The 57,183-nt window shown below is 53.6% G+C and carries 53 protein-coding genes and 2 riboswitches (1 of these 55 cut by a window edge); of the genes, 23 read left to right on the forward strand and 30 right to left on the reverse strand.

Going from position 1 to position 57,183, the window contains the following annotated elements:
* Positions 1-72 carry the 5' end (the start) of an MFS transporter gene (locus CFX1CAM_RS02280; protein ID WP_087861455.1) on the reverse strand. It extends 1,077 nt beyond the left edge of the window, so 72 of the gene's 1,149 nt are visible here — the first part of the coding sequence; it begins with the start codon at positions 70-72; its stop codon lies beyond the left edge, outside the window.
* Positions 73-155: 83 nt separating this feature from the next.
* On the opposite strand from CFX1CAM_RS02280, the gene CFX1CAM_RS02285 reads away from it, so the two are divergent.
* The gene (locus CFX1CAM_RS02285; RefSeq protein ID WP_087861456.1) at positions 156-1,481 is read left to right on the forward strand and encodes a GNAT family N-acetyltransferase; all 1,326 of its coding nucleotides are present in this window, start codon (positions 156-158) and stop codon (positions 1,479-1,481) included.
* Positions 1,482-1,557: 76 nt separating this feature from the next.
* Here CFX1CAM_RS02285 and CFX1CAM_RS02290 read toward each other — a convergent pair whose 3' ends face one another.
* The 4 genes from CFX1CAM_RS02290 to CFX1CAM_RS02305 form a co-directional block, all read right to left on the reverse strand.
* Positions 1,558-2,499, reverse strand: coding sequence for a M48 family metallopeptidase (locus tag CFX1CAM_RS02290; protein WP_087861457.1), 942 nt, complete (start codon positions 2,497-2,499; stop codon positions 1,558-1,560).
* 8 nt (positions 2,500-2,507) lie between these two features.
* A complete protein-coding gene (pyrF, locus tag CFX1CAM_RS02295; protein ID WP_087861458.1) occupies positions 2,508-3,947 on the reverse strand; it encodes an orotidine-5'-phosphate decarboxylase in 1,440 nt (479 codons plus the stop codon).
* A 110-nt stretch (positions 3,948-4,057) separates the two neighbouring features.
* Positions 4,058-5,050 carry an aspartate carbamoyltransferase gene (gene pyrB / locus CFX1CAM_RS02300; RefSeq protein ID WP_197687149.1) on the reverse strand — a complete coding sequence of 331 codons (993 nt, stop codon included), beginning with the start codon at positions 5,048-5,050 and terminating at the stop codon, positions 4,058-4,060.
* A gap of 122 nt (positions 5,051-5,172) precedes the next feature.
* Positions 5,173-6,228: an amidohydrolase family protein gene (locus tag CFX1CAM_RS02305; protein WP_269457041.1), complete on the reverse strand. Its 1,056-nt coding sequence runs from the start codon at positions 6,226-6,228 to the stop codon at positions 5,173-5,175.
* A gap of 328 nt (positions 6,229-6,556) precedes the next feature.
* Between CFX1CAM_RS02305 and hutU the strand changes: the two genes are divergently transcribed.
* The 3 genes from hutU to CFX1CAM_RS02320 are packed head-to-tail and all read left to right on the forward strand — an operon-like array spanning position 6,557 to position 9,072.
* Positions 6,557-8,215 carry a urocanate hydratase gene (gene hutU / locus CFX1CAM_RS02310; protein ID WP_087861460.1) on the forward strand — a complete coding sequence of 553 codons (1,659 nt, stop codon included), beginning with the start codon at positions 6,557-6,559 and terminating at the stop codon, positions 8,213-8,215.
* A 1-nt stretch (position 8,216) separates the two neighbouring features.
* Positions 8,217-8,570, forward strand: a complete 354-nt coding sequence (locus CFX1CAM_RS02315) for a hypothetical protein (RefSeq protein ID WP_087861461.1) — start codon at positions 8,217-8,219, stop codon at positions 8,568-8,570.
* Positions 8,557-9,072, forward strand: a complete 516-nt coding sequence (locus CFX1CAM_RS02320; RefSeq protein ID WP_087861462.1) for a hypothetical protein — start codon at positions 8,557-8,559, stop codon at positions 9,070-9,072. The genes CFX1CAM_RS02315 and CFX1CAM_RS02320 overlap by 14 nt, the downstream gene beginning before the upstream one ends.
* A gap of 5 nt (positions 9,073-9,077) precedes the next feature.
* On the opposite strand, the gene CFX1CAM_RS02325 is transcribed toward CFX1CAM_RS02320, so the two are convergent.
* Positions 9,078-9,518, reverse strand: coding sequence for a GNAT family N-acetyltransferase (locus tag CFX1CAM_RS02325; RefSeq protein ID WP_197687150.1), 441 nt, complete (start codon positions 9,516-9,518; stop codon positions 9,078-9,080).
* Positions 9,519-10,051: 533 nt separating this feature from the next.
* Between CFX1CAM_RS02325 and CFX1CAM_RS02330 the strand changes: the two genes are divergently transcribed.
* Together CFX1CAM_RS02330 and CFX1CAM_RS02340 are read left to right on the forward strand one after the other, a co-directional pair.
* Positions 10,052-12,208 (forward strand): choice-of-anchor Q domain-containing protein, encoded by a 2,157-nt coding sequence (locus tag CFX1CAM_RS02330; protein WP_087861464.1) that lies wholly within the window; start codon positions 10,052-10,054, stop codon positions 12,206-12,208.
* Positions 12,209-12,836: 628 nt separating this feature from the next.
* Positions 12,837-14,057 (forward strand): putative sulfate/molybdate transporter, encoded by a 1,221-nt coding sequence (locus tag CFX1CAM_RS02340; protein WP_087861466.1) that lies wholly within the window; start codon positions 12,837-12,839, stop codon positions 14,055-14,057.
* Positions 14,058-14,099: 42 nt separating this feature from the next.
* Here CFX1CAM_RS02340 and CFX1CAM_RS02345 read toward each other — a convergent pair whose 3' ends face one another.
* Positions 14,100-17,042, reverse strand: coding sequence for a S8 family serine peptidase (locus CFX1CAM_RS02345; RefSeq protein WP_162287644.1), 2,943 nt, complete (start codon positions 17,040-17,042; stop codon positions 14,100-14,102).
* 339 nt (positions 17,043-17,381) lie between these two features.
* Here CFX1CAM_RS02345 and CFX1CAM_RS02350 point away from each other — a divergent pair, with 339 nt between their 5' ends.
* From CFX1CAM_RS02350 to CFX1CAM_RS02370, 5 genes are all read left to right on the forward strand, one after another.
* Positions 17,382-17,690, forward strand: coding sequence for a DUF4282 domain-containing protein (locus tag CFX1CAM_RS02350; RefSeq protein ID WP_087861468.1), 309 nt, complete (start codon positions 17,382-17,384; stop codon positions 17,688-17,690).
* A 178-nt stretch (positions 17,691-17,868) separates the two neighbouring features.
* Positions 17,869-18,873 carry a diphosphomevalonate decarboxylase gene (gene mvaD, locus CFX1CAM_RS02355; RefSeq protein WP_087861469.1) on the forward strand — a complete coding sequence of 335 codons (1,005 nt, stop codon included), beginning with the start codon at positions 17,869-17,871 and terminating at the stop codon, positions 18,871-18,873.
* Between the two features lie 70 nt (positions 18,874-18,943).
* Complete coding sequence (locus CFX1CAM_RS02360) at positions 18,944-20,020, forward strand: M50 family metallopeptidase (RefSeq protein WP_087861470.1); 1,077 nt, start codon at positions 18,944-18,946, stop codon at positions 20,018-20,020.
* 23 nt (positions 20,021-20,043) lie between these two features.
* Entirely contained in the window at positions 20,044-21,051 is a 1,008-nt protein-coding gene (locus CFX1CAM_RS02365; protein ID WP_087861471.1) for a HEAT repeat domain-containing protein, read from the forward strand.
* A gap of 46 nt (positions 21,052-21,097) precedes the next feature.
* Positions 21,098-21,391, forward strand: a complete 294-nt coding sequence (locus CFX1CAM_RS02370; protein ID WP_087861472.1) for an acylphosphatase — start codon at positions 21,098-21,100, stop codon at positions 21,389-21,391.
* A 37-nt stretch (positions 21,392-21,428) separates the two neighbouring features.
* Here CFX1CAM_RS02370 and uvrB read toward each other — a convergent pair whose 3' ends face one another.
* Positions 21,429-23,465, reverse strand: a complete 2,037-nt coding sequence (gene uvrB / locus CFX1CAM_RS02375; protein WP_087861473.1) for an excinuclease ABC subunit UvrB — start codon at positions 23,463-23,465, stop codon at positions 21,429-21,431.
* Positions 23,466-23,565: 100 nt separating this feature from the next.
* Between uvrB and CFX1CAM_RS11280 the strand changes: the two genes are divergently transcribed.
* The 4 genes from CFX1CAM_RS11280 (at position 23,566) to CFX1CAM_RS02390 (ending at position 27,008) form a co-directional block, all read left to right on the forward strand.
* Positions 23,566-23,784, forward strand: coding sequence for a hypothetical protein (locus tag CFX1CAM_RS11280; protein WP_157891653.1), 219 nt, complete (start codon positions 23,566-23,568; stop codon positions 23,782-23,784).
* A 218-nt stretch (positions 23,785-24,002) separates the two neighbouring features.
* Positions 24,003-25,211: a DegT/DnrJ/EryC1/StrS family aminotransferase gene (locus CFX1CAM_RS02380; RefSeq protein ID WP_087861474.1), complete on the forward strand. Its 1,209-nt coding sequence runs from the start codon at positions 24,003-24,005 to the stop codon at positions 25,209-25,211.
* A gap of 4 nt (positions 25,212-25,215) precedes the next feature.
* Positions 25,216-26,100, forward strand: a complete 885-nt coding sequence (locus CFX1CAM_RS02385; protein WP_087861475.1) for a PH domain-containing protein — start codon at positions 25,216-25,218, stop codon at positions 26,098-26,100.
* 62 nt (positions 26,101-26,162) lie between these two features.
* Complete coding sequence (locus CFX1CAM_RS02390) at positions 26,163-27,008, forward strand: DUF92 domain-containing protein (protein WP_087861476.1); 846 nt, start codon at positions 26,163-26,165, stop codon at positions 27,006-27,008.
* Positions 27,009-27,102: 94 nt separating this feature from the next.
* Here the strand turns inward: CFX1CAM_RS02390 and CFX1CAM_RS02395 are convergent, their stop codons facing one another.
* The 12 genes from CFX1CAM_RS02395 to CFX1CAM_RS02450 all read right to left on the reverse strand — a co-directional run bounded on the left by CFX1CAM_RS02395 (position 27,103) and on the right by CFX1CAM_RS02450 (position 39,458).
* Positions 27,103-28,362 carry a uroporphyrinogen decarboxylase family protein gene (locus CFX1CAM_RS02395; RefSeq protein ID WP_087861477.1) on the reverse strand — a complete coding sequence of 420 codons (1,260 nt, stop codon included), beginning with the start codon at positions 28,360-28,362 and terminating at the stop codon, positions 27,103-27,105.
* 26 nt (positions 28,363-28,388) lie between these two features.
* Positions 28,389-29,618, reverse strand: a complete 1,230-nt coding sequence (pepT, locus tag CFX1CAM_RS02400; protein ID WP_087861478.1) for a peptidase T — start codon at positions 29,616-29,618, stop codon at positions 28,389-28,391.
* A gap of 100 nt (positions 29,619-29,718) precedes the next feature.
* Complete coding sequence (locus CFX1CAM_RS02405; RefSeq protein WP_087861479.1) at positions 29,719-30,390, reverse strand: ATP-binding cassette domain-containing protein; 672 nt, start codon at positions 30,388-30,390, stop codon at positions 29,719-29,721.
* On the reverse strand, positions 30,387-31,070 hold the full coding sequence (locus CFX1CAM_RS02410) for an ABC transporter permease (RefSeq protein WP_197687151.1): 684 nt from the start codon (positions 31,068-31,070) through the stop codon (positions 30,387-30,389). The genes CFX1CAM_RS02405 and CFX1CAM_RS02410 overlap by 4 nt, the downstream gene beginning before the upstream one ends.
* A 116-nt stretch (positions 31,071-31,186) precedes the next feature.
* Positions 31,187-32,017 carry a substrate-binding domain-containing protein gene (locus tag CFX1CAM_RS02415; protein WP_087861481.1) on the reverse strand — a complete coding sequence of 277 codons (831 nt, stop codon included), beginning with the start codon at positions 32,015-32,017 and terminating at the stop codon, positions 31,187-31,189.
* Positions 32,008-32,164, reverse strand: a riboswitch (molybdenum cofactor riboswitch). (Overlaps the previous gene by 10 nt.)
* A gap of 135 nt (positions 32,165-32,299) precedes the next feature.
* Positions 32,300-33,709 carry an ATP-binding protein gene (locus CFX1CAM_RS02420; protein ID WP_087861482.1) on the reverse strand — a complete coding sequence of 470 codons (1,410 nt, stop codon included), beginning with the start codon at positions 33,707-33,709 and terminating at the stop codon, positions 32,300-32,302.
* Positions 33,710-33,982: 273 nt separating this feature from the next.
* The gene (locus tag CFX1CAM_RS02425; protein WP_087861483.1) at positions 33,983-34,474 is read right to left on the reverse strand and encodes a MogA/MoaB family molybdenum cofactor biosynthesis protein; all 492 of its coding nucleotides are present in this window, start codon (positions 34,472-34,474) and stop codon (positions 33,983-33,985) included.
* Positions 34,471-34,908 (reverse strand): MOSC domain-containing protein, encoded by a 438-nt coding sequence (locus CFX1CAM_RS02430; RefSeq protein WP_087861484.1) that lies wholly within the window; start codon positions 34,906-34,908, stop codon positions 34,471-34,473. Before CFX1CAM_RS02430 ends, CFX1CAM_RS02425 begins: the two co-directional genes overlap by 4 nt.
* A 1-nt stretch (position 34,909) precedes the next feature.
* Positions 34,910-35,857 carry a GTP 3',8-cyclase MoaA gene (gene moaA, locus CFX1CAM_RS02435; protein WP_087861485.1) on the reverse strand — a complete coding sequence of 316 codons (948 nt, stop codon included), beginning with the start codon at positions 35,855-35,857 and terminating at the stop codon, positions 34,910-34,912.
* Positions 35,854-36,336: a cyclic pyranopterin monophosphate synthase MoaC gene (gene moaC / locus CFX1CAM_RS02440; RefSeq protein ID WP_087861486.1), complete on the reverse strand. Its 483-nt coding sequence runs from the start codon at positions 36,334-36,336 to the stop codon at positions 35,854-35,856. The genes moaA and moaC overlap by 4 nt, the downstream gene beginning before the upstream one ends.
* The gene (locus CFX1CAM_RS02445; RefSeq protein WP_087861487.1) at positions 36,327-38,246 is read right to left on the reverse strand and encodes a molybdopterin biosynthesis protein; all 1,920 of its coding nucleotides are present in this window, start codon (positions 38,244-38,246) and stop codon (positions 36,327-36,329) included. The genes moaC and CFX1CAM_RS02445 overlap by 10 nt, the downstream gene beginning before the upstream one ends.
* A gap of 9 nt (positions 38,247-38,255) precedes the next feature.
* Positions 38,256-39,458 carry a molybdopterin molybdotransferase MoeA gene (locus CFX1CAM_RS02450; protein WP_213696290.1) on the reverse strand — a complete coding sequence of 401 codons (1,203 nt, stop codon included), beginning with the start codon at positions 39,456-39,458 and terminating at the stop codon, positions 38,256-38,258.
* Positions 39,459-39,951: 493 nt separating this feature from the next.
* Between CFX1CAM_RS02450 and CFX1CAM_RS02460 the strand changes: the two genes are divergently transcribed.
* The 5 genes from CFX1CAM_RS02460 (at position 39,952) to CFX1CAM_RS02480 (ending at position 43,202) form a co-directional block, all read left to right on the forward strand.
* Positions 39,952-41,103, forward strand: coding sequence for an aldo/keto reductase (locus CFX1CAM_RS02460; protein ID WP_087863213.1), 1,152 nt, complete (start codon positions 39,952-39,954; stop codon positions 41,101-41,103).
* 20 nt (positions 41,104-41,123) lie between these two features.
* On the forward strand, positions 41,124-41,939 hold the full coding sequence (locus CFX1CAM_RS02465; RefSeq protein WP_087861490.1) for a DUF2085 domain-containing protein: 816 nt from the start codon (positions 41,124-41,126) through the stop codon (positions 41,937-41,939).
* Between the two features lie 48 nt (positions 41,940-41,987).
* Positions 41,988-42,542, forward strand: a complete 555-nt coding sequence (locus CFX1CAM_RS02470) for a DUF4126 domain-containing protein (protein WP_087861491.1) — start codon at positions 41,988-41,990, stop codon at positions 42,540-42,542.
* A gap of 72 nt (positions 42,543-42,614) precedes the next feature.
* Positions 42,615-42,941 (forward strand): DUF4190 domain-containing protein, encoded by a 327-nt coding sequence (locus CFX1CAM_RS02475; RefSeq protein WP_087861492.1) that lies wholly within the window; start codon positions 42,615-42,617, stop codon positions 42,939-42,941.
* 45 nt (positions 42,942-42,986) lie between these two features.
* A complete protein-coding gene (locus CFX1CAM_RS02480; RefSeq protein ID WP_087861493.1) occupies positions 42,987-43,202 on the forward strand; it encodes a hypothetical protein in 216 nt (71 codons plus the stop codon).
* Between the two features lie 25 nt (positions 43,203-43,227).
* Here the strand turns inward: CFX1CAM_RS02480 and CFX1CAM_RS02485 are convergent, their stop codons facing one another.
* The 6 genes from CFX1CAM_RS02485 to CFX1CAM_RS02510 form a co-directional block, all read right to left on the reverse strand.
* On the reverse strand, positions 43,228-43,716 hold the full coding sequence (locus tag CFX1CAM_RS02485; RefSeq protein ID WP_157891654.1) for a DUF402 domain-containing protein: 489 nt from the start codon (positions 43,714-43,716) through the stop codon (positions 43,228-43,230).
* A 5-nt stretch (positions 43,717-43,721) separates the two neighbouring features.
* Entirely contained in the window at positions 43,722-44,771 is a 1,050-nt protein-coding gene (locus tag CFX1CAM_RS02490) for an ABC transporter ATP-binding protein (protein WP_087861495.1), read from the reverse strand.
* Positions 44,771-46,504 carry an ABC transporter permease gene (locus CFX1CAM_RS02495; RefSeq protein ID WP_087861496.1) on the reverse strand — a complete coding sequence of 578 codons (1,734 nt, stop codon included), beginning with the start codon at positions 46,502-46,504 and terminating at the stop codon, positions 44,771-44,773. The genes CFX1CAM_RS02490 and CFX1CAM_RS02495 overlap by 1 nt, the downstream gene beginning before the upstream one ends.
* The gene (locus tag CFX1CAM_RS02500; protein WP_087861497.1) at positions 46,501-47,556 is read right to left on the reverse strand and encodes a thiamine ABC transporter substrate-binding protein; all 1,056 of its coding nucleotides are present in this window, start codon (positions 47,554-47,556) and stop codon (positions 46,501-46,503) included. The genes CFX1CAM_RS02495 and CFX1CAM_RS02500 overlap by 4 nt, the downstream gene beginning before the upstream one ends.
* A 9-nt stretch (positions 47,557-47,565) precedes the next feature.
* Positions 47,566-48,231, reverse strand: a complete 666-nt coding sequence (locus CFX1CAM_RS02505; RefSeq protein WP_087861498.1) for a thiamine diphosphokinase — start codon at positions 48,229-48,231, stop codon at positions 47,566-47,568.
* A gap of 32 nt (positions 48,232-48,263) precedes the next feature.
* A riboswitch (TPP riboswitch) is annotated at positions 48,264-48,373 on the reverse strand.
* Positions 48,374-48,438: 65 nt separating this feature from the next.
* Complete coding sequence (locus tag CFX1CAM_RS02510; RefSeq protein ID WP_087861499.1) at positions 48,439-49,287, reverse strand: hypothetical protein; 849 nt, start codon at positions 49,285-49,287, stop codon at positions 48,439-48,441.
* A gap of 274 nt (positions 49,288-49,561) precedes the next feature.
* Here CFX1CAM_RS02510 and CFX1CAM_RS02515 point away from each other — a divergent pair, with 274 nt between their 5' ends.
* From CFX1CAM_RS02515 to CFX1CAM_RS02525, 3 genes are read left to right on the forward strand one after another with little or no spacing between them, the layout of a single operon-like run.
* Positions 49,562-50,506: an ABC transporter ATP-binding protein gene (locus CFX1CAM_RS02515; RefSeq protein ID WP_087861500.1), complete on the forward strand. Its 945-nt coding sequence runs from the start codon at positions 49,562-49,564 to the stop codon at positions 50,504-50,506.
* 4 nt (positions 50,507-50,510) lie between these two features.
* Positions 50,511-51,764 carry an ABC transporter permease gene (locus tag CFX1CAM_RS02520; protein WP_087861501.1) on the forward strand — a complete coding sequence of 418 codons (1,254 nt, stop codon included), beginning with the start codon at positions 50,511-50,513 and terminating at the stop codon, positions 51,762-51,764.
* A gap of 7 nt (positions 51,765-51,771) precedes the next feature.
* Positions 51,772-52,965 carry an ABC transporter permease gene (locus CFX1CAM_RS02525; protein WP_157891655.1) on the forward strand — a complete coding sequence of 398 codons (1,194 nt, stop codon included), beginning with the start codon at positions 51,772-51,774 and terminating at the stop codon, positions 52,963-52,965.
* A gap of 126 nt (positions 52,966-53,091) precedes the next feature.
* On the opposite strand, the gene CFX1CAM_RS02530 is transcribed toward CFX1CAM_RS02525, so the two are convergent.
* The 4 genes from CFX1CAM_RS02530 to CFX1CAM_RS02545 all read right to left on the reverse strand — a co-directional run bounded on the left by CFX1CAM_RS02530 (position 53,092) and on the right by CFX1CAM_RS02545 (position 56,754).
* Complete coding sequence (locus tag CFX1CAM_RS02530; protein WP_087861503.1) at positions 53,092-54,117, reverse strand: sugar kinase; 1,026 nt, start codon at positions 54,115-54,117, stop codon at positions 53,092-53,094.
* 11 nt (positions 54,118-54,128) lie between these two features.
* Positions 54,129-55,091 (reverse strand): bifunctional 4-hydroxy-2-oxoglutarate aldolase/2-dehydro-3-deoxy-phosphogluconate aldolase, encoded by a 963-nt coding sequence (locus tag CFX1CAM_RS02535; RefSeq protein WP_087861504.1) that lies wholly within the window; start codon positions 55,089-55,091, stop codon positions 54,129-54,131.
* Positions 55,092-55,113: 22 nt separating this feature from the next.
* The gene (locus tag CFX1CAM_RS02540) at positions 55,114-55,734 is read right to left on the reverse strand and encodes an RraA family protein (RefSeq protein ID WP_087861505.1); all 621 of its coding nucleotides are present in this window, start codon (positions 55,732-55,734) and stop codon (positions 55,114-55,116) included.
* Positions 55,735-56,070: 336 nt separating this feature from the next.
* Positions 56,071-56,754, reverse strand: a complete 684-nt coding sequence (locus CFX1CAM_RS02545; protein ID WP_087861506.1) for a rhomboid family intramembrane serine protease — start codon at positions 56,752-56,754, stop codon at positions 56,071-56,073.
* Positions 56,755-57,183 lie beyond the last annotated feature (429 nt).

Consider the following 57,183-nt stretch of genomic DNA (forward strand, 5'->3'; position numbering starts at 1 on the left):
GGACCCATATACGCCAAAGGCGCCAAATTGAAGGAAAACAAAGATTTTAAATCGGGTATTCATTTTTGTCATTAAACCAACGCCAAGTATACCTTCAACTTCTTATTTAATTGATTTATAATCAAAGGGAATTTCGTAATCAAGGAGAAAAATAAATGTCAGAATCATTCATTCGCGATCTGGGCGAAGGTTTGATCATCCGCCGCTCAACATCTGAAGATGCGCAAGCTCTGGCGGAATTTAACATAGAGATTCACAGCGAAGATGAATGGGATGCGAAGGGCTTGGAGGATTGGACTCTGGACCTGATCAGCGGTGAAGCGCCAACGTTTAATACAGACGACTTTTTAATCGTAGAAGATACACACAGCGGTGAAATTATCTCATCGAGCTGCCTGATCTCGCAAACCTGGTCCTATGAGGGCATTCCCTTCAAGGTTGGACGACCAGAATTGTTTGGGACCAGGAAAGAATTCCGACGGCGCGGCCTGGTGCGGCAACAGATGGAAATTCTACACGAATGGAGTGCGGCGCGGGGCGAACTTGTCCAGGTGATCACGGGCATCCCTTTTTATTACCGCCAATTCGGATATGAAATGGCTCTCAACCTCCACGGAGGGCGTTCAGGCTACAAGGTTCACGTTCCAAAACTGGAGGATGGGGAAGAAGAACCCTACACTTTTCGGAAAGCAACCACCACAGACATTCCCTTCCTGATGACCACCTATAATCGCGGTTGCCAGCGCTCGATGGTCTATGCTGTGTGGAATAAGCACCTCTGGCAGTATGAACTGACCGGAAAACGCCGGTACAACATCAATGCCCGCGAAATTTTCATCATCGAGAGCCTGGCAGAAGAACCGGTTGGGTTTATTGGCATCCCGCCTGTCAAATGGGGTGACAATTCTGTCCTGACTGTTTATGAGTTGGCGCCGGGGGTCGCCTGGTCATCTGTAACACCAGGTGTAGCCCGTTTTTTGTGGATGCAAGGCGAAACGCTGGCTGAAGACCAGGGTCTTCCCCAGGAAAGGTTTGGTTTTATGTTGGGAGAAACCCACCCGGCTTATGACGTGATTGCCTCAAGCTTACCTTACAACCATGAGCCTTACGCGTACTATATGCGGGTAACCGATCTGCTGGCATTTATACAAGAAATCACACCGGCACTGGAAGCGCGCCTGGCGGACACACCCTTTGATTATTACACGGGAGAGGTCATTTTGGGATTCTACCGTGACGGAATCAAGCTGGTATTCAAAAACGGACACCTGGAAGCGATCAATAAAATTGACCTGGACGCCCTTAGGGATGCAACCGCAAGATTCCCCGGATTAACGTTTCTGCAACTTCTGTTCGGGTATCGGAGCATGGACGAACTGGAGCATGCCTACGCAGATTGTTTTGCCAAGAAAGAAGAAAATAAAAATTTAATCAACACCCTCTTCCCCAAGCGGTCATCCGATGTTTGGCCGATTTCTTAAGCCATTGATAAACCCCAAAAAGCCCGCAAACAGGTTCGTTTGCGGGCTTTATTGTTTCATTTCTTGTTTTCAGCGTTCAGGGAGCCTGCTTGGGTTTTAGCCATGGCCAGCGTTCTTCTGGCGTGAGCTCTGTTTCAAGGAGCGTGCTTGTTTCAGGTTCAAGCTGTACGGGTGCGACAAACCGTGCCGCAGGCGCTGAAGGTGCAGCTCCCAGGTTGCCATTGATCCCGGTCTGGATGCGCTGGTATTCCGTTGAGCGGGCATAATCCCTCAGCGTGTTGATACGGCGGATGAGCATCGGGTGCGATTGAAAAAGCTCTGCCAGGCGGTTAGATACCGGGTCGTCTTCAGCATCGATCATGGCCAGGGCGCTCTCAAAATCGGCTTGCGTGCGGATTTTTGGCGCAGCCAGCTTGACCAGTGCCGAAATTGCGGTGTGAATATCGCCGCAAGCCAGCAACCCCGCTCGATCGGCTGAAAATTCGCACATGCGATTCCACCAGCGAAAGGCGGTGTACAGGATCACCGCGGCGCCAAAGGGGGCAGGAATACCCGCCATGCCGCCGATGATCGTGTTCAGCCAGGTGTGTCCCAAGACCACGTGACCCATCTCGTGACCGATGATGAATTTAAGCTCATTGACCGTCATCGTTTTAACCAAAGGGGCGAATAAAACCAGCACCTTGGGGCTACTGATCCCGAAGGTGTAGGCATTCATCTGTTTTTGATTGACCACAAACACATCCACCTGTCCGGGCTGCAGTTTTACCCCGCATTCTGCGATCAGGTTTGCCAGTTCGGGCGTGCGAGCACGATCGACACGTAACGCATGCTGCATTAATGATTGATGATGCGAATGGATCATCACAGCGCTGATCAAGAACATCCCCAGGATAAAGACTGCACTCAAGCAAAATGTGGCTGTGGAGGTCAGGATAATCACGCCCAGCACCAGCAGGATCGTCAGGATCAGAACGACCTGTTCGTTTTCATAGCGATAGGCGCGGGTGCGAAACATGATTGCTCTCAGCCTGAAGTGCCTGTTTCCTGCAGGAAAGCGCGCACGCGGGCAATTTGATTGGCGGGAAGGCGTTGAGTTTCTTGCCAGTGATCTAAAAGTTGCGAGAGAGTCAATAATGCGTGCATCCGGTAGCCGGCTTCCGTCAGGGCTTCCCTGGCTCCGGATTCGCGGTCGATCAGGACCACCACATCACGCACGTTCAAGCCCGCCTCAGCCAGTTTCTCGATCGCCTCAAATTTACTTCCCCCGGTTGTGGCCAGGTCGTCGATAACCACAACTGTTTCGCCCGGATGGTAGATGCCCTCAATCGCCATGCCCGTGCCGTAATCTTTAACATCTTTGCGCGGATAGATCAACGGGTAGTTGCCCTGCAGGCTGATGGCTGTTGCGATCGGCAGGGCGGCATAAGGCAGACCTGCGATTCGGTCAAATTCCAGTTGAGACAATTGCTGAATATACACGGCAGCCACCTGGGTCATCCAGCCCGGGAAGGTCACCAAACGCCGCAAGTCAATATAGATCGGTGAAACCAGACCCGACTTGAGGGTAAATTCGCCAAATTGAATGCAGCCCATCGAAAGCAGTCCTTCCACCAGAGAGGCGATCAGGGGAGGAGTCGGGCTTTCCATGGCAGGCGAAGGCTGCTTGATTTCTAATTGTGCTTCGCGAAAACTTTCAACCAGTGCCCGTGCAGCCTGCCCGGGATCCTCCGCACGGGAGATGCTGCGACTGACGTTGATCAATAAGCCCAGCCCATCGGCTCGTAAGCCGGCTCGCATCGCCTCCTTCAGATCTGCGCCCTGCGCGCCCAAACCCGGCGCGAGAATCCATTGATCCGGCGCAAACTGGCGCACCCGCTGCAATGCCTCGGGGAAGGTAGCGCCCACCACCAGCCCCAGGCAGCAATTGGTGCCCCATTCCTGGGCTAAACCGGCTACTTTTTCGTATACGGTCATCAAACGGTAGTAACCGCCCAGGGGCAGGTCTTGCAGGTCGACCGAGCCGGGATTGCTGGTCTTGCACAGGAGGAAAATGCCCTTTTCGGGGTCGGCAAGGAACGGCGAGAGAGAATCGTAGCCCATGTAGGGGTTGAGGGTGATCGCATCTGCGCCCAGAACCTCGAAAGCCGAGCGGGCATAGGCCTGGGCTGTCGAAGAGATGTCGCCCCGTTTGGCATCCAGGATCACAGGGATGCCCTCGGGCACAGCCTGGATCACCCTGTGTAGCGCTGCCCAGCCCTCCGGCCCCAGGACTTCAAAAAAGGCGGCATTGGGTTTAAACGCCAGGGCATATTCCTGGGTGGCGTTGATCAACCGGATACAAAAAGCTTCGGCTGCTTCCGCGGTCTGCTCCGGCAGTTCCTCCGGATGCGGATCCAATCCCACGCACAACAAGGAATCGATGGCTCTGGCGCGCTGGTTGAGTTTTTCGAAAAAAGTAGGCATGTTTTTCCTCCAAGGATGCGGTCTGACGTAACCCTATTGTAATATAAAACGGGCTGAAGCACGGACAAATGCCGGGTTCGCCGATTTAAAACATGCCCGGTGACGTTAACTTAAGCCTTGCCCAACACCATCGCCAGCAATGCCATGCGGATATACAGACCGTATTCCATCTGGCGGAAGTAAGCTGCGCGCGGGTCAGCATCCACAGCCATGTCGATCTCCCACACGCGCGGGAAGGGGTGCATGAGGACCATTTTGCTCTTTGCCTGGCGCATCGTTTCAGTGGTAATGACATAACTGCCTTTAAGCGATTCATGTTGGGCAGGGTCTTCAAAATATTCCTTTTGCACCCGGGTGACATAGAGCACATCCGTCTCGGGCAAGACGGGGGTCAGGTCGGCAAAGCAGTCCTGCGGGATGCCCTTGGTCCCAATTTCAGCTTTGATCTCATCGGGCAGGCACAGGTTCTCCGGCGCAACATAGTTCAGCTTGACGTTGTACAGGCTCAATAAGCGCGCCAGCGAATGTACAGTGCGTCCATATTTAAGGTCGCCCATCATGGTTACGGTTATGCCGTCCACCCGCCCCAGTTCCTCGTGAATTGTGAACAGGTCCAACAGCGCCTGGGTAGGGTGCTCACCGACCCCGTCGCCGGCATTGATGATCGGTTTCCGGGCATATTTAGCTGCCAGGGCAGAGGAGCCGACCTCCGGGTGGCGCAGCACGATCACATCGGCAAAGGCTTCCAGGGTGCGGATGGTATCGGGCAGGGATTCACCCTTGGTGACCGAAGAATAGCTGACGTTGTTAATCGGGATTACGCTACCGCCCAGGCGCTCCATGGCGGAGGTAAAAGATGATGAAGTCCGTGTGGAAGGCTGATAAAATAGATTCGCCAGAATTTTCCCCTTCAACAGGTCAAAAGAGCCCACCCGGGAGACCATTTCATACATCTCGTGCGCCACCTCAAAAATATAGGTCAACTGTTCACGATCAAACTGCTTGACCGTGATGATGTCGATGCCATAAAACGGCGAGTTTTGCATATCCCCAAAGGGTAGGTGCGAGTTTGTTGACGGTAATCTTGGGATTAATTTTGGCATGTAATATCTCCAGAAAATTTTATTTTTTACTAAATAGCGAACGCACAAACAGAAATTTGGGATTAAAGGCGGGCACAGAAATTCTATCTTCGATATCTCATCTTCCGTCCACATTTCAACTTTCAGCGTTCTGCACCATGAGCGATCTGCTGACCGAACCCGGGTTGAGCCAGGACCTGGCCATCTTCATAAACTGTGACACCGCGCAGCATCACCCTGCGGACAAGGCCATACACCGACCACCCTTCAAAGGGCGTCCAGCCTGCTTTACTGTGCATTCCCCGCGCTGTGAGGGTGTGCCTTTGCTCCAGGTTCACCTCAACCCAGGTCTCAGGTTGGGCAGGGATGCCGAAAATTCGCCGGACATGCGGACCCATGCGATTCAGTACATCATCAAGGGTTAACCGCCCGGCGCGTACAGCGCTCAGCAGCAAGGGTAACGCGGTTTCCAGCCCCGGGAAGCCCGGCGGCGGATCATGTGTGGCTTTTTCTGCCGCGGTGTGCGGAGCGTGATCGGTGGCAAAACAATCGATGACATCCAGGTGCTTCCAGAGCGCATCCACATCGGCGCGGCTCGCCAGCCTGGGGCGCACCTCGCCTTGACCGCCCGGCAGGTCTGCCGCGGTCAGAAACAGGTGATGCGGTGTGACCTCGCAGGTGATCTTCAAACCGCGTTGCTTTGCAACCCGGATCAGCAGGATCTCCTCCCGGGTGGCAACATGCGCCACGTGCAGCGGTCGATCCACTAATGCCGCCAGCAGGATCGCCCCGGCCAGGGTACGCCCCTCGGCATGGACAACCAGGGGTCGGGTTTTGGGCCAGGTCTGCATGTGAGCCTTCCATACCGTGATATCATCCAAACGCAGCGGACCGTAGGTCTGATCCAGGTAGAGTTTCAAGCCGGCGCACTGACCTGCCAGATCCTCGGTTGCGGGCAAGTTATGGCGGCTTGCGCCTAAATAGAGTCCAAAATCACAGCGTGCCCTCCTGGCTGCCAGTTTTAGCGCAGCGGCAAGGGACGGGGCATCCACAACGGGCGGGTTAGTGTTGGGCATGGCCAGCACCTGGGTGAATCCCCCCGCCAGGGCTGCGGCGGTCCCGCTGGACCAATCCTCCTTATGAACGGCACCGGGCTCGCGCATATGCACATGGGGGTCAATTAAACCGGGAATACGCAAGATTAGCCTTCTGTTACAAAAAAAGAGAGCCATGTAAGGCTCTCTAAGGAGGTTAATGGGGTCACCGTACGCGGCGCGGGGTGCAGTTTATTCAGGGATGAGATCACCTTGGTCAATTGCATAATACTGTGACAATTCTAAACTTTTTTTGTCTTCTGTCAAGATAAATCGGGGTAATCGGTCACAAACCAGTCGCTCATCCTGTCATCACAAATTTTCGAGCATAGGCTTAAGAAACTTTTCCTTTTAAAATACAATTTTTCATCAGGCTCAGAAACGGCTATAATCTATAAGTGAAGAATACCAATAACACACAAGGAGGTATCCCATGTCCCAACCTCGTCCGGTACGCGCCCCGCGCGGCACCCAGCTCACCTGCAAATCCTGGCTGACCGAAGCCGCCTATCGTATGATCCAGAACAACCTTGACCCTGAGGTTGCCGAACGACCGGAAGACCTGGTGGTCTACGGCGGACGCGGCCAGGCAGCCCGCTCCTGGGAAGCCTTTGACGCCATCCTGGACACCCTGAAGAACCTCGAAAACGACGAGACCCTGCTGGTGCAATCCGGTAAGCCAGTGGCGGTCTTCAAAACACACACCGACGCGCCGCGGGTGTTGATCGCCAATTCTAACCTGGTACCGCATTGGGCTACGCAGGAGCACTTTGACGAACTGGCAGCCAGAGGTTTGATGATGTTCGGGCAGATGACTGCCGGTTCCTGGATCTATATCGGCACACAGGGCATCCTGCAGGGCACCTACGAAACCCTGGGCTCCCTGGCGCATCTGCGGGGTTGGCCATCTCTGCGAGGCAAGTTTGTGCTCACCGCCGGGTTGGGCGGCATGGGCGGCGCCCAGCCCCTGGCGATCACCATGAACGAGGGCGTGGGCTTGATCGTGGAGGTTGACTCCGACCGGGCTCGCCGTCGACTGGAAATCGGCTATGTCGACGCGGTGGTGGACACCCTGGAAGAAGCCATGACCCTGGTGGAAGAAGCGCAGGCGGCGGATACACCCAAATCCATCGGGCTGATTGGCAACGCGGCTGAGATCTTCCCCGAGCTGGTGATTCGCGGCGTGCTCCCGGATGTGGTCACCGATCAAACTCCGGCGCATGACCTGCTCAGCTACATCCCCGCCGGGTTGACCCTTACCGAAGCCGATGAGCTGCGGGAGCGTGATCCGCAGGAATATGCCAGGCGATCGCAAGCATCCATGGCTCAACACGTCCAAGCCATGCTTGATTTCCAAAAAGCCGGCGCAGAGGTCTTCGATTACGGCAATAACCTGCGCCAACGCGCCTTTGATTATGGCGTCAAAGATGCGTTCAACTTTCCGGGCTTTGTCCCGGCTTATATCCGCCCGCTGTTCTGCGAGGGCAAGGGTCCCTTCCGCTGGGTGGCTCTCTCCGGTGACCCGGAGGATATTTATGCGACCGATGAAGCCATCAAAGCGCTCTTTCCGGAAGACGAGCACCTGCACCGCTGGCTGAATATGGCAAAAGCGAAGGTGCCCTTCCAGGGGTTGCCGTCCCGCATTTGCTGGCTGGGCTACGGGGAGCGCGCCCAGGCCGGGCTGGTCTTCAACAACCTGGTGGCTGAAGGCATCGTTTCCGCACCGATCGTGATCGGGCGCGACCATCTCGATTCCGGCTCGGTTGCCTCTCCCAACCGTGAAACGGAAAGCATGCTGGACGGTACCGACGCGGTCAGTGACTGGCCGATCCTGAATGCCCTGATTAACGCGGTCAACGGCGCCACCTGGGTCTCTTTCCATCACGGCGGTGGGGTGGGAATCGGCTTCAGCCAGCATGCCGGACAGGTGATCGTCGCTGATGGCACGCCAGAGGCTGCCCAACGACTGGAACGCGTTCTGACCGTCGACCCCGGCATGGGTATCGTGCGGCATGTCGATGCCGGCTACCCTCAGGCGATCCAGGCTGCCAAACGACATGGGATTCACATCCCCATGCTTAAAGAGGATTGAGTTGCACAGGCGAACCTGGCGTTTCGTATTCTTTGCCCTGGCGATTCTGGCCGGGTTTGCTGCCGGGCTTGGTTACGGCTGGCTAATCCACCCCGTTGGGTATCACAGCATCGATCCGCAGACCCTGCAAATTGACTATCAAACCGATTTCGTCCTGATGGTGGCTGAACTGTACCGGGCGGAAGGCGACCTGGCGATGGCTTTAGCCCGCCTGGATTTTTTAGGTGGCTCTCCACAGGTGACGATCAACGATGCAATCGATTATGCCAACACCCGCAGCTATGCCGCTGCTGACCTGCAATTAATGCAAGACCTGGCATCTGTTCTCAGGCAAGCGCTGGATGGGAGAGACTGAAAAAGGACTGGGAGTGATGCTTGAAGACACCCATGAGATCAGTGTAACCACCCCAACTTCGCAGAAGCGCAGTTCATGGTACTTGCTAACCGGCATCATTTTAGGATTGATCCTGGGGCTGGCTTACGCCTGGTTGATCAACCCGGTGATTTACAAAAGCGGCCCCCCGGCTGCCCTGGGTGAGGTGGATAAAGACTTTTACCGCGTCACCATCGCCCAGGTGTTTTGGGTTACAGGTGATCTGGAACGGGCATCACTGCGTCTGGTGCTGCTGGAAGATCCCGACCCGGTAGATGCCCTGGGCGCCCAGGCGCAGCGGGCGCTGGCGACAGGCAACGACCCGGACGCTCGAGCCCTGGCGCTGCTGGCCTCTGTTTTGCAAAACACCTCACCGATCCAGGCGCCAACCCTCGAAAGCACCTCTGTGCCAGCCACAGCGACAGAACTACCACAGCCCCTGATCCCTACCTATACGCTGCCGATCCCCACAGGCACTCCCTGAGCTTATTAATCCTGAAGTGAGTAACGGTAAAGATTGGTCTCACGACGGATGAAGCCCATTGCCTGGTAAAGCAGGTTGGCTGCACAGCGAGCGGATCGCGAAGTCAGATTAACTTCGCTCAATCCCAGAGCGCGAGCCTGTTCCAGGCAGGCTTCGGTGAGAGCTCTACCAACCCCCTTGCGGCGAGCGCTTCGATCGACAACCACGTCTTCAATCCACGCATGCAGTCCGGTGGGTGTGCGATAAGTCCCCAGGGTAGCACTGCCGACGATTTGACCGTGCTCATCGGGCAATCTGGCAAAAAACACATGAGTAGCCTGTGATGCAGCCATTTTTTGCAGCTCATCATGGGTTGGCGCCGACAGGTGGTGATTCAGCTGGGGCATCAGCTTTTCAAAAGCAGCGATGATTTCGTCGGTGACCTCACGCATCAGTTCAATATACACGAGCATCCTCCTTGATTGTGAGGCTATTTTATCATCTGCGATTATTCGGTGTAAATCGTGCGTGGGAAATTGTGCACGGTCTCGCTTCCATTGAAATGTCATTGCGCAGCACGAAGCGATCTCGATTAATTTTTGATTGTAATACTCTGACCTCGGTGAAGTGTCATTGCGAGGAACGAAGTAATTTCAGTCTTTCCTTGTAGGCTGCTTGGCTTTCGCGATACTTCAGGGACACTGCGTCATCGTCCCTGAAGCGCAGCGGAACCCCTGTAGCGAAGCGAAAGGGGCTGAGCGGAGCGAGTGGGATCACCACTTATTCAAACCATTAAAAGGATTGCAATTTTCTTAGAATATCTATATAATATGAATAATATTCCTCTGCTCGTTGTTTTCCCTTCTTAGACGCACTTAGCAGAACCGCTGATTAACAATTGAATATTTACCCAACACCTTTGATGAAAAGCAGGACCATCCCGTGTAATAACAGGAGATCCGGTTTATTGAATGTTCATCGATAAAACAGGAGAATCCCCATGAATAAGAAACTTCATCCTTATGTATTGATCCTCATGCCCCTAGTTTGTGGACTGCTGGCATGGGGCATCGTATCAAATGCAATCCATTCTCAAGCAGCCGGAGGCGCCTACTACGTTAAAGTGGGTGGCAGTGGGAGTGGTGATTGCTCTAATTGGGATAACGCTTGCGATCTGCAGGCTGCCCTCACACAAGCCGATGCGGGCGATGAAATTTGGGTGGCAGCAGGCACTTACACGCCCACCGAGCCCGCTGGCCGCGAAGCTACCTTTGCGCTGAAAACTGGTGTGAAAATCTACGGCGGGTTCCCGGAAGATGGCGGTACATGGGAACAACGGGATTGGAAAGGTAATGAAACCATTCTGAGCGGCGACATCGGCACAGAAGGTGATAATGCAGACAACAGTTACCACGTGGTCACCGCCGTCGGGGTTGCTGAAACAGCGCTGCTGGATGGGTTTACCATCACCGGGGGCAATGCCAATGGCGCCGCGGACAATCAAAAACGTGGCGGCGGGATCTACAACGTTTCCGGCAGCCCCAGCCTGGCCAATCTGACGATCAGCGACAACTCGGCAGAACGGCATGGCGGCGGGGTGTACAACGAGTCGGGCAGCCCCAGCCTGAAGGATATGACGGTCAGTGACAACTCGGCAAATCAGTGGGGTGGCGGGTTCTACAATATCTCTGGTAGCCCCAGCCTGAAGGATGTAAAGGTCAGTGGCAACTCAGCAGGACATAATGGCGGCGGGATCTTCAACTTCTCAGGCAACCCCAGCCTGCAGGATGTGACGGTCAGCGAAAATGAAGCAAAGTTTTCCGGCGGCGGGTTCTACAACAACGGTGGCGACTCCAGCCTGGTTGATACGACCATCAGCGACAATGTGGCAAAACAACAGCATGGCGGCGGGTTCTACAATGCTGCTGGCAACCCCAGCCTGGTCGATGTGGTCATCAGTGGCAACACGGCAGATTATGGCGGCGGGATATGCAATGCCTCTGGCAACCCAAGCCTGGACAATGTGACCATTGGCGACAACTCGGCAAATTATGACGGCGGCGGGATCTACATCCCTTTTGGCAGCCCCAGCCTGGACAATGTGACGATCAGTGACAACAAAGCAAATTATGGCGGCGGGATGTTCACCAAAAATTGCAACCCTACCCTAATTGATGTGACGATCAGAGAGAACTCGGCAACATTTAATGGCGGCGGGATCTACAACGAGTCTCACAACCTCAACCTGAGGGATGTGATCATCAGTGACAACAATGCATATAATGGCGGTGGGATCTACAATGACAAAGCCAATCCAAGCCTGGAGGGTTTGACGATCAGTGGCAATACGGCAACATATAATGGCGGCGGGTTCTATAACTACTATGGCAGCCCCAGCCTGAGGGATGTGACGATCAGCGACAATGAGGCAAAAAACCATGGCGGCGGGCTCTCCAACTATGGGGGCAGCACCCGTCTGATGGATGTGACGATCCGTGACAATGAGGCAATAAATGGCGGCGGGATCTACAACTATAATAGCAGCCCCAGCCTGGAGAATGTGACCATTGCTGGCAACTTGGCAGAACAACAGGGCGGCGGGATTTTCAACGCCTCTGGCGACCCCAGCCTGGTCAATGTAACGATCAGTGCAAATAAAGCAATCCAGATCAACGGCGGCGGGATCTACATCAATACTGGCAGCCCCAGCCTGATCAATGTGACGATCAGCGGCAACGAGGCAACAAAAGGCGACGGCGGCGGGATCTACAATGAGTTTACAAACCCCAGCGTGATTAATGGGATCCTGTGGGGCAACACCCCTGACCAAATCTACAGTTTTGGAGGGACTCCCTCGGTCACCTATAGCGTCATTCAGGGCGATAGCGTATACCCAGGTGAGGGCAACCTTAACACCGACCCCAAACTGCAGGGCCTGGCTGACAATGGCGGCTTTACCCTGACACATGCGCTTGCGAAGGGCAGCTCAGCCATCGATAGGGGCAATAATGTAGTATGCCCGGAAACGGATCAACGTGGCGCCCTTCGACCCATCGACGGCGATGGAGACGGCAAGGCGGTGTGTGACATCGGCGCTTACGAGTTTGAGTTTGTTTTTGAGAAGTACACTCTCTTCTTACCTTTGGTGTTGAGGTAATTCAGATCACTGCAAGCAGGGTGCGCGGGGAAATTCCGCGCACCCTTTCACCCTCATTGTCCCTGAAGCGCAGCGGAACCCCTGTAGCGAAGCGAAAGGGGCTGAACACAGGCGCTTGGTCCCATGCCAGGGCAAAGGGAGTGGTTGACGAAGGCCCTCCCCTACAGGTGACCGACAAATCAATACCTCTGCGGATGATCAATCAATCCGGCGGTTAATCCTGTTTTGAAACACAAAGAACACGAAGAACACGATGTTTGCCTTCGTATAGTTAATAGTGAATGGTGAGTGGTGAATGGGCGTTGAGTAGACTGGGGGACGGAAGACCGGAGAGAGACAATCCCATCGTAGGGGCGGACTTTCGCGTAGCACTCTTCGAGCCATGTCCGCCCAGGGCAGGCACAGAGACCTGCCCCTACGGGTGACCGGCAAATCAATACCTCTACGGATGATCAATCAATCCGGCGGTTAATCCTGTTTTGAACCATAAAGAACGCGAAGTAACGAGCTTGACTCCTGATTCCTACTTCCTGATTCCCAATTTACCATCATCATGTGCAACAAGTGGGATTACCTATTTATATCGAGCCGATTTTTGGTACAATTGATCATCTGAGGCAAACGTCTTATGGATGGTGACATTACCGACAACCGACATCACCCGGATTTTGAGTTTAACCTGCGTGAGCTGGCGGGCTCAATGGGTGATTTTGGCACCCTCTTTCCCCTGGCTGTCAGTTACATCGCTATCAACGGCATGAACCCGGCTGGCTTGTTCATCATGCTTGGCTTGACCAACATTGCCCTCGGGCTGATCTATCGTTTGCCAATGCCCCTGCAGCCTAAAAAGATTGTCGCCATTACCGCCATCACTCAGAAATGGTCGCCCGATTTAATTTACGCTTCCGGGTTGGGTTTGGGCTTGTTGTGGATCCTGCTCACCGTGAGCGGCCTGTTGCGCTGGCTGGTGCGCATCACCCCGGATTACATTGTGCGCGGCATCCAGTTAGCCCTCGGGATTACGCTGGCCTGGCAGGCGCTGCAGTGGATGCGTCCCGAGCCGCTGTTGGGGCTTGTGGCAGTGGTGATCGTGCTGCTTTTACGCAGCAACCGCTACGCGCCCGCCTCCGTGGTGCTGATGGTTTTGGGCGTTATCATCCTGGCCTGGCGGGGCAACTTGCCCGAACACTGGGACCTGCGGTTGACGCTGCCGGTGATCGCTGTTCCCCGCTGGGAAGATGTTTGGAAAACGATGTTGTTGGCTGGCTTTGCCCAAATTCCACTATCAATCTCAAATGCCATCATTGCCCCAGCAGCCCTTATTCGCGATTATTTCCCCAAAAAATCCGTCAGTGAAGAAAAACTGATGCTGAATATGGGCGTCATGAATGTATTCTCCTCCATACTGGGGGGCATGCCGATGTGTCATGGCGCGGGAGGACTGGCAGGGCAATACTATTTTGGAGCTCGCACTGGCGGTGCGCCGATTATGGAAGGGGTCATTGAAATATTGATCGGGCTGTTTCTCAGCGGATCGATTGCCGCGCTGATGGCTGCTTTCCCAATGCCCCTGATCGCCGGGATGATGCTGCTGGTTGGCATTCAGCTTGCCAGGACGGCGAGAAATTTACGCGGCTGGGAGTTAGCCTTAGCGCTTGCCACTGCGGCACTCTCGATTGTCACGAATATTGGCATTGGCTTCTTGGGTGGGCTGGTGGCAGCTCACCTGCTCAAAGCAGTGAGGAGACGAGGGACCGAAGACGGAGGACGGGGGACCGGAGACGGGAAACGGGGGACCGAAGACAGAGGACGGGGGACCGATGACGGGTCGTCAACCACAATTCACTAATTCCTAATTCCTAATTCCTGATTCCAACTTACCATTCACAATTCACCCTCTCGCACCATCAACAAATTCCAAGATCATTGACAGCAACTTGTTGAAAACCTGCTCCAGGTAATTCCAGTAGCTGACCAGAGTCACATCATGGCGGGTGATCTCGTCCTGGCGCAATTCAACATCAGCCAGCTCGCTCAGATACAGGCTTTTTGCTGTCTTGACGGCGATCACCTGGGGGTTTTCAAGCATCGGTTGAAACATCCAGTAAAAGCCATCCGGCAATCCAGGATCAACGGGTGTCGTCGACGAGACTCCCCGCGCCTGGCTGTTCGAAACTACGGCTCCCACAAGCGGCTCACCAGTACGGCTATCTGTAATAAAACCCGCCAGCAAGCCTCCGGGGACCAGGGCACATTCATGGCTGCCGATCTGAACGTTGTCAATCTGCCACCACCATTCTGCACTGGCATTGTAATAATGGAAGCGCACCCTCACATACGGCTGATGAGCAGCCAATTCGCTGATATCCAGCAACGGATGTGACTGCCCGGTCTGGTTTTCAGTTTGGCGCAGGACGTTATACCATTCTCCGCCAACATAAACATCGACATCGGCGATTTCATCCCGGTTGCCCTGATAGCTGAAGAAATTCTGGCTAAAAGAGAGCATCACCGTTGATTCGTCTAAAAAATCCAGAGGCGGTGTGACCAGCGAGACGTCCACATCCAGCGAACCGTGATAATCGGAATCCACCATGGCAAACCCGCCTGAACCCCCGGTCTGGTTGCTGCGCTCCGATTGGTCCTCAAACCCCCAGGTGACCCCCGTCCCCGCGTGATCCCAAACCTCCCAGCCGGGCGGTAATTTCCGGCTGTCAAAGCCCTCTGCCAGGAGGTTGGACGAGGCATATCCCGGCGCCTCACACCCGGCGGTGATCTCGATGGTGTAATGCAAGCTCTCAGGTTGGTCGCCCAGGACAATGCCTTGCGCCAGAACAGGTTGATATCCCGGCACCATTGCGCTGATATTCAAGTCGTAAGCCAGGTCATCGTAGACCGTCACCTGGAAGCGACCGTCAAACGGGTTTGTGTAAACAGCCTGGCTGTAATTTTCGTTCTCAAGCGTGATGCGGGCATACAGCGGGTAGCCATGCCCGCTGCCATCGGTGACGGTGCCTGTGAAAGTCAACAAGTTTGATTTTGGCATCAGGTGGAAATGGGTGGTGGTCGTTCCCCCTGAGGCATCAACCAGCACATCCCCGACCGCTACCGGGTGGTATCCATAGGCAGAGGCTGTCAGCGTGTAAGGGGTTGCGCTGTTGACATGGATACGGTAATACCCATCCTTATCGGTCAGCGCCGAGACACTCGAAGTCATCTCTCCCTGTGAGGTGGCTGCGACCAGGGCGCCAGTGATCGGTTGCTGGTTTTCATGATCAAGGACATAGCCATCTAAATGCCCGCCGGCACAATAAGCGCGGGCGGCATTCACCGCCGCCTGGGCGTCAATCTCGCCCCATCCGGTGGCATGATTGGGTACAAAATCCGGTCCTTCATCCCCCTGACCGGTGTCGTAGGGGATGGGTCGGGCGGTTTCCAGGATCAAATCCGTTGTAGCCGCGACGTCACCCAGCAAGCATTTGGCGGAGCCCCACATCAAGGCAACCTGGCCCGTCACGTGCGGTGCCGACATGGAGGTTCCGCTCAAGGCTGCATACGCGCGGTCATCGCTGCCCGCCGCTGAGAGGATATCCACCCCTGGCGCCACCACCTCCGGCTTGATTGTGGGGTAGCCCTGGCTGTGAAATACTTTGGCGTCATCCGTCGGTCCCCAGTTGGAATGTGGTGCATACTGTCCGTCACTCCTGCCGGTCGAGCCTACCGAGGTCACATTGTGGGAGCGGGCCGGGTTGCCTACGGTGTTCAACCCGGGCGGTGAACTATATCCGCAATTGCTGTTATTCCCATTGGCAAACACCGGGTAAATCCCCATCGCCACCCAGGCATCGATCACGCCCTGGTACCAGGCATTGTAAGCCCGTCCGCAATCTCCCCAGGAATTATTGACTGCCTGTGGGCGCAGGTTGGGATTGGGGTTTTCTCCGCTTAAATTTGTGGGAGCCGCCATGAACTGACCGCACTTGATCAGGTCATTTCCCCAGGCAAACCCGCTGGCGCTGATTGCCTTGCAGGCGATCCAACTCGCCCCGGGGGCTACGCCAATCGCGTCCCCAGAGCCAACCCCGCCTGCCATAATTCCGACCACATGGCTGCCGTGCCCATGGTCATCATAAGGCTCCTCTTTTCCATTGACAGCGTCCCACCAGTGATAATGATGACTGAAGGTCTTTGCACCCAGGTTGCCGCGATAGGACTCAACCAAGGCTTCATGGGTAAAACGCGCCCCGGTGTCAATTGCCCCGAGCACCACGCCTGCGCCTCGATCACCCTGAGACCAGGCCTGGTCGGCTTTGATCTGCGTCAGGTTGGCGGAGATACCGGCGACCGCTGTCGGCTCGGTCTCAATCCACTCTTCCTCGACCTGGCTGCCCAAAAACACCTGTGGAATCGAGAGCAGTGCTTCGATTTCAGCATAATTTAACAGCCCTACCAGGGTTTCGGCGGTGGATGACTGAACGGCAATCACGTTCTGAATCCAGAAAGCTTCGTAAGGCACACCCTGTTCAGCCAGGTAGGCGAGCACCTTTGCCTGTGAACTCGCAGACAGCGCCGTCAGGGTTTCATAGACAAACCAGCCGCGTTCTTCCCAAGAAAGCGCATCTGCCGGGCTCAGATCAGCTTTTTCTTCAAAATAAATCAAGAAATCGAGCGGCTCGGAGGTCTTCGATTTAGCCAGCAGAGCCGGATCAACCCAGGGGATTTTCTGGTTCCCATCATCCGCTTTGACCGGCAAGCGCCCATTGCCCCACAGGGTCAGCCCAATCATCCCAATTAAAAGTAAAATTCCCGACCGCAAAACCAGTTTATGTTTCATCGCTACATCCCATCTCGAATATTCATGCCAGGTAAGCCCGTTCGCCGTTGAATAATCACACCTTCTCAGCAGCAAGATTCGTACCAGAGCCAGTCCGGCAAATCGAATCCGCCTATCCAGGTCGCTGGCGAAAGCCCACATGATAAACAGCAGGTTGGTGCGGATCAGTATATGGAGTAGGGAACGGGAATGGGAAACAGTGAATTACCGCAAAACCTTATGCAAGGCTAGAACCCTGATCAAGAATTTGTTAATATTTAATGCTAAAATTTAAAGAACAGCCGGATAGAGCGACTGACTATCAAATTTGATCATCTTAGAATTTAAATGGAGGCAGATATGAAATTTAAGAATTTTCTCAGTTTTGAACGGATGATCACCCCGGTGATCATCAAAGTCTTGTTTTACATCGGCTTGGTCGTCAGTGTCATTGGCGGGATTGTTGTATTCATCGGTTCTGTGATTGCCGGGTTCGCGGACGGAGGCGTTGGATCCATCTTGCTTGGGTTAATCGGCGGCTTGATCGGCGGCGTCCTGACCGTCTTCCTGGGTGTCCTGGCTACCCGGATCTATGCTGAACTGTTGATCCTGTTCTTCCGCATCAATGAAACCCTGACAGACATTAAAGGCCTACTGCAGGAAAAGTAATTTTCTGAGTATGTGAACGGTGAGTGGCCGTTGCCAGCAGACTCTACTTTGGGCTGTGTTCTTCATGCTGATTTGGTTTGAAGGCTGCGTGGCTTAAAACTCCCCACTCACCTTTCACCGTTTACCACTTTCGATACTCCATTTGACCGCTAGCCCGGTTTGGAGTATTCTGCTGCCTATGAATATGCATGCTACCGCGCTGGCGCATCCCAATATCGCCTTTATCAAATTCTGGGGGCTGGCTGACGAACCCCGCCGCATCCCAGCCAACGGCTCGCTCTCGATGAATATCGACGGCTTGACGACCAGGACCCGCGTGGAGTTCGACCCGACCCTGGCAGCAGATGAACTGCTCATCAATGGTCAGCCAGTTTTTGGCAACGGGTTGGAGCGCGTCCAGACCTTTATGGATCGCATCCGGAGGTTGGCAGCAAAAAAACTGTATGCCCACATCAGTAGCGAGAATAACTTTCCCATTGGCGCCGGGCTGGCCTCCTCGGCTTCTGGTTTTGCCGCCCTGGCCCTGGCCGGGACGGCTGCACTCGGTTTGACGCTTTCCGAAAGGGAGCTTTCTGCACTTGCCCGTTTTGGTTCAGGCTCGGCATGCCGTTCCATCCCCGCCGGGTTTGTCGAATGGACCGTAGACCCTGCGATGGGCGAGACCGATGCGCACTCCATCGCCCCTGTCGACCACTGGGACCTGGTGGATTGCATCGCCATCCTCAGCCACGCGCACAAACCGGTTGGTTCGCAGGAGGGGATGCGCAGCGCTCCCTCCAGTCCACTGCAGGCCGCGCGGGTCGCTGATGCCGAACGTCGGCTCAAGCTCTGCCGCCAGGCGATCCTCGAGCGCGATTTTGCTGTCCTGGCAGAGATCACCGAGCTGGACTGCAACCTGATGCACGCTGTGATGATGACCTCCACGCCTCCCCTGTATTATTGGGAGCCCGGCTCGCTGGCGATCATCCAGGCGGTGAAAGCCTGGCAGGCGGAGGGGCTGTCGGTTACCTTCACCCTGGATGCCGGCCCCAACGTGCATCTGATTACCACCCGCGGCAGCATGGATGAGGTCACCCATCGTTTGAGGCGCTTCCCAGAAGTCATCGATGTGGTTTGCGGAGGCCCAGCAGGCCCGGCGCGGCTTGTGGAGCAGGTTTCACCCTCCCGGACAGCGCAGGTATAATCATAATGAGATGCGTTAATTAAAAAACTGTTTAGATGCGGATGACCTCGTATGGATTATTGAGGATACTATGAGCGTGATTTTATTAATTTTGCAGGTCGTGATCATCATCGGCCTTTTAATTTTCTTCCACGAGTTGGGCCATTTTTTGGTCTCGCGTGCCGTTGGCGTGCACATCGAGGAATTTGGTTTTGGGTACCCGCCACGGTTGGCGAAGATCGCAACCTGGAAGGGTACGGAGATTACCCTTAACTGGATTCCCTTTGGCGGATTTGTGCGTCCAAAGGGTGAAGATGATGACACAATTGAAGGTGGCATGGCGGCAGCCCCAGCCTGGAAACGTTTAACGATCGCCGCTGCAGGTCCGTTGATGAACTTTCTCATCGGCATCATCATCCTGGTCGTCATCTACAGCGCCCTGGGCATCCCTGCCTCTGACCAGGCCATGATCACCCAGGTGGCGCCTAATTCGCCAGCCATGCAGGCTGGCTTGCTTCCCGGTGATATTTTCATCAGTGTTGATGATGTCGCCATTGAAAACATGGATCAACTGGTAACTGTGATCAATGAGCGGGCTGGTTTGCCGGTAAGCGTGAAAGTTTTGCGCGCTGGTCAGGTTGAAACCTTCATCCTCACCCCGCGGCTTGAACCACCCCCGGGCGAGGGCGCCATGGGTGTCGCCTTGAGCAACCCGCTCAAGCCCACTCCCTTTTTCAAATCGGTGGGCTACGCCCTTGAATCCACGCGGCTCATTATTCGGGAAACACTCTTGCTGCCAGCCCGGTTAATTCGCGGCACCGTTGACCCCGCGATCGTTCGCCCGGTGGGTTACAAGGGGATCTACGATATCTACAGCCAGGCGGTTGAGATGGACCAGGAAACCTCAATTGCCACAGCCGAACCTGTGCCGATTTTTACCCTGTCGATCATTGCCAACATCTCAATCGCACTGGGCATCACCAACTTGCTGCCCATCCCCGCTTTAGATGGCGGTCGAATTTTATTCACCCTGCCAGAATTAATCCTGCGCAAACGCATTCCTCAAAAATGGGAAAACGCCATCAACACCGTCAGTTTCTTGCTGCTGATCCTGCTGATGGTCGTGATTACTGTGCTGGATTTTACCAACCCGATTGTTCTTCCCTGATAGCATCAATCGAGGATTAAAAAATGAACTATTTAAACCACAAAGATTTTGAATTTAACACCGTTAAAAAAGCCCTGCTCAATGCGGATGCGCCCTTTCCGCCTGAGATGATCGATTATTTCTCCGATATTTCGGAGAAGGACCTTGAACTGTTGAAGGACGTTTGGCCCCAGGTCTGGATTGAGCGCCGCCGTGGACTGCTGGAAGACATGGAAAACCTGGCTGAAAACGATACTCTGTTAGATTTTGACCCCGTTGCGATCATGTGTCTGGAAGATGAGGACCCGGTCGCACGGGCTACCGCCATTCGTTTGCTGTGGCAGTCTGATAGAGAAGACCTGGTGCCCCTGTTACTGAAACGTCTTCAGGAAGACACTGAAACCATTGTGCGCGCTGCGGCTGCCACCGCGCTGGGCACTTTTGTTGAGCTGGGCGAGCTGGAAGAGATCAAGGCTGGAACCTTACAGCAGGTTGTGGATTGCCTGATCAAAACCTATCAGGATTCCGGGGATAAGCTGATCTGTCGACGCGCGCTTGAATCCCTCGGTTACTCCAGCCACCCCGCCATTCCGGATTTTATTCGCCGCGCTTACGAATCGAACGACGAAGAATGGTTGCAATCGGCTTTGTTTGCCATGGGTCGCTCCTATGATAAACGTTGGACGAACCAGGTCCTGGATATGTTCACTCACCCCGATTCCGAAGTCCGTTGCGAGGCAATTCGCGCTGCGGGTGAGCTGGAGGCCCAGGATGCACGCGAGTTGATTATCGATCTTCTGGAAGAGGGCACCGATGATGAAGAACTTTATTTCGCTGCCATCTGGGCGCTTTCAAAAATTGGCGGTGAGGGTGTGCGCGAGCTGATCGAGACTGCCCTGGATGAAGCCGAAGACGTGGACGAGGTTCTCCTCCTTGAGGATGCCCTTGCCAACCTCGACTTCACCGAACAGGTCAGCCGGTTCGATATGATGAACTTTGACGAGGACGACCTGGATGACTGGCTTGATGATGAAGAAGGGGATGCGTATTAGCCGCCTGCCCCTGTGTTTGATGTTCTAAATTAATGAGGGTGCGCCGATGAACGAACACAATATCCATCGTTTGCATGTCCACGTCGAGGGGATGGTACAAGGGGTGGGTTTTCGCTATTTTGTTCTCAGGTCTGCCCAGAAACTGGGGTTAACCGGCTGGGTGCGTAACCGTTACGACGGTCGAGTTGAGGTGATGGCGGAGGGCACACTGACCAGTCTCAACCGTTTGCTTCAAGAACTGCGCAGGGGTCCTCAAAGTTCGGAAGTGTGGAATGTGGACTATCAATTTGAAGACGCGCGGGGGGATTTTGAACGCTTCAGTGTGTTATCGACCGGGTAAACAACCCATTGATGGAAAGCCCGATAGCCCCCTACATTTAATCTCGACCGCCGGTGATTAACTGCACTTTTTTCCACGGCGGAAGATCCGATTCATCCGCCAACATCGCCCGCAGTTCATACACCTGATCGCGCAGTAGGGCTGCTTGCTCAAATTCCAGCTCACGTGCGGCGGCTTTCATCTGTTGTTCCAGCTCGTTGATCATCCTGAGCAGCTCTTTTTGTTCCAGTTTACTGGCTTTTCCGCGCAGATTTTCCCCGTCTTCAGCGCCGACATCGCGCGCCAGGCGGTCTGTCAGGTCACGCACAGCTTTGACCACGCTGGCAGGCTCAATATGGTGCTCCTTGTTATAAGCCATCTGGATCGCCCGGCGGCGGTTGGTCTCATCAATGGCATATTGCATCGCTTCGGTGACCAGATCTGCGTACATGATGACCTGTCCGTGAAGGTGCCGGGCAGCTCGACCAATCGTCTGGATCAGTGCCGTGCCCGAGCGCAGAAAACCCTGTTTGTCCGCGTCAAGGATGGCAATCAGCGAAACCTCGGGTAGATCCAAGCCCTCGCGCAACAGGTTAATCCCCACCACCACGTCAAACACCCCCAGGCGCAGGTCGCGCAGGATGCCCACCCGTTCGAGAGTTTCAATTTCAGAGTGCAGGTAGTGCACCTTCAAGCCCAGTTCCATCAGGTAATCCGAAAGGTCTTCTGCCATGCGTTTGGTGAGGGTGGTCACCAGAACACGCTCGCCCACAGCCACCCGCCGGGTGATTTCGCCATACAGGTCATCAATCTGACCCTCTGTTGGGCGCACGATCACCTCGGGGTCCACCAAACCTGTCGGACGGATGATCTGCTCCACCACCTGGTCTGCGATAGAAAGTTCATATTCGGCAGGAGTGGCTGAAGTGTACAGGGTGATGCCCATCTGCTGCTTGAACTCCTCGAACTTTAACGGGCGGTTGTCCAGCGCAGAGGGCAGGCGAAAACCATAATCAATCAGTACCTGCTTGCGCGAACGGTCGCCATTATACATGCCACGAATCTGAGGAATCATCATATGGGATTCGTCGATCACCAGCAGGTACTCCTTGGGCAAAAAATCGATCAGCGTCCAGGGTGCCGTCCCGGCAGCCCGACCGTCGATGTGACGGGAATAATTCTCAATACCTGAACAGTAGCCCACCTCGCGCATCATTTCCAGGTCATAGCGGGTGCGCTGCTCCAGGCGCTGAGCCTCCAGCAGTTGACCTGCTGCGCGTAGCTCTACCAGGCGTTCTTCCAGCTCGCGCTCGATGTTCAGCAGGGCTTGCGCCATGTGTTCATCTTCAGTGATATAGTGCTTGGCAGGGTAAATATCTACCGTCTCAGGCACGCCAAACACCTCGCCCGTCAGGGGGTCCACGGTGATGATGCGCTCCACTTCATCGCCAAAGAAACTGATGCGAAAGGCGCGCGTGTCATCGTAGGCGGGTAATATTTCCAGCGTGTCCCCCCGCACCCGGAACACACCGGGCTTGAGCTCAAAATCGTTGCGGGTGTACTGGCTTTCCACCAGGCGGCGCAACAGGGCATTCCGCCGGTAGATGCGTCCCACTTCCAGTTGAATCACCGTGCTGCGGTAAGCCTCGGGATCCCCCAGCCCGTAAATCGCCGACACCGAGGCGACGATGATCACGTCCTTGCGCGATAATAGTGCGGTGGTCGCCGCCAGGCGCAGGCGGTCGATTTCGTCATTGATCGAGGTCTCTTTTTCAATGTACAGGTCACGCTGCGGCACGTAGGCTTCAGGTTGGTAATAATCATAGTAGGAAACGAAATACTCCACCGCGTTATTGGGAAAGAACTCCTTAAATTCGGCATAAAGCTGGGCGCCAAGGGTTTTGTTATGCGCCAGCACCAGCGTGGGCAGTTGCACCTGTTGAATCACGTTGGCGACGGTGAAGGTCTTACCCGTGCCGGTGGCGCCCAGCAGCACCTGGTGACGCATGCCGCGTTGAATCCCCGCCACCATTTTGGCAATCGCCTCGGGCTGGTCTCCGGTGGGTTGATAGGGGGCTTGTAGTTCAAAGGGCATGGAGTTTTTCCTGGGTTATCCTTCGTGCTGAATTCAAATATTCTGCAACAGGATTTTACCTTATCGCGAGAAAGGAAGTGGTCTCAGGTGATGGTGAGCGGTGGATAGGATTCAGGATTCAGGAATCAGGAAGCAGGAATCAGGAAGCAGGAAGCAGGAGGCAGGGGGCAGAAAGCAGGAAGCAGGAATCAGGAAGCAGGAAATAGGAAATAGGAATCAGGAAATAGGATGCAGGAATCAGAACTCAGGAAGCAGGAGGCAGGAAGCAGGAAACAAGAAGCAGGAAACAGGATGCAGGAAGCAGGAATCAGGAAAATAATTGGCACTGCGATTATTTTTCTTTCTAAGCTCTAAGCTCTAAGTTCCAAGATCTAAGCTCTTTCAACGACGAAGTCCCCGGGTGCAGGCGCTCAAAGCCCTTACAGGGCACAGGGAGTGCTATGCGAAGCGGGATCAGCGATTCTAATTCCTATGCCAAAAAACGTTATAATTAGAACCGCGACACATGCAAATACACCTGAGAAATGGAAAAACCTGATGAAAATTCCCATGTCCTCTCCGATCATCACTGATGCCGACCGCCAGGCGGTGCTGGAGGTGCTCAACACACCCAATCTCTCCATAGGTCCCAGGATTGAAGCCTTTGAGCGCGCCTTTTGCAACCTGACCGGCGCGCAACACGCCATCGGAGTTAATTCGGGCACGGCGGGACTGCACCTGTGCGTGCGGGCAGCCGGAATCAAAGCGGGAGATCTTGTCCTGACGACGCCCTTCTCCTTTGTCGCCTCTGCCAACGTGATCCTGTTTGAGAACGCCATTCCCGTTTTTGTGGATGTAGATCCGCTGACCGGCAATATTGACACCGATCAGCTCAACCGGGCGGCGGAAGACCTCAGCCTAGGGGGCGACCTGGCTCGTCAATGGCTGCCCAGGCAACTGCCCGAGGGGTGCGAAGAACACCTGGGAGCCGTCAAAGCCATTCTACCCGTGGATGTGTTCGGGCAGCCCGCAGACTATGATCACATTAACGCCATTGCCCGGAGGTACAACCTGGCGGTAATCGAAGATTCCTGCGAAGCTTTGGGAGGAGCATACAAAGGTCAACCGGCGGGGACCCTGGGTGATTTCGGCGTATTTGCCTTTTATCCGAACAAGCAGATCACCACGGGTGAAGGTGGGATGATTATCACTAACGATCCGGACGCCGCAAATTTCATGCGTGCTTTACGCAACCAGGGCCGGGCACCCGGAGACACCTGGTTACAGCATACTTACCTGGGATACAACTACCGCCTGGATGAGATGAGCGCCGCCCTGGGTTTGGCTCAACTGGAGCGACTGGAGACGCTACTTGAAAACCGGGCGCAGGTGGCTGACTGGTACGCAAAACATCTGGCGAAGATCGACCGGGTCTCTCCGCCGGGGCTGGCAGACAGCACCACCCGCGTGAGCTGGTTTGTGTACGTGGTCCGCCTGGACGCATCCATCAACCGCGACCGGCTGGCAAAAATCCTAGAGCATCGGCGTATACCGGTCCGCCCGTATTTTTCACCGATCCACCTGCAGCCCTATATGGTGAAAGCCTTCGGTTTTCAGCTGGGTGACTTTCCGGTGACGGAAGAGCTGGGAAAGCGCAGCCTGGCGCTGCCCTTTTCTGGGGCGATGACTGAAGAAATGGTGGTTGAGGTCTGCCAGGCGCTGGCTGAAGCGCTGCCTGCCTCCGAAGTCTCTGCGTCGGGGCGGTAGGGACATGGATCATGCGTTTTATCCCCCACGGTCAGTCGGCATCCTGCTGCAGGGCGGGTTGATGCTGGCTTTCGTGGGCGCGGGCGGGTTTTTCTTTTCCCGTGCCTCACAGGATCCTTCCGGGGTGAACTTTTTGCTCTATATGTTGATTGCGTTGATCCTTTTGGTTCCCCTGCCGCTGCTGGGGTACCGCCTGTACGCCCTGAACAATGCCGTTTACATCTTGCGCAGAGAGGGATTGATGATCCGCTGGGGATTGCGGCGCGAGGATATCCCCCTGAACTCCATCGAGTGGATGCGACCTGCCAATGAGATCGGGTTTCGCCTGCCCCTGCCCTGGTTGCGCTGGCCTGGCGCATTCCTTGGCAGGCGCACGATGGCTGAGCTGGGACAGGTGGAATACCTGAGCTCAGACCTGCGCCATATGATCCTGGTGGCCACGCCGAGCAGGATATTTGCCATCTCACCCGAGGACGTCAGAGGATTCATGGCAACCTTCCAGCGAATGAACGAGCTGGGCAGCCTGACGCCGTTAGACGCCCAATCGGTTTTTCCCCAGGTGTTCATCGGAAGGGTGTGGGAGGATCCCATCGGGCGCTGGCTGGTCTTGGGGGGATTGGGGCTTGGACTGATCGTCTTACTGGTAGTGGCCATAGCCGTCCCGGGATTGGAAGAAATCCAGTGGGTGGAACCCGGTACTACTGCGCCCGGGGAGCGTCTGCTTTTGCTGCCTGTGTTGAACAGTTTGGTCTGGATAATCAACCTGGGGGCGGGTACGCTGCTCTATCGGCGGGGTCAAGACCTGAAAATTGCTGCCTACATACTGTGGGGGACATCGGTGTTGACCGGTCTGTTGATGTTGGTTGGCAGTTTATTGCTGATCTTTTGATCAGGCAGTTGTTATGACGGGGGATTTCAGTTATGATTACCAAAAATTAAACGGATACAGCAATGGTCAATTTTTTCATCGGGATGTTTGTAGGCGTTGGAGTGGCGTACATGGCGCATCGGGTGCAGGCTCTCAACCGGGGTGGCGCCGTTGCTGCGGCGGTGCTGGGGACGGTAGTTTTTGGCATGGCTGGCGCAGGCTGGGCTGTGGTCATGCTGACCTTTTTTGTGTCCTCCAGTCTACTTTCGAAGCTGTTTAGAGCCAGGAAAGCGGCTACCGGACCTGATTTTGCTAAGGGGTCCAACCGTGACGTGTGGCAGGTGCTGGCTAACGGCGGGGTATCGGGTGCGGCAGCGCTGGCGTATTTTGTTTTGCAGCAGGTTCACCCAGCCGGAACACTGGCGTCGATCCTGTGGGTGGGGTTTGCTGCCAGCCTGGCTGGAGCCAACGCTGATACCTGGGCGACGGAGCTGGGCATGCTCAATCCCCGGCAGCCGCTGCTGCTGACCACGCTGCAGCGTGTGCCCCGAGGTACCTCGGGAGGGGTCAGCCTGGTGGGGACACTGGCTGCGCTGGTTGGCTCTGCCCTGGTGGGCGGAATGGCTGCCTGGGTGACTGGCATGGGCTGGGCGCCCGCACTGGATGCCTCACCCTGGAAAGCTCTGGTGGCGATTGCTGTGGGCGGAGTGGTGGGTTCGCTGGTCGATTCCCTGCTGGGGGCTACCTTACAGGCGATTTATTTCTGCCCGGCCTGTCAAAAAGAGACGGAAAAGCACCCGCAGCACACCTGTGGGGGAAAAACCGTGCATCAGCGCGGGCTGGCGTGGTTGAACAATGATGGGGTTAATTTTCTGTGCACACTCAGCGCTGCCCTGGCGGGGGTATGCCTGTTCCTGGTTTTGCTGTAAATCATCCCTGGGAGAACTGGCAGCTAAACCGATTCACCCCCAGCGTCCCTGACCGACGATCTACACACGTGAATTGTTAGTGGTGAATGGTGAGTTATCGAAAGTCCTCGACAGCCTGGTAAAGCGCCAGCAGGTTTTCCACGGGGATGTTGGCTTGCACGTTGTGAATCGGGTTGAACACAAATCCGCCCCGGCTGCCAAAAATTTGCATGCGTTCTCGCACCTGGCTGCGCACCGCCTGCGGGGAGCCAAAGGGCAGGGTGGACTGAGTATCTACGCCGCCGCCCCAGAAGGTGACCCGTTCGCCGAATTGTTTGACCAGGGTGGTGGGGTCCATCGCCGCCGCGGAAGTCTGCACGGGGTTGAGAATATCAAAACCGGCTTCGATAAAATCGGGATAGAGTTTGATCACGGATCCACAGGAGTGGATAAAGGTTTTCCAGGTCGTGTTTTCGTGCACCCAGGTGTTGATGATTTTGTGAAAGGGTTGGAACAGATCGCGATAGGCTTTGGGAGAAATCAATGGTCCGTTTTGGGCGCCAAAATCAGCACCGCTGACGAATAAAATGCTGACCTTTTCGCCGACCCTGGCGTGGATGTGCTTGAGGTTTTCCAGCCCGATCTCGCACTGTCCTTCGAACACCCTCCAGATATAATCGCGCCGGGTGATGGTGGACATGTACCACTCGGTCATATCGCGGATGCCTGCGGGGTTGGGCAACTGGACACCCGGCACAAGGGCGATATCGCCGAAGCCGGTGCCGCCAAAATTCGCAAAAATCGCCTTATCTGTGTCGGTGAACAGCCGCCGGGCTTCCTGTTCGTAATGTGCCAGGTCAGACTCAGAAACCAGCTGGAATTCCTCCAGGTTTTCCGCCGGGTCTAACCGGGCATCATCGATCGGCGGTTGGCGCACGATGGCGTCAAAATAAAAACCGCCTGCAGGCATGCGTCCGCTGGGGGCAAATGACGAATTGCCCTGCGGGTACATCAGGATGTCACCGTTAGGTTCAGGTTGGGTGTTAAAGCCGCCCGGCACCAGAACCGGCGTGCCGTCGAAGAAGGTCCACGGTTTCCAATCCTTGAGGGCATAGCCAAACATACTATCTGGTCCCCACAGGGGCACCACATCCACACCCAATGCGTCCAGCAGGTCAGGTTGGATCTCGCCCAGCATCTGGTAGGGCTCGATCACTTTTACCGGCGTTCCTGGAGGGTCCAAACCTAAAGCCTGGCGTAATTTGTACACTGAGCTGACGTGCATGCCCGTCACCGGGCTGCCGCCCAGATCCAGGGGCACCCGGTCGGGCTTCTGGTGGTTGAGTGCCAGGTTGACTCTTTCGCGAGAATTCATCGCCTAACCTTTATGGAAAACCGTGTTTATTCCGTGGCTGCCAGTTCGGCGATCTTCACCAGTACCTCAACGGCTTTTTCCATGGCGAAGGTGGGGATGAACTCGTATTTACCATGCGCATAGTGCCCGCCGGTGAAGAGGTTGGGAGTCGGCAAGCCCATATACGACAGGCGGCTGCCGTCCGTCCCACCGCGAACGGGATCAACGATGGGGGTCAGACCCACCGCCTGGATGGCCCGAATGGCGATGTCCATGATCTGCGGATGGGGCTCCACTTGCTGGCGCATATTGTAGTACTGGTCTACAAGTTTGAGATCGATGATCTTTTCGCCATATTTGGCATTGATGTAATCCACGGCTTTTCCAAGGAGCGTCTTTTTCTGTTCAAACCTCGCCCGGTCGTGATCGCGGATAATGTAAGTCATGCTGGCTTCCTCAACCGATCCGCCAAACTGGAACAGGTGGTAAAACCCCTCGTATTTCTCGGTGTGTTCAGGGCGTTCAAAGACCGGCAAAAGTTCATTCAATTCCATGCCGATCAGCAGGGCGTTGCGCATCTTGAGCTTGGATGTGCCGGGATGCACGTTGCGCCCGTGGATGGTCAACTCGGCGCCGGCGGCGTTGAAGTTTTCGTACTGAACCTGGCCGATCTCACCCCCATCAATGGTGTAGGCAAAATCAGCGCCAAAGGCTTCGACGTCAAAATGGTCTACCCCTGCGCCGACCTCTTCATCGGGTGTGAAACCGATTTTGATCGTCCCGTGTGGGATCTCGGGATGCTCGAGCAGGTATTCTACGGCAGCCATGATTTCGGCGATGCCGGCTTTGTCGTCGGCGCCCAGCAGGGTTGTACCGTCAGTGGTAATCAGGGTCTTGCCGATGTATTTCTTCAGGTCGGGGAATTCTTCCGGGTCCATCAAGATGCCCTTTTCAGCGTTTAATGTGATCACACCCCCATCATAGTCTTCGATGAACTGCGGGTTGACGTTTGTCCCAGACAGGTCCGGGCTGGTATCCATGTGAGCCAGGAACCCGATCACCGGCACGCCAGTTCGATCGATGTTGGCTGGCAGCGTGGCGGTGACGTAGCCGAACCCGTCCATGGCTGCGTCCTTCAGGCCGAGCTCTTGCAGCTCGTCAACCAGCAGGCGCGCCAGGTTTAGCTGTTTAGCGGTGCTGGGGTAGGTCGTGGATTTGTGGATCGATTGGGTGTCGATTTTTATGTAGCGGATAAAGCGTTCGATAACAGATTGCATGGGGACCTCAATTTATCGTGAAGGGTGAGTAGAAAATCGTAATATTGAATCAAGAATCAGGGAAGGGCCTTTCAGCAATGGATTGCCCATTACTCACCACTTATATTTTCCAGTGGTCGAGAAATTCTTGTATGACCGGGTGTTTTGGATGGTGCAGCACATTTTCGGCTGAGCCCTGCTCAATCACCCTGCCTTCGTCAAGAAACAGGACCTCATCCACCAGGCGCAGCGCCTGGGCAGGCGAGTGAGTGGAAAGGATGAGGGTGCAGTTGTTGTCATCGACGTATTTAAGGAGCGCTTTTTCTATCTGGCTTGTGCCGCGGATATCTGCTGAAGCCGTTGGTTCATCTAATAAAAGCAAATTGCACGGTTTGACAATCATGCGCGCCAGAGCCATCCTTTGAGTCTCACCGCCGGAAAGCTGGTTGCCGTACGCGTGTTGAAGGTGATCCATGCCCACCGCTTTAAGCGCTTCCAACACCTGGTCTTTAGAAACCTGTTCTTTATCCATTGCAATGGCAACATTTTTCTCTACCGAAAACCGGAATGCATAAGGGGATTGCGGCATATAGCCCATGTTGTTGGGTGTGGAGCTGGTCACTTCTCCCGAATCGGGTTTAAGGACACCTGCCAGGATGCGTAAGAGCGTGGTTTTTCCGCTGCCGTTGACTCCAATCAGGGCGTAGCGCTTTTTCAGGTCGAACACCAGGTGCGGGATATCCAGTACGACGCGCGCATCGTAGATTTTTTTGATGTCCTTCAATTCGATCATGCCTTCCCCCTTGATTCCAAATAGTTCACCAGGGCATTGATTCCAAAGGAAATGACCAGCAGAACGACCCCCAGTGAAATGGCGAAGTGGAATTTGCCCATATTGGTCTGCATCATGATGGCTGTTGTCATCACCCGTGTTTTATATTGCACGTTGCCACCCACGATCTGCACAGCGCCGACCTCGGCAATCGCTCGCCCAAATCCGACCAGTACGGTTGAGACCAATTGACTTTTGCACTCATACACCATCAATCCCATCTGGCGCCAGGCAGAGATGCCCACGCCTTGCGCAGTCTCTCGAATGCGCGGTGCAGGAATAGATATGATGGTGGCGGTCAGACCGGTCATAATCGGCGTTATCAAAACGACCTGGGCAATCACCATGGCGGTAACAGAATAGAGGAGTTTTAACGTCCCTAATGGACCGCTGCGAGAGAGCACAAGAAACACCGCCAGGCCACCAACGACCGGAGGCAAACCCATCAGGGTATTGGTGACGCGCAAAACCCAGTGTTTTCCTTTAAACTCTCGGCTGCCGATCAGCGCCCCCAGTGGAATGCCCAACAGGGAGGAAATACCCGTTGAGATCAGTGACATGCGCAACGTGACCGCAATAATTTGACGCAGTTCCGGGTTCTCGCCAAAAAGAAGGTTGATGGCTTTAATTAATCCGTCCATAGGGATGTGGAAGGACCCTTTGAATCATGTTGATTTGTGTAGGCTTTAAACGGATATGATTAATGGTAATGAACACGGGGACTAACGCATCCCCGTGTTCATTTAATCATATTCAATTATCGCATGGAGAAGAACAGAGGTTCACCATATTCTGCCACACCGTAAGCATCAATCAGGTCCAATGCTTTCGGTGAAGTCATCCATTCGATGAAAGCCAGGGCACCCGCATAGTTGGTGTCCTCCCAACGTTCGGGGGTAATGGCAATTAACGAATAGGTGTTTTTCATGTCTTCGGCTTCTTCCTTCAGCAGTTTGAGATTGTCGTCATGCGCAAGGAAGGTCGCTTTGTCAGAGAGGGTATAAGCCATTTCCTCATCAGCAACGGTTAACGTCTGGCCCATGCCAGCGCCAACACTGATGTACCAATCCTCTTCCGTCGGGTCAATGCCGGCATCTTCCCAAATCTTCAGTTCTTTGACATGGGTTCCGCTCTCATCACCGCGGCTGACAAACTTTGAGCCGCTGTTGGCGATGGCTGCAAAAGCCTCGGCCGCTGTGGTGGCGTCCTTGATGCCTGCCGGATCAGCCTCGGGGCCGACGATGACAAAATAGTTGAACATAAATGGCAGGCGCTCCTCACCAAAGCCTTCACCGATAAAATCTTCTTCAGAAGACTTGGCATGTACCAGCAGACAATCTGCATCACCCGTGCGAGCCTTTTCGATGGCGGCACCGGTTCCCGCTGAGGTAATCTCAATTTTATAGCCCGTGTCAGCTTCGAAATGGGGTTGCAAGTAGGGCAGCAAACCTGAATCGTTGACCGAGGTCGTCGTGGAGAGACGGATCACAGGGTTTTCAATTTTTGCGGCTGGTGGGGTTTTTGCTGTGCAGGCGATCAAGCCTAACAGCATCAAACAGGTACAAGAAACAATTAAATACTTTTTCATCTCATTCTCCTTTCCTAATACGGGAGGCACCGCTGTTTCCGGCGATACCCTTGAGCTTGGCCGGTATGCTGGGATTTTACCGGCAAGCTACCGCTCGTACACCCATGGCTATTTCCGAAGGGTGCCGAGTCGAAGAACAGCGGAATTATAAATCATGAAATGACAACTGTCAAATGCACCGGGGGACAGTTAATCGTCGACAGAGATGGATGACCGATGACGGAGGACGGGCTGAGCAGGTAGTGGATATTTTGAACCGGGGGAGATATTGCATGCCGGAGTTTATAGGCAGCTTACCAGGGAATCTACTGTAAATAATCGAATTCCCTCATCTTTCGATCTATCCTCCAGTTCAGCGGTAAAACCGTTGCGGGAAAATAGGGCGAATTTAACCTGCTTAATTTTATGGTTCTTGATCAAGATTTCAGCTTTTTGCTTGAGATTATCCAAAACTTTGACACCAACCGGATGAACTGTCCATTTACACTCTCCAACTAAAGCAAGCTTTTCAGAAAGGTTGAATGCGAGAACATCAATCTCTGCATCCCGATTCCACCACCCCCCGATCCGCTCAGGTAAAAAATTTAATTCGCCTGCTTGTGCCAACTGGCTGGTGAACGTGATCGCTGCTTCCTCAAATGCAAGAGCGATAAAATGGTCCAAATCTGGCTTAATCCGTTGCTGAAGGATCGCATCCGCTAATCCAAGATCAAGGCTGCTTTGATTGGGATGAACATAACGAAACCAGAATCTTAAGAAATGGTCATCAATTTGGTAAATTCCTTTTTTACTTTTTTCGGGTTGCGTTTCGGTAGCTGGCACGCGGCGGGTGATCAACCGCAATTGCTGCAGAATGTCCAGATAGCGTGCAACAGTTGTCACATTCCCTATACCAGCGCCCTGTGTAATTTCGCTCAAACGCGTTCGACCCTGCGCGATTGACCTCAAAATGGAAAAATAATTACGTGGTTCTCTCAATTCTTCCATAAGAAGGAAACGCGGCTCATTGAATAAGGTGCCTCTTTGCGCATCTAAAATATGTTGTCGAATGTTGGCAAAAACATCCTGGCTATCCTGGAAGGTGCGCAAATAATAGGGCATACCGCCAATAATCGCCCATGCGATGAATTTTTCATCGGTTGTATAGCTCGGGAAGAACAATGCAGATGAAGCCAGGTCCATGGGCTGCAGGAGAGTGCTAGCGGTTCGCCGTCCGTAGAGCGGCGCCTGGTAACTGAGCACTTCTGCTTCCATCATACCGATATACGAACCGCATAACACCAGCATGACTTGTGTATTTTTGAGTTTTTCATCCCACACCTTTTGCACAATGGATGGAATGGCTTTGTTCCCGCTGATCAAATATGTGAATTCATCCAGAATGACGATGGGCTTGGGTTGCATGGGGAGGTCGACCAACGCCTGGAATGCCGCTTCCCAGGAGGGGAATGTAAATCCGGAAGGAGTTTCTGCATGGGTGAAACCGTACACTTGCTGGGAGAAGGTTGCCAATTGCTCTGAATCACTGCTTAATGTGGCGATAAAAAAGATGTGTGGTTTGTCTGCGCAAAACGCGTGCAGCAACTCTGTTTTTCCAACCCGACGACGACCGTAAAGGACGAAAAGTTCTGCTCGATTGGATCGATAGCATTGCTTCAATAAATCAAGTTCAGTCTTTCGATTGATGAACATGGTTTCCTCCTTGAGAAAGCGGATTTTTTAAATACTAATTATAATTATTATAAACGAGATTAGTTTATCACGCAAATTTTATGGCTGGTTCCACCCGCTTTGCTCGGGGTCCTGAAGCTTACAAGGATGGATGACCGAAGACAGCTTTTTTAGTAGCGGGCAGTTATTGGTATAGAGCTTAGAATTTAGTACGGAGAGTATTTAAATATGAACCAGCAGCGATCCGTTTGGCGCCGTCTTCCGTCGCCGCTCATCGGTCAGCTTTTTTTACATTTATGTGTTATCAGCACATTCGTGGGCGTCACCGCGCAGGGTTTCCACGGCGTGCTCCAGGGTTGGCAGGAAGACCTGCACGTTCTCCAGGGCTGCCTTGGGGCTGCCGGGAAGGTTGATGATCAGGGTTTTCCCGCGCAGACCAGCCACCGCACGAGAGAGCATCGCCCGGGGGGTGATTTCCAGGCTGGCAGTCCGCATGGCTTCAGGGATGCCCGGCACCGGGCGCTCAATTGCAGCCAGGGTGGCTTCGGGCGTTACATCACGCGGGGATAAACCGGTTCCACCGCTGGTGAAAATAATGTCGTATTCCCCGGCATCGGCCAATTCAATCAGCGTTGCTTTGATCGCCTTAAATTCATCCGGGATGATCTGCACCGGTCTGACCCTGGCATGCGGTGATAGCGCTTCTATCAGTGCTGGGCCGGTTTGATCATCGCGCAACCCCAGAGAACTTTTATCGCTAATAATTAAAATCGCAACGTTGATCACGGTAGAATCCTGATCTCATCACCGGCGCGCAGAGTCCCTTCAACAATGACTTTGGCGAAAATGCCCTCTGCAGGCATCACGCACATGCCAATCTGGCGGTAAACCTGGCAGTGGTGGTGGCATTCCTTGCCAATTTGGGTCACTTCCAATTCGGCTTCGCCCACCTGCAAGCGCGTTCCCACCGGCAACGAAAATAGTTCAATATCGGCGGTGGTAATATTTTCAGCAAAAATCCCAGGCGTTAAGCCTTTCACGCCCAGTGCAGTCATCTTGTCGATGCTTTCCTGAGCCAACAAGCTGATCTGCCTGTGCCAGTTTCCAGCGTGGGCGTCACCCTGGATGCCATGATCGATTTTCAAGCTGATTTCCGGAACGGGATGCTTGATCGTCCCTTTTTTCTCACTGATGTTAACAGCAACCACGTGCGGTTTCATGTTAACCTCCAATTTTTAACATTGATTTTTCGGATGAGAACCCCTTTTCAAAGTGGTGTCGCATCGGCTTGTTGAAGATCGTGCTGCGAATGACTTCGAGTAAGGCGTCATCACCTTCCTGAAGAGCGGGCTTCAGGGAGATTTCTGCATTGTTACCCAAACAGGGGCGCAACATTCCATCGCTCATCACCCTGATGCGATTGCAATCTGCACAAAAGCTGTGTGATATGGGACTGATAAAACCAACGCGCCCCTGGTGACCCGTGATTTTGTAGTCGCGGGAAGGCTGACCTGAATAACTGGGCGCCACGGGTTGTAAATAAGGCCGGGCGGCAATCAGCTCGTCGTTGTTGATGCGCAGGCTTTCATCTTGCCCAAGAACACCAACCGGCATCAGCTCGATCATTCGCACGTCAAGCGGATTATCCCTGGTGAGAGCGATAAAATCATCCACCTCATCATCGTTGACCCCGCGCACTAGCACCACGTTGATCTTGATCGGTAAAAGATCCGCGTTAACAGCCGCGTCGATGCCTTCCAGGACGTTCTTGAGCTCTCCGCCGGTGATTTGTCGGTACCGATCTTCGCGCAGGGAATCCAGGCTGATGTTAATCCGTTTTAACCCCGCTTTTTTCAAGCCTTCGGCATGTTCCGCCAAATATTGCGCGTTGGTGGTCATTGTCAGGTCGACAAGTTCTTCGATCTGACCCAAACCGCCGACGATCTCGAGGATATCTTTACGCAGCAGAGGCTCACCGCCGGTGACGCGGATGCGGCGGATGCCCAGATCGACACAGACCCTGGCAATACGCAGGAAGTCCGCACAGGAAAGTTCGGCTGCTTTGGGGCAAATGCCTTCGTCGGCGCGGCAATACACACAGCGCAGCGTGCAGCGTTCTGTGACAGAAAGACGCAAATAATTGATATTTCGCCCGTACTGGTCAATCATGCTTGTGGTGTACCTTTTTCATAGTCTCCGGATAGCCCGCCGCTTTTTTTAAGCAACCCAATGTTGACGATCTCCATGCCACGGTCAACCGCTTTGCACATATCGTAAATTGTCAAAGCGGCCAGGCTGGCAGCGGTCAGCGCTTCCATCTCAACGCCGGTGCTGTGATGGCACGCGGTCCGGGCGGTGATGTTGATGGTATCCGGTCCTTCAGGCTCAAATTCCACGCTGACCCGCGTTAATGCAATCGGGTGGCACAACGGGATCAGCTCGGCGGTGCGTTTGGCAGCCATTATGCCGGCAATGCGTGCACAGGCAAGCACATCGCCCTTGGGCGCAGACCCGTCCATGATCATTTCAAGCGTGCTGGCTTTCATTTTAATCGTCGCACAGGCTTCAGCAGTTCGGAGGGTGGCTGGCTTATGGCTGATATCAACCATGGAGGCTTCGCCATGCTCGTTTAAATGGGTTAATGCCATTTGATGATCCTTCCGGGATTCCTTAGCGTGTATCCACCCAGCTTTTCCAGCCGGTCAGCAAAAGCCTGGCTTTGCAGGATTTCCAGGAATTGCTGGACTGTCTCCAGTTCCAGTGCCTCTTCGGCGATCAACAGGTCATATTGTTCATCAGCCACCGGAATAAAGTCCAGGTCGTAAATTTTGGCTGCGGCGAGGATTCCCAGACCTGCATCGGCGGTACCGGCTGCGATGGCTGCGGCGACGGCTGTGTGGGTGAATTCTTCGCGATTATAGCCACGCAGGCTGTCGAGATTCATTCCAACCTGCCCGGCAAGGTGATCAAAGAGGATGCGTGTGCCGCTGCCCTTCTGGCGATTGACGAATTCGAGTTCAGCGAGGTCTGCAAATCCCTGAATGTTTTTCGGGTTGCCCTTGGCCACCATCAAGCCCTGGGTGCGTTGCACACATTCAACCAGAACAACGCCGCCCTGGGGAAAGTATTTTTGCACATAGGGAATATTGTAGGCGCCGCTGGCTTCATCCAGCAGGTGAATGCCGCCCAGATGTGCTTCTGAACGGCGCAGCGCCATGATGCCGCCCATGCTGCCCACATGGGAAGAACCCACCAGGCTGCCCGACCAGCGGTGCCGCATCAGATCAGCGACCTCATCCAGCAAGGGATCATGGCTGCCGGTGACCACCAGCATTGAACGGATCTCTTCCATGCTGTGAGTCAATCTGACCTGCACGCTTTCGCCGGCTTCATACCCTTCGCGCTCCTGCGGGATATCGATGATCCCGTCGGCTTTCACAAAGGAGCTCACCACGCCGGCTCCCCTGCTGAGGGGCACAGCCACGAGCTTTCCGCTCACCAGACCTAACCGGGTGCGGATAAACTCTCTGTATTTCAACGAGGAGTTCAGGCGGCGGGAAAGCACAGCCTCAACGATTGCGGGCGTTTCAGTGCGCTGTTTTGTCAATGCATTGAGGACGGGTTTGAACACCAGTTCCATCACGATAATGCCAGAAACGGGATATCCGGGCAGTCCGATCACCGGGATGACGCCATCCTTGTGAGGAGCTTTGACCATGCCCAGGACGGCGGGTTTGCCCGGTTTGATTCCAATCCCATGCAGGACAACCTCGCCCACGCTGCGGATAGCCGCGGCGGTGAAATCTTCGCGCCCGGCTGACGAACCAGCATTGATGATGACGCCATCGCATTCGTCAGCGGCAATTTCAAGCGCTCGGCGGATTTCTTCAGGCTTGTCAGCAACGATGGGATACACTTTTGGTGTGTAACCCCAATCCCTGAGCATGCCACTGAAGATCGTTGAGTTGAATTCGATGACCTCGCCTTCCGCCGGGTTATCGGTGGGCAGCACAACCTCATCCCCGGTGGGGATGATCCCGATGACGGGTTTTTTCAAGACATCAATTTGCAGTATGCCGCCTGCCAGCATGGCGCCCATTCCCGCAGGAGTGATGATGGTAAAGGAGGGCTGGATCATGTCGCCAGCGCTGATATCTTCGCCGATCTGTCGGACATGTTGCCAGGGCGTTGCTGCAGAATAAAGGATGATGGTATCACCTTCTTCCACAACGTCTTCCACCATAATCACGGCGTCGCAACCTGCTGGCAAGGGGTCGCCGGTGTCCACCCAGGTATAATCCGAGGATTTCAGTCTTACGGGTGTTGTTTCCGTGGCGCCGAAGGTGATGCGGGCGTCCAGGGCGATGCCGTCCATAGCGCAGGCATTATAATGTGGGGCGCAGATGCGGGCGTAGACCGCCCGGGCAGTCACTCGACCCAGTGCATCCTGGGTTGGGATGCGCTCGTCGCCCAGGTTCAGTCCCTGCGCGCTGAGCGCGTCGAGGTAGTTTTTTACAGCTTCATCCAGGGGTGTATTGGTCAGGTATTGATAGGACATTGTTATCTCCTAAAATAGATTCACTTCAACATGTTCATTTTTTTGCAGACCCTCTTTGTCGCGAGGAATGCGAATATAACCATCGGTGTTTGCCAGTGTGGTGATCAGCCCGGATTTACCAATGACCGGGTGCGCCTGCCCAGCCTTTATTTTTACGGGCAACAGGTCTTCGCGTCCGTGGTTGCTGGGCACCGCGCGTGCGATCGGCAACACCAGGCGAACTTCTCCTGTTGACCCACCCATCATTGTTTCCAGGAGGGGTTTAACAAGCACCTGGAACATGAAAAATGCGGCTGCCGGGTTACCGGGCAAGCCAAATACGGGTTTCTCGTCGATAGCGCCCACAAGCGTCGGTTTCCCGGGTTTGGCTGCTACGCCATGCACCAGCAAAGTTCCCAGTTCTGAGACCAGTTCAGGCAATGCATCTTGAATGCCGACGGAGGTGCCGCCGGTGACGATCAAACCATCGCACGTTTTTAAGGCTGTAAGCATCCTTTCCCGGATGACGGGTTTATCATCCTTGCAGATACCAAAGGCATGTGCCCCTGCGCCGCATTTTTCTAAGGCTGCCTGCAGCAGGGGCTCATTCACATCGCGAATTTGTCCCGTACTGATAGGCTCGCCGGGTTTTACAAGCTCATCGCCGGTGGAAATTAATCCGATGACTGGCGCCCGGTATACGGTCACTTGGGTGAACCCCAGGGCAGCCAGGGTGCCAACATCTGCGACATCGATTTTCTTTCCCTGTTGATAGATGACCTGACCGGGCTTGAGGTCGTCGCCCTTGAAGATCAGGTTGGCGCCCGGGGCAACAGGCTTGATTACGCCGATGGTCCCATCGCCGTAGTCTTCGGCATGTTCGAGCATGACCATTGCGTCTGCACCCGCCGGCAGTTCACCGCCTGTTGGCACAGAGGCGCATTCGCCCCGTCGCAGAGTTAATTGGCTGTGCTCACCCATCGCTGATTTCCCAACAACCGTTAATATCGCCGGTATGCTTTCCGAGCTGCCAAACGCATCGGCGCTGATCAAGGCAAAGCCATCCACGGTTGAGCGGTTGAAATTCGGCACGAATTCCTTTGACAACAAATCCTGGTATAGCCTCCTGCCTAAGGCTGCCTCCAGGGGCACATTTTCACCGGATGCACGTAAATGACCAAAATGGTCGCTTATGATCTGGTTGACCTGTGCCAGCGTTTTTACTTCCAGCATCATTGTTAGGCTTTCACCAACTTCTTGTTTAAGGTTAAGTATGGGGATTATAGCTTTAATCGATCTGTATAGCCAATGGAGCTTTGTTACAAGCCTTTATAGAAAACTGTCACCTCCTCCCTGGCGGGTATTTGCGATTTGGGGGCTTGCCCTCCTGGATTTGATTGTGGTGGTTAACCCAAAAGCCGCTCGCACCTCGAGCGGCTTTCTTTTTGGGCTGTAGCACCCTTATCGAAAACTATCGAGGAGGGGTGCTACAGCCGTTGATAAGTAACTACTGTCTATCATTGTACACCACCTCCTCTTTAGTGGGATTGCAGATCCTCAACCAGAACCTGTACGATGCTGATTGGTGATAATGCAAGTATTACACAAACCAGCGGGTTTGTCAATCAAACTGAAGGGGAGTTTGTCTTCCATGCGGAGATTTATTAATGCAGATATTGTTTCGGGTATAATCGAGTTTGTGAAAACCATAACGGAAAGGTCCATGATGCAATTTAGAAAATTTGGTTCGACGGGCTGGGATGTATCCGCTTTAGGGTTTGGTGCCATGCGTTTGCCGATTCTCGAGGGTGATAGCGGCAAAATTGATGAACCACTCGCCACAGCGATGATACGGCGGGCTATCGACGCCGGCGTGAATTATATCGACACCGCCTGGGGTTATCATCGGGAACAGAGCGAGCGATTTCTCGGGCGGGTATTGAAGGACGGTTACCGTGATCGGGTTCGTTTGGCGACCAAACTGCCCTCCTGGCTGGTTGACACATCGGCGGATTTTGATCACTTCCTGGAAGCCCAGCTCGAGCGGCTGGATGTTGACCACCTGGATGTGTATTTATTGCATTCGATGAATGCGCACCACTGGGAGAAGTATCAAAAGCTGGATGTCTTTTCATGGGCGGAGAAAAAGATGGCTGAGGGTTTGTTTCATCATCTTGGTTTTTCGTTCCATGATACCTATGACGTTTTCGAAAACATTGTCAGGGGATATGACAACTGGGCGATGGCGCAGATCCAATATAACTATATCGACATCGATTACCAGGCAGGGATGAAGGGATTGAAGTTAGCTGCGGACCGGGGCATGGCGGTGGTGGCGATGGAACCGCTGCGCGGCGGGCAGATTGCTGTAAACCCGCCGCCCTTGCCGGTGGCAGAAATCTGGGCACAGAGCGAGCGGGATTGGTCGCCTGTAGCCTGGGCGCTGAACTGGCTGTGGGATCAACCCGAGGTGTCACTGGTGCTGAGTGGTATGTCTGCGATGGAACATGTGGAAGAAAACCTGTTATTAGCAGCAGATGCAGCGGTGGGAAAATTGACCGATGAAGACCATGCCCTGGTGAGCCAGGCGCGAGAAACCTACGTTTTATTAAAGCCAATCCCCTGCACCCAATGCGAATACTGCCTGCCCTGCCCAAGCGGTGTGGATATCCCGCGCGTCTTCGCCATCTACAACGATGCCGTCGCGTTTGATGCCTGGGACTCTGGCTACAGAGCCTATAACCTTTTTACCAAACCTGAAGTGCGAGCCGATAACTGCATCGAATGTGGAGAGTGTGAAGCTGTCTGCCCGCAGAACATTGAAATTATCGAATGGCTGGCGACCGCGCATCGGAAATTGACCATTCCTGAAGGTTAAGGAAGGACACATATAGCAAAGTGACTGAAGAACAAGCCCCTGAAGCCCCGCGGCGGTCCTCTCCCTGGCGCTGGATTTTGATCGGCTTTGCAGTGGCGCTGACGATCACCTGGTTGGCGCTGACGCCCAGCGGTCTGTTGGGTAAAGCCCAGGCTGTGGGGTATTCGGTTTGCCACCAGATCGATATACGCTCTTTTCACATCCATGGACGGTCGTTCCCCTTATGCGCCCGCTGCTCGGGTACATTCCTGGGGGCGCTGTTGGGTATGCTCTTTCAGGCAGTTCAGGGTAAAAAAGGCAAGATGCCGTCCATTGGCGCCAGCTTGGTGTTTGCCCTGTTCGCCCTGGCCTGGGTTCTGGACGGGGTTAATTCCTTTGCCATGCTGACTCCCATGCTGCCATCTCTGTATCAAACCCAAAATTGGACCCGTCTGGTCACCGGGATGGGGATGGGGTTGGCGTTAGCGGCTTTTCTATGGCCTGCCTTTGTTCAGACGATGTTCAGGCAGTGGCGGGATCTATCGCCAGTGAGTAGCTGGCAACAACTGCTGCTTCTGGTTGGTCTGGCAGGTGCCCTGGCGGGGCTGGTGTGGTTGGAAATTGCGTGGGTTTTATATCCACTGGCTTTATTAAGCGCCTTCAGCGTGATCATGCTGTTGACGATGGTGTACAGCATGGTATTGGTGATGATCTTCAAACGCGAAAACACTTTTAACCGTCTGAGGGAGTTGTTAATCCCGCTGATCAGCGGTTATGTTATCGCGTTGATCCAGATTGGGGTTATCAGCGTGGTGCGATTTATAATGACCGGTACCTGGGGAGGCTTTACCTTATAATCAGTTTCCGTTATAATTGACGATTATCAACTTCGAAAGCAGGTTAAGATGGATGTCATTGCAGCTTTTGGGCTATCAGCCAGCGCTGGATTAAATGCTTATATCCCCTTACTGGTGGTTTCGCTGTTGGCGAAATTTACCAATTTGATCAACCTCTCTGAAAGCTGGCGTGCATTAGAGAGCTGGTGGATTATTGGCTTGTTGATCGTTCTGTCACTGGTGGAATTTCTGGTGGACAAAATTCCGGCGGTGAATCATATCAATGATATCATTCAGACTTTTGTTCGCCCGACAGCTGGTGCAATCCTGTTTGCAGTCAGCGCTCAAGCGATTACAGAGGTGAACCCGATTCTCTCGATTGCGATCGGTCTGCTGGTGTCCGGGGGCGTGCACGCGGCGAAATCTGTGCTGGTTCGCCCGATAACCACGGCGACCACAGCCGGCGCCGGAGATGTGCCGGTCAGCGTCCTGGAAGACGTGGCTGCCACCACGATCTCAGTGCTCTCGGTGGTGATCCCGATTCTTGTGGCGATTATTTTGGTGGTCTTTCTCATCGGGCTGATCTGGTGGATCGCCAACCAATCGATTGAAAAAACGACCTGAGCCGGAATTACCTGACACAGGGCTTATTTTCATTTATAATATAAGCAGTCATCAGATTGATAGGAGCGAATAATGACAAATCAAGGATACAGTCAACCCCCCATTTATCAACAGACATCTACAATGGCTGTGATCAGCCTGATTTCGGGTATTGCCAGCTTTTTTATCCTTCCCCTGTTAGGCGCAATTCTGGCGATTATTCTGGGCTATTCGGCAAAGAAAGAAATTGCACAAAGCGGCGGCGCGCTCACCGGTGAAGGGCTGGCCACTTGGGGCTTGATATTGGGCTGGGTAAACATCGGTTTGGCTTTGATTGGGATTTGCCTGAGCATCCTGGTGTTTGCTGGCGTTTTAACATTGCCCTTTTGCTTTATTCCATTTGCAAATGGTTTTAATTAATTGGATGACAGGACTTCATAACACTTTAACAATTTGGAGGTATCAATGACAGAAGACATCAGCTATATCCCGGAACTTCCAGAGGTGGATAGCGCAGTTCCAGAAAAGAAAAGCAAAAAGACCCTGTGGATCATTCTCGCGGTCATTGCAGTTCTGCTCATCTGCTGTTGTGTGGCAGTGGTGATTGCACTGGCTGCTGGATGGTTCAGTTCCGACTCGTTAGATCTTTTTTCCCTGTTGCCCTTTTTGAACCTCGTATAGCCTTAGGGAACATCAGCAAGCAAGATTAACGGTGCTCGTCAATTGTATCGCCTAACCAGCCCGATTGGGCGATGAACAATAAGGTGTCCAGTGCCTGACAGGCGTGACGGCGTGTGTGTGCATCGAGATTGAGCGCGTCAAATTCGTCTTGATCCAGCACCAGGTAGCCGCCATCCGGAAACACCAGCAGGTCCAGCGCCAGGTCAACATAGCTGATATAGCCCGGAACGATCTCCGCCGGGGTGGTGACGTTGCAATACCAGCCTTTTAATTGGTCATCATCCCGGTCGTGGATTTCGAAGATGTTATACCAGCGGTTTGAGTAATAACGTTCGAGATAGCGGTCATTTTCCCGCAGGGTAATCCCGTGAAAAGGAAGGTCAGGGCGGTTGAAAAAGGCTTCGACCAGGATGCTGTCTGGCTCCTGGCTGAGAATACGTCCCTCATAACGCCAGGTTTCCTGGCGTTGGGTGTTTAATTTTCGGATGATGACATTCAGGGGGTCAGGTTGCATGGGGTTCAGGCTCCATTTTCCAGGCATAATACATTTGAGGGTGAATAGTGCACCTGCAGGCGCTCTCCGATGGTTAGCGGGTTGGGCAGTAAGATTTTGAATTCGGGTAACCGGTCATTGATGGTCAGGGAAACCTGATATTTTTCACCCTGGAAAACCTGGTCGCTGACTCGACCTGCAAGCAGGTTCACCGCTTCAATGGAAGTCAGTTGCACCTGTGACGGGCGAAAAAGCAGCGTTACCCGCTGACCTGGCGCTGGGGGCTGGCGATCGCAACTGGCGTGTATCAGCCCCAGGGCTGTTTCAACCTGTAAAGGCTTGTGGGAGACCACGGTGCCTTCAACCAGGTTGCCCAGCCCAAAGAACCGGGCGACCCACTCATTGCGGGGATGGTGAAAGAACTCATGAGGACGCCCACTTTGAATAATGACCCCCTGGTGGAGCAGCAGCAGGCGATCTGCTATGGAAAAAGCCTCTTCCTGGTCGTGGGTGACGTAAATGGCAGGTATTTTGCTCTCATGCAGGATACGGCGCAACTCCTGGCCGAGGTCTTCGCGCAGGGTTCGATCCAGGGCGCCCAGGGGTTCATCCAGCATCAGCAGGCGGGGGTTGGGAGCCAGGGCACGCGCCAGTGCAACTCGCTGCTGTTCGCCGCCGGAGAGCTCGGTCACCTTGCGTTGGGCAAAACCCGCCATACCGATGGTTTCCAGCGCGCGTTCAACCCGGGCGTTGATTTCATCAACAGGCAGATTTTGCATCTTAAGCCCGAAAGCAATATTTTCGGCAACATTGCGATGTGGGAACAGGGCATAATCCTGGAACATGAGCCCAAAACGGCGCTTATGCGTGGGAATCCCCGCCAGGGAGGCGTGCTTCCAGTAAACATCGCCGCCTTCAGGTTCTTCCAGCCCGGCGATAATGCGCAGCAGGGTGCTCTTCCCGCTTCCGGACGGTCCCAGCAGGCACACGGTTTCATTTTCATCCACACTGAAGGAGACCCCCTTAAGCAGAGGCTGACCTTCGTAGGACTTGTCGATACTGATCACAGAGAGCATTAATGTTCGCCCCTTTCGGATTTTTGCAGTCTTTCAATGGTGAAGATGCCCGCAGCACACACCAGCATCAAGATGGTGGACATCGCCAGAGCCTGACCGTAGTTAAGCGCACCGGGCTGGGAGATATAGCGATAGATGGCTACGGGGAGGGTGGGGTAATCGGGCCGGACTAAAAACGTGCTGGCGCCAAATTCGCCCAGGGAAATGGTGAGCGCAAAGATTGTGCTGACCAGGATGGACGGGGTCAATAAGGGCAGATCAACCTCGCGCCAAACCCGCAGCGGCGAAGCCCCCAAAACTCGGGCGGCATTACGCAGCGAGGTGGAAATATTCCTCAGCGCCGGGGAAAGGGTGCGCACAATGAAGGGCAGGGCTACCAGGGTATGTGCAATCGGGATCAGGAGCGGAAAGCGCAGGGTGCTGAAGGGTGGGCGGTTGAAAACAATGATAAACCCCAGTCCCTGGGTGATGGCGGATGCCCCGAGGGGCAACATCAGCAGCGGGTCCAGAATTTTGGTTAACGGCGTCCTGTACCTTTGCGCATAGGCGACCAGCAAACCCAGCGTGAGTGTAAGCCCAATGGTCATCAGGGCAAACAGGAAGGAATTGCGGGCAGCTGTGATTGGTGGGACAAAGAACAGGTCGCCGCGGCGGTTAACCGCCAATTCGCGATAGAACTGCAGGGTCAAGCCGCGTTCGATTTCACCGCGCTCACCCCGGGTGGGTTCCAACTTGACGATGGAGCGCAATGCCAGTGAGGACAGGGGCGCCACGAGCAGAACGAAGAGGGTGGTGATGATCACGATGAGCACCACACGTTCAATCACCCGGGTTGGTTTGCGGGGGATGATTCCCCGGGCAGGCGGCGCTGCAACCCGATCGCCCAGCCCGGATACCCGGTTGTGTCCGAGAGTGATCAGTAGAGTGCAAAGCAATTGCAGAATCGATAGAACGCTGGCCATGGGTAAGTTCAACAGATGCAGAGCCTGGACATAGATTTCTACTTCTAAGGTTGCAAATTGAGGTCCGCCCAGCATGAGCACGACGCCAAAACTGCTAAAATTGAACAGAAACACCAGCAAGGTCCCGGCGAAAATTGCGGGCTTCAACTGCGGGAGGGTAATTTCCTTAAATGTGCGCCAGGGACTGGCACCCAGCACCTGGGCGGCATGCTGCAGGCGGATGTTCTGCTGAGACCAAGCATTGGAGACCACGCGCAGGATGATGGTGGTATTGTAAAACACGTGTGCAACGAGGATCGCACCAAAGGTGTTGAGAAACTGGATCGGGGGCGCCGCAAGGTTGAACAGGGACATCAACCCCAGGTTGATCCAGCCCCGGGGACCTAAAAGCGCGTTGAACCCGGCTGCCACGACCACGGTGGGCAGGATAAAGGGCAGTGTCGTCAGGGTTTCAAGGAATTTTTTGCCAGGAAAGATGAAATGTGTGAATGCCCAAGCGCCTGGCAGCCCGAGGAAGAGGGTCAACAGTGTGGACAGCGCCGCCTGGCGGATGGTAAAGGAAAGCGGTCGCCAGATGCGGGTGAGGTTGAGCACGCCCGGGTCGAAGCCCCAGCCCGATGAGGCGCTGCCTTTGAGGACCAGGTTGAACAGGGCGAATAAGGGCTGGTAAAAGAAATAACCCAGAAAAAGCGCTGGCAGAAACCAGAACAGCAGCCCCCTGAAAACAGGGTGCCTGGTCCATCTGTGGAGGCGGCGGTGTGAGACAGTCAATCCAGGACGGTCTCCAGCCAGGCGTTAATCCAGGCTTCCCGTTTGGCGTCGATCAGCTCGGGCGGCAGGCTGGCGGGTTGATCGGGGATGTCGACATGTTCCAGGAAGGCTTGCGGCAGGCTGGCTTGCGGATTAACCGGGAAGACGAACATTTGCATCGGGATATCTTCCTGGAAGGGGACGCTGAGCATGAAGTCCACAAAGAGTTTTGCCAGGTCAGGATTGGCTGCATTTTTGAGGATGCCGACGAATTCGATTTGCCTGAAGCAGGTGTCTGGCCCGATGATTGAGCCTGTGGGGGCTTGGGCGAGCTCGGTTTCCGCGAAGATCACCTCTGCTGCCGGGCTGGAGCCATAGGACACGACCATGGGCTGCGGTCCACGCCCGCTCGAGCCGCTGAAATTGGTATAATAAGCCGTTTCCCAATCGCTGACGACGACCACGTCATTGTGCTTGAGCGCAGCCCAGTAATCCAGGTAGCCGTCTTCGCCGAAGTGGGCGATGGTTGCCATCAGGAAAGAGAGACCGGGCGATGAGGTGGCCGGGTTTTGTACCACCAGCAGACCGGCATATTGGGGCTCTGTTAACGCCTCCAGTGAGGTCGGGATGGTCAGGCTGTGGTCGGCAAAATAGGCTTTGTCGTAATTGATGCACACATCACCATAATCGATGGGCAGGGCGAAGTTGCCCGGGTCGAGTTTAAACGCAGCCGGGACCTGAGCCAACATCGGTGAATCATAGGCGATGAAGAGCTCCTCTTCCAGGGCGCGGGTCAGGAAGGTGTTGTCGAGACCAAAGAAGACATCGGCAACCGGGTTTTCTTTGGTCAGAATGGCCTGGTTGAGCGTGGTGCCGGCGTCGCCGCCGCGCACAAAGACGACCTTCACACCATGTTCGGATTCAAAATCAGCGATAAGTTCTTCGCTGATGGCGAAGGAATCGTGGGTTACGACAGTTATGGATCGCGTTTCAGCCGGGCGGGCAAAGGGCGTACAGGCAGCGGAGAGCAAGGTGACGATCAAAACGAGCAGGGCGAACATTTTTTTCTGCATGGATTTACCTCACTTTGTAAAAACGGATCGGGTCTCGTGAATACACAGTAGCAATCCTGATTGAATCGAAATACGGGCTGTGGGTGCGTTCATTTCGTTGCTGATTCCGAGGGTGTTGTCCGGGAACAGCGTGCCGTTATTCAGGGAATAGCGCAGGCCTTCGGTATGAATGCCGGTGACCGGTCCATTCAGCGGCAGCAGCGAGACCCGTTGACCAACTTCTCCACTGAAATTTGCCGATTTCCGGATGAGAAAGACCTCGCTGTGGCCGTCAATCAGGCGTATATCGACCTCAGCCAGGTCGGGACGGGTGAGGAGGAAGATATTAGCCAGGGTTTGATCCAGGCGTCCACCCAGGGCTGCGACTACACGGATCATGTCCGGCGCCAGTTCCAAGGCTGCGTCCAGGGCAAGGTGCAGATCGGTTTCATCTTTGTCGGTTGGGAAGGTCCGGATTTCAACCCCGATGAGACGCAAACGCTGAACGGCATCCGGGTCGGCAGAATCGAGGTCGCCAATCACCATATGCGGGGTTAATCCCAGGTTTACCAGGTGTCTTAATCCCCCATCAACAGCGATCAGATAGTCGGTATTCTGCAGGGCAGTGCGGATCTTATCAGGCTCGGGCAGTTCGCCGTTAACAAACAGGAAAACTCGGATTGGGTTGTGAGTCATAAAAACACCCTTTCTTCCCGGAGAGGGTGTTTTTGGTGTTGATGCATCATCCCTCCGCCGGCATTATCCGGATCAGGTCTTGCGGGTCGAGGACCTGCGTCCTCCTCTCAGCCTGAAGTCTCAGGCTCCCCGTTTAATTGATATGCTGTATAAATCTTACCTCATAAAAGGGTCGCCCGTCAATCCGATGATCGGGGATGACGATTTCTAATCAAAGTTCGATCCTGGCTCAATGATGGTGGGTTGGACCTGTTTTGCTTTTTTCTTTTTTGCCAACACGACGATGACAATCACGATGAAAATGACGGCGATCAGGGTCAGGCAGCACAAACCGCCAACGGCGTAAGGAACCCATTTGAAACCCTCACCCAGGTCCAGACCGGGTAGAAGGCTGCGGGATTTGGTTCTGTAAACTGCCCAAAATTCAATCGGCTCGGTCAATTTCATCAAATCTGTCAAGGGGATTTCCCAAACGATGACCTTGTTGGATCGATCATAGATCGCTATGGGGTCGGCTTCTATAAATTGTTCTACGTGCAGCTCCAGCCTGTGTTTGGCTTGAGCCAAGTAGGGCTCGAACATACGGAGATATTCCTGATCAATTTGGTTGCCTACCGCTGAACCGTAATCCATGGTTTGTGAGAACCGAAATGTGCCATCATTGTTATCGGTTATGGTAAAGGTCAAGGAATCCATATCAGTGTTTTCATCGAACTGGAATCCTTTGGTCATGTCAAACAAATCGATTTCCATGACGACGTGGAAAGCCCGATCTTCTGCGTCATAATAGCTGTTGACAGAAACATCCTTAAGGTTTGGAAAGTCGGATTTCAGCTCTTCCGGTGTGACAGCAAATTCCTGTAATAATTCTTCGCGTATTTCTTCTGCCGTCCCTCCAAAGCCGATGATAGAGAGCATATCTTCTGAAAGGATCATTTCAATGACATATTTGCCCGAATTATCCTGGTTGTGCCAAATCTTTTGAGTCAACTGCACACAACCACTTAAGGTCAATATCATTGCTAAACTCAGAACCGTCAGCATCTTTTTATACATTTGTGAACTCCTTTTACAGGGTGAGAACAATAGATAATAATTGATTTTATCATGATTTTGTTAACCATGCCTCTTTTTATAGGCACGGCACGCCGTGTCTCTACGAGTTGAGCAAATATTTGTAAAGATCGTAAATAATAAAATATATTATGTTTATTCAAAACCAGAAATGAGCTGCATTTCTCACACTACATAGCAATAAATTAATAATATTCGTGCTATAATGTTTTTGAAATATCCATCCGTGATCAATTAATTCATATTAGGAGATTTTATGCCACCGATCGTCGAAGTTATCAATCTCCTTAAAAAGTACGGTGACTTGACCGCCGTGGATGGGATCAGCTTTACCATACAGGAGGGTGAAATCTTCAGCCTGTTGGGCCCCAACAGCGCCGGAAAAACCACGACGATTTCGATTCTTTCGACCCTGTTCTCGCCTACAGCCGGGGAAGCCATCATCTGCGGTCATTCGGTGACCAAAGAGCCGCTGGCGGTCAAACGAGTCATCGGTGTTGTGCCCCAGGAAATCGCCCTGTACGAAGACCTGACAGCGTTGGAAAACCTGAATTTCTGGGGGAAGATGTATGGCTTGTCCGGACGTGACCTTTCCAGGCGTATTGACCAGGTGTTGGAGCTGACTGGCTTGAAAGAGCGTGCCAAGCAACGCATCAAAACCTATTCTGGAGGAATGAAGCGGCGGGTTAACATTGGCGTTGGTTTGTTGCACGAACCGCGCTTGCTGTTTATGGATGAGCCCACGGTGGGGATCGATCCACAATCTCGGCGCGCCATCCTCGATTCGGTAAAAGAGCTCAACCGTGCAGGGATGACGATCCTATACACGACGCATTACATGGAAGAAGCCCAGGAACTTTCAGATCGGGTTGGCATCATTGATCACGGCAAGCTGATCGCCCTGGGCACCCAGGGTGAACTCACCGCCCAGGTGGGCGAGATGGATACGCTGATTCTCCATTTGGGCGAAAACGAGGACCCCTTTCACCTGGCTGAGGGACTTAAAACGCTGCCGGAGGTACTGCAGGTCAACCCCACGGACCACGAAGTGGCGATTGTCACGGCTTCTGCAGAAGAAGCGCTGGCGCCTGTTGTCTCACGGGCGAATGAGATGGGAATTAAGATTTATTCCGTGGACATGCGAGAACCCAACCTGGAGGCTGTCTTTTTGCATTTGACTGGACGGGCGTTAAGGGAGTGAGACCATGGGCTTACGAAAGATATTTTTAATTGCATTTAAAGATCTGCGCCTGATCTTCCGTGACCCCGCTGCCCTGATCATGATGCTGTTAGCGCCGTTCCTGTTGACCATTGGCATGGGAGCGATCGCCGGCGGCTTCTCGGGAGGGGCTGGATCGACCTTCAGCGATATCCCGGTAGAGATCGTTAACCTGGATGAGGGCGTTTTAGGGCAAACACTGGTGGATGTGTTCACCTCACCTGAATTGGAAGCGCTGGTTGCACCCAGGTTATCCACGGACCTGGGCGCAGCGCAGGCGCTGGTCGATTCCGACCAGAGTGCGGCAGTGATCTATATCCCGGCTGGTTTCAGTGAAAGCCTCCTTTCACCTCGGACACAGGGCGGCTCTGTGGCGCCGATAGAATTTTATGCCAACCCCACCATGCCTAACAGCGCTGGCTTCCTGCGCTCCGTGGTGGACCAATTCGTCAACCAGGTGGAGATCGGGCGGGTTTCAGGTGAGGTGATTGTCACCCAGTTGCTGGACAATGGACTGATCTCCTACCAGCAGGCGGCGGATATCGGCTCGCAGATCGGTTATGAAATAGGGCAGGCATCTGGAACCCGCTCTTCAATTCGAATCAAGGCGGATCTTGCCGAAGGTGAAGCGCTGGAATTTAATATCCTGGCTTATATGGCGCCTGGCATGGCGATGATGTTCCTGATGTTCGCCGTCACCTACGGTGCGCGCTCACTGCTTGTAGAGAATCAGGCTGGCACCCTGCCGCGCATGTTGGTGGCGCCAACCTCCTCAGCCAGTGTGCTGGGGGGGAAATTTGCTGGGGTTTTCCTCACCGCAGTTGCCCAGCTTACCATCCTGATAGGGGGCACTTCGCTGCTGTTCAGTTTACAGTGGGGCGACACGCTGGGCGTGATCCTGCTGATCCTGGCGGCTGCTTTTGGCGCTACTGGCTGGGGATTGTTGTTCGCAGCGATCCTGAAGACACCCGGTCAAATTGCGATCACCGGTTCTGCGGTGATGTTGCTATTTGGGTTGTTGGGCGGCAGTATTATTGATCTGAGCATGCTGCCGCACTGGTTGCAGCTGCTGAACAAGATCACACCCAATGCTTGGGGCAACGATGGCTTTTTTATCCTAGGTATTGGCGGTCAGTTGAAAGACATCAGCACGCATCTGATTGCGCTGCTGATCATGGGTGGTGTCCTGTTCACCTTTGCTTCGATCTGGATTGGCAAACGCGGACTGGCGCGAAAGTGAGGTAGCATTGAACAAGATCTGGTCCATCATACGCAAAGATTCCCTCATTCGCTTCACCAGCCCTGTTGAATGGATGTTTTTCTTGATTTTGCCGGTATTGTTTATCTTCATCCTCAGCGGCGGTACCGGTGTCCCTGCTGATAGCCGCCTGAACCTGATGACCGTCGACCAGGCGAATTCCACGCTGTCAGCCGCTTTGATCGCAGAATTGGAGAAGTCCAGCTCGGTCAAACCCCTGATGACCGACCTGAGGAAAGCGCTGGATAGCTTTGAGTCACGCCAGGCTGCCTCTGTGTTGATCATCCCGGAAAACTTTGCCGTCGAAGCGCTGCAGCAGGGACAGGCAGAGCTGGAGCTCAAACAGCAACGCAATAACCTGAATGCCCTGGTGCAACAGCAGGCCGTGCAGACTGCAGCGGGGCGCATCAGCAGCGTGATGGATATTGCCAATAAAAGCGTTGAGCTGGCGGAATCCTTAAAACCCTTTGCCAGCCGCGAGGCGCGACAGATGTTTTTTGATGAATCCTATGCCGCTGCGCAAAATTTGCTGGGATCGGCGCCTGAGCTTGTTACAGCTCTGGAGGGGGAAACTGAAGACCCGATCAACTACGACCCGCGCGCCAATTCCACCGCCGGGCAGATGGTCACCTGGGTGTTTATCCCGCTGATCGGTCTTTCAGCCATGTTCGCCCTGGAGCGCACGGGTGGGACCTTGCGCCGCATCCTGGTCACGCCGACCAGCAAAGCGCTGTATATCAGCGGGACGGTGCTGGGACAGGTGTTAACTGCACTGCTGCAAATGGCGATTTTGATCGGCTTTGGGGCGTTGGTGATGAAGATCAACTGGCTGCACGCCCCCCTGGCGTTGCTCCTGGTGATGCTTACATCTGCACTGGCTGCCGCCGCCCTGGGAACGATGCTGGGTACTTTTGTGAAAACCGAGGGACAAGCCAACGGTTTATCGATCCTGATTGGCATGGTGATGGCGTTGTTGGGCGGCTGCTGGTATCCGATTGAGCTGTTCCCGCCGCTGATGCGCATGGCTGCCAAGGCACTGCCGACCTATTGGGCGATGACCGGATTTTTGAACATCGCCGTGCGGGGGCAGGAATTATCAGGCGTGTTGTTTGAAAGTGCGGTTCTGTTGGGTTTCGCCCTGGTGTTCTTTGTGATCGGTGTGTGGCGCTTCAGGTACGAGTAAAGCCGGGCGAGATGTTTGGTGATGACCACCGTTTTACACTGTTCAAACCCAATTGGCTAAAAAAAAGGGGCTGCATTGTCACTCAGCCCCTTTTTCAGGTCATTATTCAAAAGGTCAAAGAATGGGTTATCTTTGAACCCTTCCAGAAGCATCCCCGCCCATCAAATTGAGCACATCGGCAATGCTGACAAGATTAAAATCGCCAATGATGGAATGTTTCAGGCAGCTGGCTGCCGCAGCAAACTCGAGTGCGTCCTGTTTTCCCGTGAACGCGTTCAACCCGTAGATTAAACCCGAGCAAAACGCGTCTCCACCCCCAACCCGATCGACAATATCGCGAATCTCATAACGCGTACTGAGGTAGAACTGCTCCCGGTCATTCAAACAGCCTGCCCAACCGTTGATATCCGCACTCTGGCTTTCGCGCAGTGTTATTGCGATTAACTTCATGTCAGGATATTGTGCCAGAACCTGGTTGGTGAGTGCTTCGTATTTTGAAACGTCTAATTTGCCGCTCTCGACATCAGCATCAACTTTAATTCCCAGTGATTTCTGGCAGTCCTCCTCGTTAGCAACGGCAACATCCACGTACTTGACCAATTCGGTCATCACCTCAGGTGCATTTTTGCCATATTTCCACAAATTTTTCCGAAAATTGAGGTCACAGGACACCGTGATGCCTTTTTCCTTGGCGGCTTTTACCGACTGAAGGGAAAGCAGCATGGCTGATTCTGAAATTGCTGGCGTGATACCGGTGATGTGGAACCAGTCGATTCCTGAAAATGCCTGGTCCCAATCGATATCGCCGGGTTTAGCGAGGGCAATCGCAGAAAATTCACGGTCGTACACAACCTTGCTGGGGAGCTGGTTTGCGCCAGGCTCCAGGAAATAAATCCCCATCCGCCCCGCGCCACGTTGAATCCTGCTGGTATCAACGCCGAATTTCCTGATGGTCTGGACGCAAGCGTCGCCGATCGCGTTTTTAGGAAGCACCGTGAGGTAGCTCACATCCATCCCGTAATTTGCCAGCGATACTGCAACATTGGCTTCTCCGCCGCCGAAGGTCGCCTCGAGCATTAACCCTTGAAACAAGCGCTCGTGGTATGGCGGTTTCAACCGCAGCATGATCTCGCCAAAGGTTAGGAATTTCATTTTTATTCTCCTTACTTTTGCAGAAGGTGGATAGCGAAACCGCCAAACTCATCGTTTAAATACACAGCAACCATCGAGTCGCCCTTGTATTTGGCGGTTTCCATGTCAACTTCAAAGCCGCGCTTTGCCAGATAGTGAACGGCTCTTGAGATGTTGTTGGTCTTAATGGCAATATGACCCATCTCGCCGAGGAATTTTGATTTCATTACTTCAATACCAGGGCTGGCAAAGTTCGAGCTATTGCCTTCCTTGGTGGCAAAACCGAAAGCAGACTCAAATTGCTTGCACACCTGCAGGGATTCATCAGCAGTGTCCACATTAATGCCAACATGTGCCATTTCGAATCCCAGCAGGATGTCGATGGCTCGTTTAACGACCTCTGTGATCGCGCCAAAATTGTGATTGACAATATCAGCCGTTTTACACAACCAACCACCGCCAATGGCGTGGATGAATGGTTGACTCGCATATTCTGAGAGATTGTCATTATTAACGCCACCTGTGGGAATGAACTTAACGCCGACAGACTTAAAGGGGCCGTTTAATGCATTCATTGCAGCAACAGCGCCGTAAACATTGGATGGGAAGAATTTAACGGTGTACACTCCCAGTGCCAGCGCCTGTTGGATTTCTGTCGGTGTGACGCAACCGGGCGTTACCGCAACATCATGTTCCACACACCAGCTCACTATTTCAGCGTCAAAGCCGGGAGAAACAATGAACTGTGCGCCGGCCTCGGCTGCTTCAATGCATTTTTCTAATGACAAAATTGTGCCTGCGCCAACCAGCATTTCAGGCACAGACGTGCGCACGCTTCTGATTGCTTCGATTCCCGCTGCTGTGCGCATGGTGATCTCCATGATGTCCAATCCACCAGCCAACAGCGCCCGGGCAGCTGGAACCGCGTCTTCAACTTTGTCGATGACGACAACAGGGACGAGGCCTGCTTTTCCAAGCCTTTCAATTACATTCATTTCAACCTCTTTCGTGATTCACTTAGAATGAACCGTATTTTTTCTCGGCTTCGACTGCAGACATACCACGTTCAATCGCCTCACGGGTGTCTTTTTCTCCGCGTACTTTCTCCAATGTGACAGTGATTGCTTTCTCTTCGATTTCTTTAGGGATCACGACAACGCCGTCAATATCACCAAAAATTAGATCACCGGGCCGAATCAGGATATTTCCAATTTCAACCGGAACGCCATAGCGAATGACCTGGTTGCGATACAAAGACCCCTGGGCATCTCGCCCCATACAAAACACAGGAAAATCCTGCTCTAAAACCTGGCGCGTATCGCGAATGTAGCCATCAATTACAGCACCCACCGCTCCCCGGCGTTTGATGGTTGCAGTCATGATTTCGCCGAAGTAGCTACAGCGGCGGTCTCCGCCTGTTACGATGTAAACCTCGTCTTCGCTGATATTGTCAATCGCCTCAGTCAGTAATCCCAGGGGTTTCTCTTGTTCACCATACACATCGCAGATGATGGTCGGGTATGCACGTCCCACCATCACATCCGTAAGACGAATCGGTTGAATAACGTTAGGAAGATAAATGTGGCTGTAGCCCAAGGTATCCATCATGTCGCAGATGGAACCTATTACGGTTTCCATAAATAAGGCTCCTTGTTAATCCAAAATAAAACGAGCTTAACATTAAGACAACAAATGAGATAAAAGTCTAATAAGCGCCTCCTTTAACACAAAAATGTTGATGGTTGAAAAGCTGGAAAAATTATAACACACATTTAAAAGCGCCTGTCAAGACGTATTAAATTGTAAAAGCTCTAGAAAAAACCCTGGTGAAGGAATGCCATCTTAGAATATTTAGAAAGGCAAGATCACATCGAATTGCAAAGAAAAATAATATCATTTGATCGATATCTAATTTTTAATTAGATGATATTAAAGCATATTGATTTCCCACCCCTTTTGATGAGAGGAGAGTTGCTACCAGCGTTGCTGCTGTGGGGTTTGATGGCGGCGTTTTTTGAACAATATCGCCAGCAGCACCCCGGTGACAAACCCGCCAATGTGAGCCCAAAAAGCTACTCCCCCGACATCTGGCCCACCCAGGGAGAGCACACCGCTGAAAAATTGCAGAATGAACCACATTCCAAGCACAATTATGGCTGGGACAGCCCTGAGCGTCATGAAATACCCCAGGGGGATGAAGGTGAGTACACGGCTGTGCGGATAAAGCACGAGGTAAGCGCCCAGAACCGCAGCGATAGCTCCGCTGGCGCCAACCGTGGGGACAACGGACAGAGGGTTTGTGATGGTGTGCACGAGTGTGGCTGTCACGCCGCCAACCAGGTAAAACATCAGGTAGCCCAGGTGCCCCCATGCGTCTTCAACATTATCGCCGAAGATCCACAGGTAAAGCATATTTCCGCCCAGGTGCAAGAGCCCCGCATGCATGAACATGGCAGTGAAAATATTGCGCAGATTGCTGAATTTGATGGGTGCCATCAAGAAATTGTAGGGGACAAATGCAAATTGGTATAAAATAGCCTCGCTCTGCTCGCTGGCTAACAGCCATTGCAAGCAAAAAACAATGACGTTGACGATAATTAACAGGGTATTCACCACCGGTACCCTGCGGGCTTTGATTTCGTCTCGGATGGGTATCATGACTACTTTTGCCCCTTTCCTGCGTGGAAAATTGAAATGGTTCAGTTTATTATAACCAGGTTTTTCAACGCTTACCAGTCATATCTGCCAACTGAGCCCGTATTTAATGTGCTAATCGATTAAACAATCATTGCTTCGTGCTCAGTATTATCACTGCTGTGTCTATTAATGTTCGCACAGCAGAGGCTGCAGGTTTTTTTGGCCCCCTTTACAAAACATGATTTTTGAAGGATGATTAACATCCACCAGGGAAATTAAGTGTTAATGGGACTCAGACCTTATTTTGACCAAATTGATTTTTTAGCTTGACTTTACATTATCGATTGGCTAGAATAACCATTCGCGAATTGCGCGCCAGTGTCTATTTAAAAACGTGGAAAGACCAAAAGTTATCAGGAACACCCCAGTCATCATAGCTTATCAGGAGCC

The organism is Brevefilum fermentans (assembly GCF_900184705.1).
GTDB lineage: Bacteria > Chloroflexota > Anaerolineae > Anaerolineales > Anaerolineaceae > Brevifilum > Brevifilum fermentans.

Excerpts from the sequence above, each read along its gene's own strand:
- CFX1CAM_RS02475 (WP_087861492.1), top strand. The coding sequence starts at position 42,615 with ATGACAAATCAAGGATACAGTCAACCCCCCATTTATCAACAGACATCT.
- CFX1CAM_RS02445 (WP_087861487.1), bottom strand. The coding sequence starts at position 38,246 with ATGTCCTATCAATACCTGACCAATACACCCCTGGATGAAGCTGTAAAA.
- CFX1CAM_RS02380 (WP_087861474.1), top strand. The coding sequence starts at position 24,003 with ATGAAAATTCCCATGTCCTCTCCGATCATCACTGATGCCGACCGCCAG.
- uvrB (WP_087861473.1), bottom strand. The coding sequence starts at position 23,465 with ATGCCCTTTGAACTACAAGCCCCCTATCAACCCACCGGAGACCAGCCC.
- CFX1CAM_RS02290 (WP_087861457.1), bottom strand. The coding sequence starts at position 2,499 with ATGTTTCGCACCCGCGCCTATCGCTATGAAAACGAACAGGTCGTTCTG.
- CFX1CAM_RS02385 (WP_087861475.1), top strand. The coding sequence starts at position 25,216 with ATGGATCATGCGTTTTATCCCCCACGGTCAGTCGGCATCCTGCTGCAG.
- CFX1CAM_RS02535 (WP_087861504.1), bottom strand. The coding sequence starts at position 55,091 with ATGAATGTAATTGAAAGGCTTGGAAAAGCAGGCCTCGTCCCTGTTGTC.
- CFX1CAM_RS02500 (WP_087861497.1), bottom strand. The coding sequence starts at position 47,556 with ATGCAGAAAAAAATGTTCGCCCTGCTCGTTTTGATCGTCACCTTGCTC.
- CFX1CAM_RS02360 (WP_087861470.1), top strand. The coding sequence starts at position 18,944 with ATGAGCGTGATTTTATTAATTTTGCAGGTCGTGATCATCATCGGCCTT.
- CFX1CAM_RS02345 (WP_162287644.1), bottom strand. The coding sequence starts at position 17,042 with ATGAAACATAAACTGGTTTTGCGGTCGGGAATTTTACTTTTAATTGGG.
- moaC (WP_087861486.1), bottom strand. The coding sequence starts at position 36,336 with ATGGCATTAACCCATTTAAACGAGCATGGCGAAGCCTCCATGGTTGAT.
- pyrF (WP_087861458.1), bottom strand. The coding sequence starts at position 3,947 with ATGCCTACTTTTTTCGAAAAACTCAACCAGCGCGCCAGAGCCATCGAT.
- CFX1CAM_RS02285 (WP_087861456.1), top strand. The coding sequence starts at position 156 with ATGTCAGAATCATTCATTCGCGATCTGGGCGAAGGTTTGATCATCCGC.
- CFX1CAM_RS02530 (WP_087861503.1), bottom strand. The coding sequence starts at position 54,117 with ATGAAATTCCTAACCTTTGGCGAGATCATGCTGCGGTTGAAACCGCCA.
- CFX1CAM_RS02320 (WP_087861462.1), top strand. The coding sequence starts at position 8,557 with ATGGGAGAGACTGAAAAAGGACTGGGAGTGATGCTTGAAGACACCCAT.
- CFX1CAM_RS02350 (WP_087861468.1), top strand. The coding sequence starts at position 17,382 with ATGAAATTTAAGAATTTTCTCAGTTTTGAACGGATGATCACCCCGGTG.
- CFX1CAM_RS02460 (WP_087863213.1), top strand. The coding sequence starts at position 39,952 with ATGCAATTTAGAAAATTTGGTTCGACGGGCTGGGATGTATCCGCTTTA.
- CFX1CAM_RS02395 (WP_087861477.1), bottom strand. The coding sequence starts at position 28,362 with ATGAATTCTCGCGAAAGAGTCAACCTGGCACTCAACCACCAGAAGCCC.
- CFX1CAM_RS02365 (WP_087861471.1), top strand. The coding sequence starts at position 20,044 with ATGAACTATTTAAACCACAAAGATTTTGAATTTAACACCGTTAAAAAA.
- CFX1CAM_RS02410 (WP_197687151.1), bottom strand. The coding sequence starts at position 31,070 with ATGGACGGATTAATTAAAGCCATCAACCTTCTTTTTGGCGAGAACCCG.
- CFX1CAM_RS02430 (WP_087861484.1), bottom strand. The coding sequence starts at position 34,908 with ATGAAACCGCACGTGGTTGCTGTTAACATCAGTGAGAAAAAAGGGACG.
- CFX1CAM_RS02505 (WP_087861498.1), bottom strand. The coding sequence starts at position 48,231 with ATGACTCACAACCCAATCCGAGTTTTCCTGTTTGTTAACGGCGAACTG.
- CFX1CAM_RS02485 (WP_157891654.1), bottom strand. The coding sequence starts at position 43,716 with ATGCAACCTGACCCCCTGAATGTCATCATCCGAAAATTAAACACCCAA.
- CFX1CAM_RS02450 (WP_213696290.1), bottom strand. The coding sequence starts at position 39,458 with ATGCTGGAAGTAAAAACGCTGGCACAGGTCAACCAGATCATAAGCGAC.
- hutU (WP_087861460.1), top strand. The coding sequence starts at position 6,557 with ATGTCCCAACCTCGTCCGGTACGCGCCCCGCGCGGCACCCAGCTCACC.
- CFX1CAM_RS02510 (WP_087861499.1), bottom strand. The coding sequence starts at position 49,287 with ATGTATAAAAAGATGCTGACGGTTCTGAGTTTAGCAATGATATTGACC.
- mvaD (WP_087861469.1), top strand. The coding sequence starts at position 17,869 with ATGAATATGCATGCTACCGCGCTGGCGCATCCCAATATCGCCTTTATC.
- pepT (WP_087861478.1), bottom strand. The coding sequence starts at position 29,618 with ATGCAATCTGTTATCGAACGCTTTATCCGCTACATAAAAATCGACACC.
- CFX1CAM_RS02405 (WP_087861479.1), bottom strand. The coding sequence starts at position 30,390 with ATGATCGAATTGAAGGACATCAAAAAAATCTACGATGCGCGCGTCGTA.
- CFX1CAM_RS02520 (WP_087861501.1), top strand. The coding sequence starts at position 50,511 with ATGGGCTTACGAAAGATATTTTTAATTGCATTTAAAGATCTGCGCCTG.
- CFX1CAM_RS02515 (WP_087861500.1), top strand. The coding sequence starts at position 49,562 with ATGCCACCGATCGTCGAAGTTATCAATCTCCTTAAAAAGTACGGTGAC.
- CFX1CAM_RS02545 (WP_087861506.1), bottom strand. The coding sequence starts at position 56,754 with ATGATACCCATCCGAGACGAAATCAAAGCCCGCAGGGTACCGGTGGTG.
- CFX1CAM_RS02330 (WP_087861464.1), top strand. The coding sequence starts at position 10,052 with ATGAATAAGAAACTTCATCCTTATGTATTGATCCTCATGCCCCTAGTT.
- pyrB (WP_197687149.1), bottom strand. The coding sequence starts at position 5,050 with ATGCCAAAATTAATCCCAAGATTACCGTCAACAAACTCGCACCTACCC.
- CFX1CAM_RS02480 (WP_087861493.1), top strand. The coding sequence starts at position 42,987 with ATGACAGAAGACATCAGCTATATCCCGGAACTTCCAGAGGTGGATAGC.
- CFX1CAM_RS02490 (WP_087861495.1), bottom strand. The coding sequence starts at position 44,771 with ATGCTCTCTGTGATCAGTATCGACAAGTCCTACGAAGGTCAGCCTCTG.
- CFX1CAM_RS02370 (WP_087861472.1), top strand. The coding sequence starts at position 21,098 with ATGAACGAACACAATATCCATCGTTTGCATGTCCACGTCGAGGGGATG.
- CFX1CAM_RS02420 (WP_087861482.1), bottom strand. The coding sequence starts at position 33,709 with ATGTTCATCAATCGAAAGACTGAACTTGATTTATTGAAGCAATGCTAT.
- CFX1CAM_RS02470 (WP_087861491.1), top strand. The coding sequence starts at position 41,988 with ATGGATGTCATTGCAGCTTTTGGGCTATCAGCCAGCGCTGGATTAAAT.
- CFX1CAM_RS02415 (WP_087861481.1), bottom strand. The coding sequence starts at position 32,017 with ATGAAAAAGTATTTAATTGTTTCTTGTACCTGTTTGATGCTGTTAGGC.
- CFX1CAM_RS02390 (WP_087861476.1), top strand. The coding sequence starts at position 26,163 with ATGGTCAATTTTTTCATCGGGATGTTTGTAGGCGTTGGAGTGGCGTAC.
- moaA (WP_087861485.1), bottom strand. The coding sequence starts at position 35,857 with ATGATTGACCAGTACGGGCGAAATATCAATTATTTGCGTCTTTCTGTC.
- CFX1CAM_RS02340 (WP_087861466.1), top strand. The coding sequence starts at position 12,837 with ATGGATGGTGACATTACCGACAACCGACATCACCCGGATTTTGAGTTT.
- CFX1CAM_RS02540 (WP_087861505.1), bottom strand. The coding sequence starts at position 55,734 with ATGGAAACCGTAATAGGTTCCATCTGCGACATGATGGATACCTTGGGC.